This is a genomic window from Corynebacterium halotolerans (assembly GCF_050107895.1).
GTDB lineage: Bacteria > Actinomycetota > Actinomycetes > Mycobacteriales > Mycobacteriaceae > Corynebacterium > Corynebacterium halotolerans_B.
On record NZ_JBNILW010000015.1, the window covers coordinates 1 to 57109 of the forward strand.

Sequence of the window (57109 nt, forward strand, 5' to 3'; positions counted from 1 at the left end):
ATCAGTCGGATTGTGCGGCGGTTGTTGGCGTTGACCGCGGTGATCTGGCATAACCACGCCACCGGCCAGCCGGTGCTGCGGTCACTGATCGCGTACGACCACTAAACCCCCGGAATCAATCATCTAGGGGAATGGTGGCTCGGGTCCTTCGACGATCAGGTCACCATCTCCGGCTGCTTACCACGGTAACTGCCAGAATGGGCGGCATGAACACCATGAGAGCAGCAGTACTGACCTGCCACGGCGGACCGGAAGCCCTGGAGTTCAAGGTCATTGAGCTCCCCGAGCCCGGCGCGGGAGAAGTGCTGGTGAAGGTCAACGCAGCCGCCCTGAACAACACGGACATCTGGACCCGGGAAGGAGCTTACGGTCTCCCCGGGGATCCGGACGCCAAGGCAGGCTGGCGCGGGCCGTTGTCCTTCCCGCTGATTCAGGACGGGGACATCGCCGGTGAGATCGTCTCGGTGGGAACAGACGTCAGCACAGATCGCGTGGGGCAGCGGGTTCTGGCCGATCCGGGCATCTACCAGGATGGACGCCCACCGCTCCCCCGGTCGGGTTACTCGGCAGCGAGGCTAACGGCGGCTTCGCGGAATTTGTGATCAGCCGTGCTGACCAGGCCCATGACTCACACCTCCGCCGGCGCCAACACGATGTCGAAGCGGGTTTTCGCCCAGATCTTCCCATCCAAGTCTCGGCCGTCCGGGGTCGGGGTGCCGGCCGGCTGTTCCTCGAAGGTCTTGATCAGCGAGTCCTTTACCCCGAAGACCGAATCGCCGATCTCCAGCTGCGGGTCACCGTCAACAAAGATGTGGGTGACCAGAGTGCGCTTCTCCGGGGCCGTGACCATGAAGTGCAGGTGCGCGGCACGCACCGGGGAGCGGCCGACGGATTGCAGCATCTGGCCCACCGGGCCGTCGTGCGGAATCGGGTACGGCACCGGGGTCAGCCCCCAGAACTTGTAGTTCCCCTGCTCATCGGTGAACAGGTGAGCGCGACCGGCCATGCGGCCGTCGGTGTACTGGACGTCGTACAGCCCGTCCTCATCGCACTCCCAGACCTCGATCCGGGCGTTCGGGACCGGATTGCCCTCGGTGTCGGTGACCGTGCCCTCCACCCAGGCGGGCTGCCCCTCCGCACCGAAGGAGATGTCGCCGCCGTGCTCGATCTCGGGGGCGTCGTCGACGAAGAAGGGGCCGAACACGGTGGCCTCGGTGGCGTTTTCGTAGGCCTCGTTGTTCACGGCGATGGTCTGCATGGAGGCACCCAGCGTGTCCGAGAGCAGGACGAACTCCTGGCGCTTGTCATCGGTGATGTGGCCGACCCGGGTGAGGAAGTCGATGGCGTAGTTCCACTCATCCTCGGTCAGGCGGACGTCGCGGATGAAGCTGTGCAGATGCGTGGTCAGGGACTGCATGACCTGCTTCAGCCGCGGGTCCGGGGTGTTCTCGAAGGAGGCGAGCACGCGCTGGACGAGGTCTTCCTCGACCTGCTGCTGTTGTGCACTGACCTGGGTATCGGTGGACTGAGTCATGGCTCTTCTCTTTCCTTAGTTCAGGGTCGCGGGATCGTCGCCGTTCAGGGCGGCGGTGAGCAGCTGGGTGAGGTTGTCTTCGGTGACCTCACGGGGGTTATTGGCCGGGATCTTCTCCAGCACGATCTCCACCGCCTGCGGGATGTTCTCGGCGGTGAAGCCGTAATCTGAGAGTCGTTGCGGGGCGTCGACCTGCGCGCGGAGCTGCTGCAGTCCCTCCAGGGCGGTGTCGGTGCCAAACGCGGTGGCGGCGCGCTGTTCCGCTTCCGGGGCGTGCGGGGCATTGAAGGCCAACACGTAGGGCAGGACCGTGGCGTGGGTCTGGGCGTGCGGCAGGTTGAAAGTACCGCCGAGCACGTGGCAGATCTTGTGGTGCAGGCCCGAGCCCGCGGACGCGAAGGCCACCGCCGAGAGATACGCGCCGTAGAGGGCCTCGTCTCGGCCGTCGATACTCTGTGAGTCCGCCACGATCTTGGGCAGGCCCTGACTCAATGCCCGGATGCCTTCGCCGGCCAGGGCCGCGTTGATCGGGTCGGCCTTCGGAGCCCAGAGTGAATCAATGCAGTGAGCCATGCCGTTCAGCCCGGAGGCCACGGACATCTCCACCGGCAGGGAGAGGGTGAGCTCGGAATCGTAGATAACCGTGGTGGGCAGAACCTTGGCGTCCACCCCGGTGGTCTTGCGCTTGGCTTCAGTGAGACCCCAGACATCGGTGGCCTCGGATCCGGCGTAGGTGGTGGGCACCGCGACGATCGGAATGCCCGTGGTCAGCGCGATCGCCTTGGCCAGCCCGGTGGTGGAGCCACCGCCGACGCTGACCAGCAGGTCCACGTCATTTTCGAGGGCCACCTGGCGGGCGTTCTCGGCGGTCTCGATCGGCACGTGCATGACCACGTCCGAATGCCAGACCGCGACCTCAACGCTGGCAGCCACCTGCTCAGCGATGAACATCTCCCGCTCGCCGGCGATGACCATGACGTTGTGCGCGTTCAACCGCTCGGCCTCGGCGGACAGATGGCCGGCCGCTTGCCCGGAGCCGAAGCGGACCCGCTGGCCCAGGGTGACGTGCTCGAAACTCAATGACATGTGTTCTTGCCCTTTCAGTTGCTCAAGACCGGCTGCTGGTTCAGGTGCAGGTCAGCGGCGAGTTCCGCGATGCGCTCCTGCAGTTGGGTGCCGTCCACCGCGGTGGCGTAGACGTAGAAGTCAGGTCGGGTAATCAGATAGAGCACGCCTGCCTCCTTCAGCCAGCGGGTATAGGTTCCTTCAGTATCTACGATCTGACCGGGCGCCGTGCCGGAACCGACGCTCACGATGGTGGCCTCGAGCAGTTCCAGAGTGGCCAGCTGGGCGTCGTCAAGCGCCGTGCAGGGATCCGCGTTGAGCCCGATAACGATCCAACCGCGGGCGACGACATCGTCGAAGCGGCCGGTGGCTCCCTGACATTCCACGATGCCCTGCTTGGCCAGCTCCCCGCCATGGGGGCTTCCCTTAGCCCAGACACCGGAACCGAGGTGGGCGACATCCGTATTGACCGGGGTGCCGTCCCAATCGGCCATCTCGGCGATCATGCGCTCATCCCGTTTGGCGGCCTCCGTCTCATCAGCGATGCAGATGACGCTGCCCAGCTCCATGGAGAAGTCGATGTAGTGGCGGACGTGTTCGCGGCGCTCCTCACCGTAGGAGTCCAGCAGCTGATCGTCAGCCCTACCACTGAGGATGAGATCCAGTCGCCAGGCTAAAGCCACAGAATCCCGGAGTCCGGCACACATCCCCTCACCGGCGAACGGCGGCATGAGGTGTGCTGCGTCGCCGGCGATCAGTGCCCGCCGGTCGCGCCACTGCTGTGCCCAACGGGCCTGGAAGCGGTAGATCGCGGAGCGTTCCAGAATCGCCTTGTCCGGGGTAACACCCCAGGGATCGAGCAGCTGCCACGCGCTCTCCTCGGAAGCCAGCTCCTTGAGGTCCTCGCCGGGCAGGGCCATGAACTCCCAGCGACGCCGCCCCGGTCCACCCGGCACAATGGTGGTCGGCCGTTTCGGGTCGCAGAGCTGCCAGTGGTCTGGGCCGTACTCGATCTCCTGAGTGGGTTTGAGATCCAGGATCAGCCAGTCGAAGAAGTAGCCGAGGTCATTCATCTCCAGGCCGAGCGTCTCGCGGATGAAGCTGTTTGCGCCGTCGGCACCGATCACGTAGCGGGCGCGGATCTCCTGCACCTCGGCGTCCGGGTTCAAGACTTCGGGATTCTCGGTGAGGACGCCGCGCAGAGTGACCGAGTCCTCGTCCTGTTCCAGGGCTGTGACATGCCAGCCGCAGCGCAGTTCCACAGTGTCTAGTGCCGTGGCGGTATCACGGAGTCGCTTCTCCAGTTCCGGCTGGTAGAACCAATAGCGCGTGCGCCAGCCAGATTCGGTCATGGAATTCCAGTCGACTTCCATGAGGGTTTCACCCTTAGCGTTGCGCCAGGAGTAAAGGTCCTCATGGTGTTCAATGGCGCTGTCGTTCTCGGCATCGATGCCGATGTAGCCGAGGATCCGGGCGATTTCATGATCGAAGGTGACGGCACGAGGCCGCTCGTAGAAGGATGGCCACTTCTCGACGACGGTGACACGGTGCCCCTTCTTGCCGAGAAGAACGGCGAGCAATGTGCCGACTGGGCCGGCACCGACGATGGCGACGTCAGTGTCGTACTGCTGGAAGTTTTGGGAGTCCTGGAAGGGTGACATAGATACTGACCTCTTTCAATTGTGTCGTACTGCATGTTGTGTGAAACACATTGTGAACTATGATTCACATTTGAACAATGATTCATTTATATCCCTACCCTTCTACCCCCGCCTGATTTCGTGAGCTGGACGAACGTTTACGGTGAGAACATGACGAGGACCGACGATCGGCGGAGTAGGCGACGCGAACAGACTCGGAAGCGATTGATCAATGCCGCGCGAGAGCTGATGGCTGAGCGCGGGTTCACTGAGGTGGGCATCGCAGAGATCACGGCAGCCGCAGACCTGGGCACCGGCACGTTCTATAACTACTTCCCCTCCCGCGAGCAGCTGTTGGCTGCCGTGGCGGAAGACTCGATGGAAAAAGTCGGTGCTGCCCTGGACCGGAACGTGTCAGGACTCGATGACCCGGCTGAAGCTTTCGCCAGCTCTTTGCGCCACCTGGTCCGCCATGCCCTCACCGATCGAGTGTGGGGGGGTTTCCTGGTACAGATGGGTGCCGCTCACCCCGTTCTGCTGCGAATCCTGGGACCGCGCGCCCGGCGCGACCTACTGCGCGGCGTGGAGACCGGGAGATTCTCCATCGAGGATCTGGATCTGGCGACAACCTGCACCTTCGGTTCCCTGGTCGCCGCCATTCAATTGGCCATGGAATCCGAGCCCCGAGAAGAACGAGATCAGATCTTCGCCCGCGCGATGCTGCGGATGGTTGGCGTACCGGCCGATGAGGCCCCCGAGGTGGCTGCCCGAAAACTGCCGGAGATCGAGGTTTGAGGGGGTGAGCTGGCCGGAGTGCCATACCCCACCTCCAGGCCGTTCACTCCCCACGCACAGGGCCAGGAATCCACGGGGCTGATCCCATCCATTGCCCCACCCTCACCCCACCGCCATACTGGCCGCATGGGACTGGCATTCGCGCTTCTGGCCTGGTTGGCGGGCACAGCACTGTTCACCTTCAGCATCCTGAAGTTGAACAGGCTGAATCCGGAGGATGAGGTCCCCTCGTGGTTCGGCCGGCCGAACAACTACTCCGGCGGGGTGTACCTCCTCCGCGCGGCTGGCGCCGGGCTACTGTTTCTCGCGGCCTTCGCCTGGTCCAGTGCGATCGGATACCTCTCGATTGCCCTGGTCTTCCTCGGCTGCGCCCCCGCACTCCTCCTCCATGTCCGGCACAACCGGCGCGTGAGAACCGGATCTACCGGCCATTAGAAAGCAAGGCGGCTGGTCAAACCGGTCGCCCGCCCGGTCACCGCCCCTCAAGTCCTGACCAGCGCAAATAGGTGACACCTACATCACTGTTCCTATGGCCAGCGTCACAAAAGGGGGCTAAACTACAGTGCAGAGCAAGGATTGCTCCGATGGAAGTCGTACTAATCCAGGGTCGACCACGCCCGTGAACGGCCCGCAACCAGGACGCCGCCCAGCCAGGAGGCTGACATGACCGCAGTAGCACCAAGAGTTGATGACTATCAGGCACCCGTCCGGCCCGCCCCGACCGGGCACGCCCGCAAAGGCTCCGCCCTCTGGTCCTCTCTGACCACCACCGACCACAAACAGCTGGGCATCCTCTACATCATCATGTCCTTCATGTTCTTCGCCGCCGCGGGACTGATGGCGCTCCTCTTCCGGGCCGAGCTGTTCACACCCGGCCTGCAATTTCTGTCGAATGAGCAGTACAACCAGCTGTTCACCATCCACGGCACCCTGATGATGCTGGCGTTCGCCACACCACTCGTGTGGGGCTTCGGCAACTTCGTCCTCCCACTCCAGCTCGGGGCACCGGACGTGGCCTTCCCCCGGCTGAACGCCTTCGGACTCTGGATCACCGGCGCGGGCGGTCTGGTCATCATGGCCGGCTTCCTCACCCCGGGCGGCGCCGCCGACTTCGGCTGGACCATGTACTCCCCGCTGTCCAGTGACATCCACACCCCGGGAGTGGGAGCCGACTTCTGGATCCTCGGCGTCGGCATGCTGGGCATCGGCACCATCGCTTCCGCGATCAACATGCTGACCACCATCATGTGCCTGCGAGCCCCCGGCATGACGATGTTCCGGATGCCGATCTTCGCCTGGAACATCTTCGTGACCGCCGTGGTCGCCCTCCTGGTGTTCCCGCTGCTGACCGCCGCCGCCCTGGGTGTGCTCTATGACCGCAAACTCGGCGGCCACATCTACGATCCGGGCAATGGTGGCGCGATCCTGTGGCAGCACCTGTTCTGGTTCTTCGGACACCCCGAGGTCTACGTCATCGCACTGCCGTTCTTCGGCATCATCTCTGAAGTCATTCCGGTGTTCTCCCGGAAGCCGATGTTCGGCTACATCGGGCTGGTCTTCGCCACCCTGGCCATCGCCGCTCTGTCCATGGCGGTGTGGGCGCACCACATGTTCGTCACGGGTGCTGTCCTGCTTCCCTTCTTCTCCTTCATGAGCTTCATGATCGCGGTGCCCACCGGCGTGAAGTTCTTCAACTGGACGGGCACGATGTGGAAGGGGCACATCACGTGGGAGACCCCGATGATCTTCGCGGTCGGCTTCCTGGCCACCTTCCTCTTCGGCGGCCTGACCGGCATCCTCCTGGCCGCCCCGCCGCTGGACTTCCAGCTGTCTGACTCCTACTTCCTGATCGCGCACTTCCACTACACCGTCTTCGGCACCGTGGTGTTCGCGACGTTCTCCGGCATCTACTTCTGGTTCCCGAAGATGACCGGCCGGATGATGGACGAACGGTTGGGCAAGATCCACTTCTGGATGACCTTCTTCGGCTTCCACGGCACATTCCTCGTCCAGCACTGGCTGGGCAACATGGGCATGCCGCGCCGCTACGCCGACTACCTGGATTCTGACGGCTTCACGCTGCTCAACCAGATCTCCACGATCTCCGCATTCGTTCTGGGGACCTCTGTCCTGGTCTTCACCTGGAATGTGTTCAAGTCCTGGCGCTACGGCGAGATCGTCACCGTGGATGATCCGTGGGGCTACGGCAACTCCCTGGAGTGGGCCACCACCTGTCCCCCGCCGCGCCACAACTTCATCTCCCTGCCGCGCATCCGCTCCGAGCGCCCCGCGTTCGAGCTGCACTACCCGCACATGGTGGAGCGCATGCGGGCTGAGGCGCACGTGACCAAGCACGACGAACGCGCCGAGAAGCAGAAGTCCCCGACCCCGGATGAGGTCAGGGAGGAAGAGAAGCAGGCGCAGAGCTAGAGAGGAACCGGCAGTCAGAGCAGCGGGCGGAGGGGAACCAGGGCAGTTTCCACCACCCGCGCCATGACGTGCCGGTCCCGCCACTCCGGGGAGCTCAGTTCCTCGCAGTGCTCGGCGTCGGCGGCGTAAACCTTCTCCATTTCCGCGGCGAAGCGGGGATCGGTGACTTCCACGTTGGTCTCGTAGTTGTAGGACAGCGAGAGCCGGTCGATGTTGGCGGTGCCCACGGTGGACCACTCGCCGTCGATGGTGGCAACCTTCGCGTGGATCATGGAGGCGGAGTAGAGCAGGATGGTGATCCCCGCGTCCAGCAACTGCCCGTAGAATCCGCGTGAGACCCAGTCGGCCACGACGTGGTTCGAGGTCTTCGGCACCATGACCCGCACGTCCACGCCCCGTTCGGCCGCCGCGACCAGGGCCTGCAGGATCTGCTGGTCCGGAATGAAGTACGGGGTGGTGATCCAGATGCGGTGCTCGGCCCGGGCGATCGCCTTCAGGTACGTGTTCCGGATGGGATAGACCAGCTGCACCGGAAGGTTGGCCTGGACGATCACCTCCGGATTCCAGGCGCGCGGGGCGACCCACTCGATCTGATCCTCCGGATCATGGGCGGCATTCCACAATTGCGCAATGGCATGCTGCAGCCCCCACACGCCGGCGCCAATCTCCCGCACGTGGGTGTCCCGCCATTCATTCGCGTAGAGCGAACCGATGTTGTAGCCGCCAGCGAAGCCGATGCTGTCATCCACCACCAGGATTTTCGAGTGGTTGAATCCGCTGTGGCGCAGCGGCCCCACCCAGAAACGTTTCCCCACCACGGGCAACCGGTAGACCCGGACCTGTTCGGAGAACTGCCGGTAGAAGGAACGCGGCACCACCAGATTCGCCATACCGTCGTAGAGCACGAAGACCTTGACTCCCCGCTCGGCGGCCTGGTTGAGGGCGTCCATGAACCGCTGCCCCACCTCATCCGCCTTCCAGATGTAGGTCTCCAGGTAAACGGACTTCTCCGCCGATTCAATCGCCTGGATCATGTCGTCATAGAGCTCGCCGCCGGAGGTGTAGATGCTCAGGTTCGAATCCTCGAGCTGGGCATGGAAGGTGCCCGGGTTCGGGGCGCGCCGCTTCCTCCGGTTGTGGTTCAGGACCGCATCGACGCCCATCACAGCCCCCGCGGTGAGGACCGGCACGGCAGCTGCTGCTCCGGTGAGGAGACCAGCGGCCTTCAGGACGTCACGGCCCTTCACCTGGCGGGCATGGCGGAGTAAGCGCATCATGCTGCCACAATACGTGCCCGCCCCGGCAACCGCCGCGACTTCGCGCGCCAGTCCGCTCCCGGCTACTCCGCGATCCGCTCCAGCAGCTGTGTGAACCGCTGGCCCGTCTCCTCCCAGGAGTAACCGGCCGCCAGGTCACGGGCGGCGGCGCCGAGGTCGCGGCGTCGGGAAGCACTTTCAAGGAGCTGTTCCGTGGCGGTGGTGAGGTCCGCCGGGCCGTCGACCAGCAGGCCGGTGAGGCTGTGCGTGATGGAATCGCGCAGGCCACCGGCGCTGCGGTAGCCGATGGTGGGCACGCTGTGCTGCGCGGCCTCGATCACGGCCAGGCCCCACCCCTCCTTGCGCGAGGGCATGAGGTGCAGTTCGGCGCGCGCGAGCAGGGCGTGCTTGTAGTCCTCGGTGACCTGGCCATGGAAGCGGATGCGCTCGGCGACGCCGCTGTCTGCCGCATAGGCACGCAACTGCTCCTCCCACCAGCCGGAACCGATGACGTCCAGGACCAGGTTGTGCTCCTCCCCGAGAGCGGCGATGACATCCATGGCGTGCTCGATCTGCTTGTGCGGCACGAGCCGGGAGAGGGTGACCAGGTGGAGGGCGCCATCATTGTCCAGGGTGGGCAGGTGCTGCGGGATGGGGTCGATGCCGTTGCGGATGATGTGGATGTCCTGCTGCCGCACGCCCAGGTCCACCAGTTCCTGCGCGCTGGGGCCGGAGACCGTGACATAGGGCGCGCCGCGGTAGATGGCGGGGGCCACGTGCTTTTCCAGGAACCAGCCGAAGCGCCCGATGGCCGGCCCCGCCACGGGCCACTGCTCGCGGTGGCAGTGGTGGGTGAGCAGGACCGTGGGCTTGGGAGTGAAGACCCGCGCGAAGAAGGGGATGCCGTTCTGCGTGTCCACCACGGCGTCGATCTTGCCCAGCGTGCCCACACCCAGGCGGCCCAGCAGGATCCCCAGCCAGGCCTTCGGGTAGACGGTGAACTTCCCGCCGCTGCGCGAATAGCGCACACCCTCCCGCATGCTGCGGCGCGGGGCGTCGGTGTGGCCGGCCGTGCGGTAGACCACCTCATGGCCCTGCCTGGCCAGATACTCCCCGACCCGCTCCAGGTAGCGCTCGCTGCCACCGCCCTGGGGGTGGGTGGAATCGCGCCAGCACAACAGAAGGATTTTCATCAGGGGTCTAGTTTAGTTCGTACTTTACATTCACTTGACATCGACGCGGGGCGCTGAACTGGCAAAATCGATTTCCGCTAGATTATTTTGTGTAGTTTCTACCCAATAGTGAACGTTTTCTATCCATCTGATTGTTGGGAGCTCCGTTGCCACCCCTCCCCCATTCCCGCCGTCGTGCCACCCTGCGGCGTTCCTTCGGCCTGCTCGCCTCCTTCCGGCATGAGCAGCCGCGTCCGGACCTGTTCTATGGCGGACTGGCGGTGGACACGGCGTCGATGATCGAGGCGTTGTGGGCGGATGTGCACGGTGGCGGGCTGCAGGGCCGTTCGGGGCTGGATGTCGGCGGCGGGCCGGGGTACTTCGCGCAGGAGTTTGAGAACCGCGGCGTGGAGTACTTCTCCGTGGAGCCGGATGTGGGTGAGATGTCGGCCGCCGGGATCGACGTCGCGGCGTCGGTACGCGGCTCCGGCCTGGACCTGCCGTTCCTGTCCGATTCCTTCGACGTGGTGTACTCCTCCAACGTCGCCGAGCACGTGGCCGAGCCCTGGCGCATGGGCGAGGAGATGCTGCGGGTGACGCGTCCCAGCGGCCTGGTGATCCTGAGTTACACCATCTGGCTGGGCCCCTTCGGCGGGCACGAGACCGGGCTGTGGCCGCACTATGTGGGGGGCGGCTTTGCCCGGGACCGCTACAGGAGAAAACACGGGCACCCGCCGAAGAACGTGTTCGGGGAGTCCCTGTTCGACGTCTCGTGTGCGGAAGGGCTCCGCTGGGGGCGCTCGGTTCCCGGCGCGGAGCTGGTGGCCGCCTTCCCGCGCTACCACCCGGGCTGGGCCTGGTGGATGGTCCGCGTTCCGGCGCTGCGGGAATTCGCGGTGAGCAACCTGGTGCTGGTGCTGCGGAAGTTGTGATTCTGGCCGGGGGGCCGGCGCGCAACTGAAAGATAGGTGTGCGGCGTTACCTTGACGCCCCGATCGTGCCGGCACGGCAGCCTCCCGGCATCGAGCCCGCGATAATCCCCGCTCTCCCGAGACGGGACCGGATCCGGCGCTAGAGTGGGGCGGCAAACGCCCAGCGAAGGAGTGTGCACCATGCCCGAGTACGAGCAACCACAGATCCCCGCCCAACAACAGGACGTCCCCGGCGTGCAGTCCGAGATGACGCCGGTCCCCGACTGCGGGGAAACCACCTACCGCGGCTCCGGAAAGATGACGGGCAAAGCCGCGCTGATCACCGGCGGGGACAGCGGCATCGGCCGGGCGGTGGCCATCGCCTACGCCCGCGAAGGTGCGGACGTGCTGATCTCCTACCTCAATGAACATGACGACGCCCGCGACACCGCCCGCTATGTGGAGGAGGCCGGGCGCCGCGCCGTGCTGGTGCCCGGCGACCTCACCGACCACGCGCACTGCCGTGAGGTGGTGCAGCGGGCGGTGGACGAGTTCGGCCGGTTGGACGTGCTGGTTCCCAATGCGGCCTACCAGTCGCTGCACGACAACCTCGAGGACTTCACGGACGAGGAGTTCGACCTCGTCTTCCAGCTGAACATCGGCCACTACTTCCGGATCGTCAAGGCGGCGCTGCCGCACCTGCAGGCCGGAGCGTCAATCATCGCCACGACCTCGGTCAACGCCGACACCCCCGGGCCGCCGCTGGCCCCGTATTCCGCCAGCAAGGCGGCGATCGCCAACTTCTCCGCCTCCCTGGCCCAGATGCTGGGCCCGCGGGGCATCCGGGTCAACTCGGTCGCCCCCGGCGCGATCTGGACCCCGCTGATCCCCGCCACCATGCCCCCGGAGCAGGTGGAGGACTACGGCAGCCAGGCTCCGCTGGGGCGGACCGGGCAGCCGGCGGAACTGGCCGCGCTCTACGTCCTGCTGGCCAGTGATGGCGGCAGCTACATCTCCGGCTCGATGATCCCCGTGACCGGTGGAAATCCGGTGCTGTGATGGAGGTGCGGAGAGCCCCGGGAGTCAATGAACTACCGCCCCGGGACGAGGGCTACGTGGACCTGCGCTCCTACGCCGCGATCAGGGACAGCCGCACCATGGCGCTGATCGCCCACGACGGTTCAGTGGACTGGCTGCCCCTCCAGGACATCGACTCCCTGCCGGTCTTCGGCCGCCTGCTCCACGCCGAGCGCGGCGGCTGCTTCCAGCTGGCCCCGGATCCCGACGCCGCCGGTGAGATCCGCGTCCACCGCGAGTACCTGCACGGGACCAACGTGCTGCAGACGACGTACACCACGGACGTCGGCACCGTGCGGGTGACGGATTCGCTGAATCTGGGCTCCACCGGCGCCCTGCCGTGGACCGAACTGGCCCGGTGCGTCGCCGGCGTCGAGGGGCAGGTGCCGATGGCCTGGCAGGTGGTGCCGGGGACCATGCTCGACACGGCCTCGCCGTGGATCCGGGAGACCCTGCAGTGCGCGGTGCTGCAGGTCGGGGACGTCAGCCTCGCCGTGCGCTCCGAGGGGGCGGGCGAGCACGACGTCGTCAAGCACACGGTCACCGGCCGCTTCACCACCGCGCCGGGCAGTGAACACCTGCTGGCCGTGGTGGGCACCAAGGGCGAGCCGCTGCGCTTGCCCGAGCCGAGGGCCATCCGGCGCAATGTGGAGTTGAGCGTGGATCTGTGGCGCCGCTGGATGGGGCTGCTGCACTATGAGGGGAAGTACGACGGCCCCGTGCGCCGCAGCGCCCTGGTGCTGAAGCTGCTCAGCCACGACCCGTCCGGGGGCGTGGTCGCCGCGGCCACCACCTCCCTGCCGGAGAACCGGGAGGGCACCAAGAACTATGACTACCGCTTCGCCTGGATCCGGGACGCCACCTACACCCTGCACGCCCTGCTGCGGCTGCAGGAACAGGAGGACGTGCACGCCGCGGTGTCCTGGCTGCTGCGCCTGGCCCGCCGGCAGGCTCCCAGGCTGCACGTCCTGAACCAGCTCGACGGCACGGTCCCCGACCCGGAGATGACGGAGTACGACGTCCCCGGATGGCGCGGGATCGGCCCCGTGGTCACCGGCAATGGCGCGGCCGATCAACTGCAGTTGGGAGTCTACGGGGACCTCTTCGACATGGCGCTTCTCTACGTGGGCGGCGGCAATGTCCTGGATGTGGCCACCGCCCGCATGCTCGCCGACCTGGCCGACGCCGTGTGCGATCTGTGGCGCACCCCGGACGCCGGGATGTGGGAGCTGCCCACCCACCGGCACTACACCAGCTCGAAGATGGGGTGCTGGGTGGCACTGGACCGGGCGGTGACCCTGTCCGAGCAGGGCCAGCTGCCCGGACCGGCGGACCGCTGGCGGGCGGAGCGCGAATGCATCCGCGAGTGGATCGAGGAATACTGCTGGTCGGAGGAACGCGGCAGCTATGTCTGGTACCCGGGGGCCGACAAGCTGGATGTCTCCGTGCTGTTGCACACCATCAGCGGTTTCGACACCGGGGAACGGATGTCGCGGACCATCGACGCCCTGCGCGAGGAGCTGAGCCACGGCCCGATGCTCTACCGCTACAGCGGCGTGTCCGAGGAGGAGGGCACCTTCACCGCCTGCGGCTTCTGGTGCGTGGCGGCCCTGGCCCTGGTGGGGCGGCGCGAGGAGGGCGAGCAGCTCATGGATGAGCTGCTGGCGCTGGGCAACGATGTGGGCCTGTACACGGAGATGATCGACCCGGCGGACCTGTCCTTCCTGGGCAACTTCCCCCAGGCACTGAGCCACCTGGCGCTGCTGGAGGCGGCGCTGACGCTGGAGGACACCTGATCCCGGCGTGCGGGGTCCCCCCGCCCCGGCACGGCTTCGTCCCGCCCGGATCGGGTCCGGGCGGGACGAGGTAATTGCGGGTTCTTATGCGGTGATCTGACTAAGCGGCGAGAAGCTGCTCTGCGGCGTCCTGGGTATGCGCCAACTGCACCACTGATTCATAGGACAGCCAGGTGGTGGCTGTCTCCCTGATCCCGCCCGTGGCGGCGTCAACCTGGTTCAACTGGAATCCCTCGGGCAGCTCAGCTATCCCCGCTGCAGCCACCGCCAGGAGTGGAAGATCCGCGGCCTCGGCCCACACATGGATCTCCGGCAGATCAAGCAGGTTGACGGTGGCAATCACACCCTCGATCAGGTCCCGTGCAGCAGCGTCGTCGAGCGCGCTGGGCACTCGCACCGCCACCTCCGATGCTCCGAAGAGTTCTTCTATCGGGCCTGTTTCTTCATCAATCAGCATGGCACCGAGCCTATAGATCACACCTTTGAGGAAGCTGGGGAGCCACGGGAAATTTCCGGTGAGTGGGCCCGGTTCCTGGCCGCGAGCTGCTGGATGCACCGCACCATGAGGCTCTCCGCCATCGCTGTCCTGAAAGGACAAACGGTGTTTCCCAGCCCTCTGTTTCTAAGTTCCGCTGCACCGTGCCGGCCCCTCCCATGGGTGCCGCTCACCGGACTGCGCAAGCGATTCACCTGCGGTTTCTTCTCACCAATTGGTTCGGCCTGCCACTGCGTGGAGCCCACCTTCGATCGATCACGTCGGCTGTGGTTCAGCCCTTCCGGACGCGGAAGAAACGCCCTATGGAAGCCGCTCCAGGAAGCTGTTTCACATCGGGAACGTTCTATAATAAAACTCTTATGCGTGAAGTGCTGCGGCGTCGGGAGAAAGCAGGAACGTGCGATGTGGAAGTTGGAACGGCTGGAGGAACTGGAAGCATTGGCCACGTTCGAAGCGCCGCTGTACGTCCGCTACTCCCGAGGCCCCGAGGAAGATGCCACCAGCGGCAGCATCGACACTGAAAGCGGCCTGGAGCTCCCTGGTCTATCAGTCAACCCGCTCTCCCCGGAAGCATGGTGGACCCGACCAGTGGGAGACTGGATCGCTCGCCAGCTGTGCCAGTACAAGCACCTCCAGGAGAAGAACCCGGACCGGTTCGCTTGGGTACTCCGGCGAGTTCAGGTGGGGCGGGGGCCCGACTGTGAGCCGTTGCTGGCCGCGGTCAAACCCGTCGCACAGCTGTCGCCGCGACTACTCGAGGAAGCAGAACTCCGCTACGCCAGAAGTTTCGATGCCGGCAGAGGGCCGGAAGACGGCCCAGAGATGTAGCTGCGCATCGGGCGGGGCCGCCTCCGACGAAAAATGGCCAGAAACTCAAAGACGCAGGAGATCTGGGCACATCTTGAGAAGAAGAGGGTGCCGTGGCCGGGCTCCTCACCGACATCCACGAGCGTTTCCTACCGAGTGCCAAGCGCGACGACTTCGCCCGGGTGAGCAAGGAGAGATTCAGGAAGGGTAGCGAGCCCCTGAGGTGATTGTGAATCCCTGCCCCGCTTCGCGAGGGAACACCCACCCCGTGCACGAGGGGCCAGGTGCCGACCAAAAGACTCGAGCTTAGACCAAGGTTCCGCCTTGAGGAAGCCGTGTCGATTTCGATGGAACCATGATCAGCAAACCACTACGGTTATGAGTTAACTCACACGTAGAGAGGAACTGCAATGAGCTTCACATTGAATGTCGGAGGCCGCGCCGGCGAGGAAGAATCCGGGCGAAGACCTCGGCAGTCGATCTCCCGACCGTCAGTCCCACTCGCCCTTGCTGTCATTGCCCTGGTCGCAGCAATTCTCATGCTCGGCACCGTCGTCCTCGACGCCCCGATCGAACTCTCCATGTTTGTCGCCATGATCGCACTGATGGTGGTGCTCGCCGTGCGCGGGTTCAGTTTCAACACCATCCAGTCCGCCGCCTACGATGCCATGCGCACCGTCCTGGAACTGATCATCATCCTGATCACCGTAGGCATGCTGATCAGCGCCTGGGCACAATCCGGAACGATCCCACTGATCATCAGCCTCGGCCTACAGACCATCCACCCGAGCCTGTTCTACGTCACCGCCATCATTCTCTGCTCCATCACTTCTCTGATCACCGGAACCTCCTGGGGAACCATGGGCTCAGTCGGCGTCGCACTCATGGCTGTCAGCAGTGGCCTGGGCATGCCAGCCGCGTTGACCGCCGGTGCCATCGTCTGCGGCTCCTACTTCGGTGACAAGCTGTCCATGCTCTCTGATTCGACCAACCTGGCCGCAGCAATCACGGGCACGCCGCTGCTGACCCACATCAAGTACATGCTGATCACCACTGTGCCGGCTTACACCGGAACGCTACTCATCTACGGTGTCATCGGTTTTGTGCTTCCACACCAGGCCGGCAACACCGAGACAATCCAGCAGATCATCGATGGCCTGAACGCCAACTTCAACATGGGCTGGTACTCGTTGATCCCGGCAGTTGTCACCGTGGGAATGCTGTTCTTCCGGCTGCCGCCCTACGTCGCCATTTTCGGAGGCGTGGTCGCCGCAGCCTTCGTATCAATGGTCACCCAGGGCGCCAACACCAGCCAGGTGATCGAGACGATCCACTCGGGCTTCGTCCTGGACACCGGTCTCACCAACCTGGATGACCTGGTATCGGGCGGCGGTGCCCTCTCCATGGCCGGGCTGGTGATGCTCTTCCTCTTCGCGGTCGGCTGCTCCGGGCTCCTGAACAAGGGAGGCTTTGTCACCGTACTCATTGAGCAATTCCTCGCCTTCGCCAACAGTCGCCGCAAGCTGATGTCTCTGACGTCACCGATCATGATCGTCTCCGTCGGCCTGGGCGCCTCCCTCTCCTTCGCCGCCGTGATGATCGGCACCCTGCTGCGGCCGGCCTATAAGGAGATGGGCCTCAAGAGTGAGAATCTGGCTCGCACCATCGAGGACTCCGGCACCACCTACGACGCCTTCTACCCCTGGTCCGGTGGCGGCATCTTCGCCGCCGGTGTGCTGGGCGTGGCCACGGTGGAGTACATGCCCTTCATGTTCTTCGCCTTCCTGTCCACGTTCTTCGGCATTGTCGTCTCACTGACCCAGTTCAAGGTCCGCACCATCCCTCCGAAGGACACCGATCAGGACACCACCGAGGATGATCCTGCGGATCCCCTGCAGCCTGACGGGGTCGCCCCGACCGGGCAGTCCGCCGAGGAGTCGGAGCTGGACCACCGCGAAGCGGATGAGAAGAGCGGAGATGAGACACCGGGACATCGGCAAGCAGCAACCGATTCCACCGCCGGCGCAGTGCAACGGCTGCCCGCGATCGCCGGGACACCGCGGGCGAACACCCGCTGGATCACTCACAACTAGCAACCTGCACGATTCAAGGAGCCAACCAGTGTCAGAATCGCTCTCCACCACGACCGATGAGAACCTTCCACATACTGCCGTGATCACCGGCGCGGCAAGCGGCATGGGGAAGGCCACCACAGAGCTCTTTCTCTCCCGTGGCTGGACCGTCATCGCGCTGGATCTCAGCGAGGTATCCGCCGCCGCAACAGCTGGGACGTTGCTTCCGGCCCAGGTGGATATCACCGACCGCACGGCAGTGAACGCCGTGCTTCGGGAAGCCGTGGGCACCGGCGGTCGGATCGACGCGGTAGCCAATATCGCCGGAGTCTTCCCGCCGAGCACGCTCGAGACATTCAATGAGGATCTCTACCGCACCACGTTCGACGTGAATGTGCTCGGCACCCTGAACATAATTGCGGAATCCCGTCCGTATCTGACCGACGGTTCCTCGGTGGTCAACTTCGCTTCGGTGGATGCGTTCACCGTCTCCCCGGGACAGTTACTCTACGGGGCTTCGAAGGCCGCCATCGTGATGCTGACAAAGGAGCTTGCCCTGGAGCTCGCTCCCGCCGGCATCCGGGTCAACGCCATAGCGCCCGGCTGGGTGGACACCCCCGGAAACGCCGCCACCGGGCGAATGGCCGCAGCCGCGGCGTCGGTCCCCTTGGGCCGCGTTGCCACACCCGATGAAATTGCCCGCTGGGTGGAGCTCATCTCCGGCGTGGATTCCGGTTTTCTTTCCGGCGAGACGATTGTGCTGTCAGGCGCTGCAGTGATGCGGTAACCGGACTGTCCGGTGGCGGACGGGGCAGAGTCAGCCTTCCGCATCCACCGGGATGCTGTCCACCAATTTCTCGATGATGCTCCGGACCGCCCGGGCTCCGGGGCTCAAGGTGGCGTTGCGACGCTTAATGAAGGCGAAGTTCTCCCGCATCGGCGGATCCAGCGGCGCCCAGTGGAGCCGGTTGAGAAACCCCGTGGCCTGCGCCAGTGAGTAGGGGGCGATCGTATCCGCCAATCCCTCCGCGGCCAGCTCCAGAGCCGTATAGGGCGATACTTCAATGGAGGACACCACCCGCAGCCCCGCACGTTGCGCCGCCTCCATGAGACGTCGTCGAGTGGGGTCACTATCTCCCCACTCGACCTCCGGCATCACCAGTTCCGCCTCCGCGATGTCCTGGATCGACACCGGGGAACTGGTCACCTCCGGATCTCTGGACAGATAACAGATCTGCGGCGACCAGGCCAATGGCTCAGTATCCAACCCACGGTCATCCACGGGTAAAGCCACGACCGCAGCCTCAATACGTCCCTCCCGAACCTCATCGGCGATCTTCACTGAATTGTCGCCGATGAGTCGGATACCCACGCCCGGAAAGGACGCCCGGAACCGGATGATCAGGTCTGTGTGAAACAGGTGGCGGGCGGTGCTGAACGTCCCGAAGGTAACGCTACCGCCGGTCAGTTCGCGGATGGGGGTCATGGCGTCTATCGCACTGTAGGCAGCGGCCAACGCCTTTTCAGCATGCGGTACCAGCGTCCGCGCGGCATCAGTGAGAATCAGTGCACGGTTAGTCCGGACAAACAGGGTGACTCCCAGGGTCCGCTCCATGCGGCGGATCTGTTCCGAGAGACTGGGCTGGGCCATGAAGTTGGCTTCAGCGGCCGCTGACAGTGAGCCGTGCTCCACCGCGGAGAGAAAATACGCGAATTGCTGCAGGGTGACTCCGAGGTTTCCGGGGTTTGTGGGGATCTGCATCGGGCAACACCTGTTTCTGCAATCTTTTAAAGGGAAAACCTAGGCCTGCTGAAGTAACAAAGGTCTTCCCTCTTTATGTGTTCTACCCCACTATATATCTAAGGGTGCGATGCACCTGCAATCCAGAGGAGTCCTGTCGGGTCAGCCCCGACACACGGTGCAGGAGGAAAAACATGGGACGTTATTGCGTGATCGGCGCCGGAGCCGCCGGGCTCTCGGCCATCAAACAGCTACTCGATGCCGGCCATGAGGTGGAATGCTTCGAACGCGCTGACCGCGCCGGAGGCCACTGGAACACCGACTATGATGCCCTCCACCTGATTACCTCACGGGATCAAACCCACTTCCCGGATTTCCCGATGCCGGCCGACTACCCCCATTTCCCCAGCCGTGACCAGGTCACCGCGTATATCCACTCCTACGCCGACACTTTCGATCTACACCGGGTGATCCACTACGACACCACCGTGATCTCCGTGTCGCCGGTCAACGTGGCAGAAGGCGACCCGACAGGAAGCTCCGGTTGGGAAGTGGTGACCTCCCGCGGACATGAAGGCACCTTTGACGGCATCCTGGTGGCCAACGGACACCTGTGGGATGCGAAGGTTCCGGAGATTTCCCGTAGCTACACCGGCAGGCAGGTCCACACCAGCGAGTACAGCAACGTCACTGACCTGGTGGGCAACCGGGTGCTGGTGGTCGGCGCCGGCAACTCCGGTTGCGACATGGCCGTGGATGTCGCCCAATCCCGCCGTGAGGTGGACATTGTCATCCGCAAGGGGATCCACTTCCAGCCGAAGATGTACTTCGGCATTCCCCGCTCCGAGCTTCCCCTCCTCCAGGAATTCACCGGTGAGGAACAGGACCTGATCTCCCGGCTACTGGCCAAGGTCTCCATCGGCGAGAACAGCTCCTACCCCGGCCTGCCCGCACCGGAATCTCACGACCTAGCGGGTGGCGCCACCACCGTCAATGACCTGCTGCTCTACTGGATCCAACACGGCAGGATCACCGTGCGCCCGGCGATCGAACGCATCGAGGATAAAACCGTCCACTTCACTGACGGCAGCCGCAAGGAATACGACTCGATCATCTGGGCCACCGGGTTCAATGTCGCGCTTCCCTTCCTGGACCGGGACCTGCTGCGATGGGAGTCCGGCGCTCCCGTGCGCTACGCCGGCGGGATCCTTCCCGAGGGGGTGGAAAAGCTCTACTTCGTCGGCCTGATCGCCCCCCGCGGTCCACAGATCCCCGTCTACGGAGAACAGACCACCCGAATTCTGCGGATGTTGGCCTTGCACAAAGCCAGCGCCCCCAATCCGCTGCCGCTGACCTCCTACTTCCAGCGCGTGCAAACTCCGGAAACCAAGGTCGACGTGGTCCGCCATCTATGGAACGACAACATGGCCGACACTGACGCCCACCTGCGCTCCCTGGAAAACATGGATGCTCTGCAGTCTTTCGGGGAGCGGGTATGAGTGCCGTGGAGGGACAGGGCCACCGTTTCGTGGATAGAGTCGCCCTCATCACCGGTGGCGCTCGAGGTCAGGGCCTGGCCCACGCCCACAGGTTGGCAGATGAAGGGGCATCCGTCTACATCTCCGATGTCTTGCAGGACGAAGGAGAGCTGGCTGCAGAGTCCTTAAGAGGGAAAGGGTTGGACGTACACTTCCACTTCCTGGACGTGAGTGACCCGGGGTCTTGGGACGACATGTTCTCCGTGATCAAAACCGGCCATGGAAAACTGGACGTTCTGGTCAACAATGCCGGCATCATCAATGTCGCCCCCATCGAGAAAGAATCCCTGGAGGCCTGGACCAGGATCCTGAACGTGAATCTCACCGGCGCGTTCCTGGGGATTCAGACCATGCTGCCACTGCTACGTGAGGCTGACGCTGCGGCGGTCGTGAACACCTCCTCGATCTTCGGCCCTTCTGGAGCCGCGGGTTATGCGGCCTACGCCTCTTCGAAGGCCGGGTTGCTGGGGCTGACCAAAGTGGCCGCCCTGGAGCTTGCCTCCGAGGGAATCCGAGTCAACGCCCTGGTTCCGGGTGGGGTGTCCACCGAGCTCAATGCCCTCGAACCGGATGGCGGCGTGGTACCCGAAACCCCGATGGGCCGGCGTGCTGATGTCTCCGAGCTGGCTGCCGCTGTGGCCTATCTGGCCAGCTCTGACGCCAGCTTCGTCACCGGCACCGAGCTGGTGGTCGATGGTGGTTTCATGACCAGATGACGGCCTCACGCCAACCGCCCCGGCACCGTTTCCGGTTCCGGGGCAGTTTCAGGGTGCACGCCATGACAGGTCAGGAATCCTGGGCGGTGTCCCTGACGTTCTTCGCTGCGTCCTGGGCGTCATTCTTGATGTCGGCGACGTGGTGCTGGCCTTCACTCTTGACGTGCTCCACACCGCTGCGGGCGGAATCTGTGACGGATTCCGCGGCCTCCTTGGCCTGGGGCTGGAGGTGGTCCCCCATGTCCTGGGCCACGGACTTGGCTTCTTCGATGGCCGGTTCGGCCTTCTCCTTCGCGGTGGTGGCCAGATCCTGCTCGGGCTTGCTCGCCGGCAGCAGGGAACCGATCAGCCAGCCGGCGCCGAGGGCGATCATGCCCGCCGCCAACGGGTTGCCCCGCGTGCGCTGCTTGATCTCCTGCGGCGCCTGCTTGGCACGCTGACCTGCCTCGTCCGCCAGCTCCCCCGCCCGCTCCCGGGCGTCCTGCATGGTGCTGTCACTGCCGTAGTCGTGGTCATCGGCGCTGCCCATCACGGACTCACGCAGCTGGGTCCACTTACCGCGGATCTTGTCGGTCTGGCGGTCCATCACCTTGGAGGGGTCAGTCTTCTCCGCCAGGGCGTCCACGTCACGCCCGAGGGCGGCGCGGGTGCGGTCGATATCGGCACGGATGTCATCAGGGTTGTTGCTCATGGTGTCTCCTTGCTGGGATTCAGTGTCGCGGGAACTTCCTGAACGGTTTCCTGGGTGCGGGGCAGGCCCTTGATCTTCTCCAGCCGCTGCTTGCCCACCAGGGCCAGCACGGCGGTGATCACGGCCCAGATGGCGGCGACGATCAACGCAGCCCAGCCCATATCCATCACGTTGCCCAGTGCCCAGGCCAGAGCCAGGGAGAGGAACATCAGGACGAAGAAGCCGCCTACCGCGGCACCGGCGAGCATGCCGGCACCGGCTCCCGCCTTCTTGGCCGAGTCGGTGGCCTCCGCCTTGGCGAGGGTGAGCTCCTGGCGGAACAGGGTGGAGATGTGGTCGGCGAAGCTGGAGAACATCTCCCCCAGGGATTCATTGCGGGCCCGGTACTCCGCCTCCGGCATGGGCGCGGGGCTGGATCCGGACGTCTCTGCGGGGGTGGGCGGTGCCATCCCCGGGTCGACCCGGTGCCGGGGAGTCGGGCCGTCGTTCGGGGTGGAAGTCATCGACGCTCCTCCGGATCAGTGAAGTCACGGAGGTGACGGCCACCGGACTCATCCGCCGGGAGGCCACCGGTGGTGGGATCCGCATAACCGCGAGCCGTCGGGTCCGGGTAGCCGCGGGTGACACCGCCGGGGTATTCGCCGGTGGTGGGATCCGGGTAACCGCTGGCCGGAGGGGCCGGGTAGGCACCGGTGCCGGGATTCGGGGAGATACCGGGATCGGAGGTCTCGGGCGACGGGACGGAGGGCAGTTCCGAACCCAACACAGTGGAGGGGTTGCCGGTCAGTCGGCTGGTGGTCTGGGAAGGCTGGGACTGCGTCACTCGGGCACTGTCATCATCGCTGTCGGTCAGCCCGCGGGTCAGGCGTCCGGCCGCCACACCGATGCCGGCGGCAATGGCCAGGAACGCGACGGGACGACGGGCGGCGAAGCGGCGGACGTCCTTGAGCAGATCGGCCGGTTCCTTGTTCTCCAGTTGGGAGGTGAACTGCTCTGCCCGTTCGGCGAGCATGGAAACCGTCTGGCTGACCAGGCCAGCCTCGGGCTTTTCGCCCCGGGCCAGGCGCTGCAGGTCATTGGTGACGGTGCGGGACTGCTCGGCCAGGCGCTGCTGCTGCGTGCCGGCCTGCGAGAAGGCCTCGTCCTGCAGAGAGGAAGCCAGGGACTTGACCTGGTCGGTCGCCTCACCGGCCACCTGCCGGGCCTCCTGCATAGCGGTGTCCGCCGTCTGTTGCGCCGCGTCCTGGGTCTTGCCGGCGACGTGCTCGGCTTCCTCCTGGGCGGCGTTTTGGGCGTTCTGCGTACGATCCGGGTTTGTTGCCATCGAAATGTCCTTCCGGTTCAGAGCCTGGGAATAGCAAGTCCAGTGCTCGGTAGATTCCTTACACGTGAATTGTTGCCCGATTTCGAGTGTGCCACAACACATTAGGAGCCGCTTATCGGACAGCGTCACCAGCACTTTCAGTGAATTCCCCGCCGATTGCGGCGGTCGCCCCGGTTGCCTCCGCCGGGCGGTACCGGCAGTGCAGGCCGAGGAGGTTCATCCCCTGCACCATGAGCCCGCCGGGGATCGCTGCCCGCGGGCGCCGAACCGCACCTCCCCGCGCCCCGCGTGCCGACGCCGCGCCCACCCGGCCGGACGCGGCGTCGTCACGCGGGATGAGAGTCTGGGCCCGCACGGCTCTCCGGGGACCGTGGCAGAATGTATTAGAACCCGACCATATGAGGCAACGGTCCCGGCCCCACCGCCTGGCGCGCAATCAGCGGCGCCGGAACAACGCGGCAGGGCTCCCGACCGGCGGGAAAGGAAGGTGGTTGTCCGGCGATCCCCCTGCGGCAGCAGCGGATCTGAACGTGGCGAAAGACCCCGGAGCGCTTCAGAAAGCGCCCGGCGGACAAGCTCACATCCCGAACCCGAGAGGACCATGCCATGCCATCCGATGACTACATCGAAGACACCCTGGACGCCGCGGACGCGCCGGCGCCGGACAATGAGAAGAAGCCGGAGCACCCGCCGAAACTGACGGGGAGCAGCTGGAAATACGCCCTGAAGCGGGCGGTCCGCGAATTCATGTCGGACGGCGGCACCGACCTGGCCGCCATGCTGACCTACTACACGGTGCTGTCCCTGGCCCCGTCCCTGCTGGCGGTGTTCTCCATCGCCTCCCTGTTCCTGGCCAGCAACGCCGACGCCGTGACCACCATGGTGGACAATTTCGTCCGCGAGTACGTGCCCGCCGATTACCAGGCACCGGTGGTCGACATGGTCGAGACGGTGACGGGTTCGGCCACCGGCGGCGTGATCGCGCTGATCATCGGTATCGCCACCGCCCTGTGGTCGGCCTCCGCCTATGTCAAGGCCTTCTCCCGCTGTTCCAATATCATCTACGGCCGTGAAGAGGGCCGGGGGCTGATCCGGCAGACGGGCACGATGCTGCTGACCACGCTGGGGCTCCTGCTCGGCGTCGTGCTGATCCTGGTCTCCTTCGCCCTGAATGAGACGCTGGTTTCCGGCCTTCTCGGCCCCATCGCCGAGCCGCTCGGCCTGGGCGGCACCCTGGACTTCCTGATGGGCACCTTCCTGCCGATCTGGGCCTGGGTGAAATGGCCGGTCATCGTGATCCTGGTCGTCGTGCTCATCGCCATGCTCTACTACTTCACGCCCAACGTGGAGCAGCCGAAGTTCCGCTGGTTGAGCCTGGGCTCGGGGGTGGCGATCATCGGCATCGCCATCGCCGCCGTGGTGCTCTACATCTACCTCTCCTACTTCGCCGGCTACAGCTCCTACGGCGCGATCGGCGCTGTCATGGCGCTGCTGTTCGCGCTGTGGGTCTTCAACATGATGCTGCTGGTGGGCCTGGAGGTGGACGCCGAGGTGGAGCGCGCCCGCGAACTCCAGGGCGGATTCGAGGCCGAGGACAACATCCAGCTCCCGCCGCGCGACACCAAGAAGGTGGAGAAGCAGAAGGACACCCAGGACCAGTTGGAGGAGGAGGGCCGCGAGATCCGTGAGAACGCCGATGACTCCGACGACACTGACGCCGACTCGGCTGACTCCGCCGACTCCAGCGATAAAGAGCGGGGCAGCACGCGGTACTCCGACCCCGACTGACCTCACGGTCTCGTCGGCTACCGCTAGAAAATGGCTGGGTCCGGGGCGGAAACCGCCCGCACAAGCGGCGGTGCCCCGGGTCCAGCTTTTCCGTTGGCCTGATGCGCGCCACCTCAACGGTGGCGCCAGCATTTGCCGTTGCTTCGGGCCCGCCGCACGCTCTATTCCATGAAATCATGGAATAGCGGGGAGCCGGAAGGGTTCCGGCCGTTTCACCGGCACGGCGGCCGGGGATGGGGAAAGGCCCCTACTCTGGAGATCCCGCTCCGTCACCTGCCCTCGCGGTTCCTGCCGCCCCGCAGCGGCACGGCTGCCACCCCCGCATAATTCACCCACCGATCCCGAGGTCTTCTTCTTGAACACAACTGAACTGTAGACGCGCTACCGGCGCGCCAAGATCGCCATCGTCGCCCTGGTCGCGGCGGTCATCTTCCTGATCCTGGTGCTGGTCGCACAGATGATGGGCGGCACGGGCAACTCCGGGGCCACGCAGGCCGCCGCGCCCAACGCCGCCAGCTCCACTGCGGCCGCAGCGAACGGCACCCCGGAGCAGCCCCGGGTGGAGCGCCGTGATCCGGAGGATCCGCGGGCGATCGGGGACGTCGACGCCCCGGTGGTGCTCTCCGAGTGGACCGACCTGCGCTGCCCCTTCTGCGCCGTGTACCACCGCGACACCCTGCCGGCACTGATCGAGGAATACGTGGACACCGGCCAGGTCCGGATCGAGTTCCGCGATGTCGCCTACTTCGGGGAGGGATCCGTCGACGCCGCCGTGGCCGCCCGCGCCGCCGCCCGCCAGGGGCACTACCCCGAGTACCTGGCGACGGTCTTCGCCGCCGCCCCGGAGTCCGGCCACCCGGACATGGCGCGGGAGAAGCTGATCGGCTTCGCCGAGGACGCCGGCGTGCCGGACATCGCACAGTTCACCGCGGATCTCGACGACCCGACGCTGGCCACCGAGGTACAGCAGGAGACCGCCGAGGCCCAGGGGCTGGGCGTGACGGGCGTGCCCTTCTTCCTGGCCGGGGATTACGTCTTCTCCGGCGCCCAACCCGCGGACGTCTTCCGGGAGTATCTGGACCGCGCGGTCGAGGAAGCCGGGGACAACTGATGGAACTCGGACTCGTCGCAGCTTTCCTGGGCGGACTGCTGACCCTGCTCAGCCCCTGTTCCGCCATGCTCCTGCCGGCCTTCTTCTCCTACGCCTTCGCCAGTCCCGCGGAGCTGCTCTCCCGCACCGGCCTGTTCTACCTGGGGCTCATCACCACCCTGGTCCCGCTCGGCGTGCTCGCGGGGACGTTGGGGGCCTTCGTCAATGAGCACCGTTTCACCCTGATCAACATCTCCGCGGTGGTGCTCATCATTCTCGGCCTGATCATGCTGGCCAGCATCCCGCTCCCGGGCCTTTCCCTCGGGCGGCAGGCCGGGGGAGGCTCCATCGCCGCGGTCTACGCCCTGGGTACCGTCTACGGATTGACCGGGGTGTGCACGGGGACGCTGCTCGGCGCCGTGTTGACCATGGCCGCCGTCTCCGGCAATGCGCTGCTGGGCGGGGTCACCCTGCTGGCCTTCGCCGCCGGGATGGCCGCCCCACTGCTGGTGCTCAGCCTGGTGTGGTCGCGCCTCTCCTTCGTCCGATCGCTGATCAAGCCGCGGGAGGTCCGTATCGGCCGCTGGCCCAACACGTGGACCGGCATCGTCGGCGGCGCCGCGACGGTGACGATCGGTATCCTGTTGCTGGCCACCAACGGCACCACCGACCTGGCGGGACTGCTGGGAGCCACTGACCAGGCCCGGCTGGAGGGCTGGGTGCTCACTTCCGCCAGTGAGATCCCGGACCTGCTGGTCCTCGGGGTCGTCGCGCTGCTGGCGCTCGGCGGTTGGCTGCTGGCCCGCCGGAGCCGCAGGAAGCCCGTCCCCTCCCCCACTGCGCACCCGCCGGTGGAGGGCCTGGTGAAGCTGAACTGACGACGCCGCGCCCACGCACGGTGGGTGCGGGGCGCGGCGTCGGGAAGCGTGGTTTTAAGCCTTGACCGGCTCCCGGTCCGCGGGGAACGGCATGTGGTCGGTGACGAGGTAGGGGTCCTCGTCCTGGGTCTCCACGATCTCGTGGGCCTCCTCGGGGGACTCCACCGTGGGGAAGGACCCCAGCAACGGCTTCCGCGAGGACTCCGGCATGAAGAACAGCGCGATGCCGGCGAGGGCGGAAAACGCCATGATGTAGAGCGCCGGAACGATGTCCAGCCCGGTCCGCTGCAGCAGGAACTGCGTGACCAACGGAGTGGTCCCGCCGAAGAGGGACACCGCCAGGTTGTAGGAGATCCCCATCCCGGAGAAGCGGGAGGCGGTGGGAAACAGCGCCGGGATCGCGGAGGCGGACAGCGCCACGTAGACGCCGGTGGACACCGCCACCAGGCACAGGGCGATGACCACGCCCGTGACCGAACCGGTGTTCATGATCATGAACGCCGGAACCATGGCCACCAGGGTGAACACCACGGCGAAGGCGTAGACGGGCTTGCGGCCGATGCGGTCCGAGAGCTTGCCCACCAGCGGCAGGCACAACGCCATGACCACCAACACCGGGACGCTGACCATCGCGGCGGAGATCGAGTGCATCCCGATCTGCTCCTCCAGGTAGACCGGCATATAACTGGTCAGGGCGTAGCCAGCGGTGTTGGCGGCGGCGACGATCGCGATGGCGATCAGCAGTGGACGCCAGTGGTGGCGGACGACACCGAGCAGGCCCAGGCGGGCGTAGGGATCATCCGGGTCCTTGGCGATCTCGGCGGTGCCCGCGGACTCGTTGTCCTCGAAGGCCGGGGTCTCCGGGATGCGGGTGCGCAGCCACACGGCGATGATGCCCAGCGGGATGGCCGTGAGGAACGGGATGCGCCAGCCGAAGTCCACCATGGCGGAAGGCCCCCAGAAGTGCGTGGTGATCCAGGTGGTCAGCGCCACGGTGGTCGCGCCGCCGGCGAAGCCCAGGTAGGAACCCATGTCCAGGAAGGAACCGTAGTAGCCGCGCTTTCGGTCCGGGGCGAACTCGGAGACGTAGGTGGTCGCACCGGCGTACTCGCCGCCGGTGGAAAAGCCCTGCACGAGCTTCAGCGCATAGAGCAGGAGCAGCGCCCAGCCGCCGATCGACGCCGCGGTGGGCAGGACGCCGATCAGCGCGGTGGCCACAGCCATCATCGCCATGGTGAAGTAGAGGACCTTTTGCCGCCCGATCTTGTCTCCCAACGGGCCGAGGACCATGCCGCCCAGCGGTCGGACCAGATAACTGACGGCAAAACCGAACATCACGGCGAGCAGCTGCCACTGCTCCGGCAGGCCCTGGGTGAACACCGCAGTCATCGTGACGGTCAGGTAGCCGTAGATGCCGAAGTCGTACCACTCCATGAAGTTGCCCACCGCGCTGCCGTTGATGGCGGGGCGGAGCTTCTCCGGGGGAACGACCGTGACATCTTCGACGGTGAGCCGGTTCTTCTGTCTGATTTTTATCGGATTATGGATAGGACTCACGAGTACATACCTCTCGTGTCGATTGGATAGACGTGCCAGGTATTCGGACGGCTCGAGCTCGTGCGTGGCTGTGCCTTACGTGACTGCGTCTCTTCTTCTCACTTAGTTATGGTTCGTGCTTGCCTTTCTCAGGTGGTGCTCCAGTGACCGCAGCCGGGGACTCTCCCCAGCGGCAACTCCAGTCACAGCATGGTGGTAGACCATACGCGGGCGCCACCCTGGTTCTCCAACTGCGCCTAAGCGCCATGCCAGCGGAAATGGGTGAAATTGGGGTGACTTACTGGGAATCTGGGAATTACGTTACGTTTTGATAAAGCTGCTCATCCGGACAGTTTCGGGCAGGTTTTCCCCGTTGTTTTCCGTAGGAAAAGACTAGGGAGCGGTGCTGGGCCCCGGCTAATGGCGAGCTGTCCGTGTCCGGCAGAAGCCCCGGTTCTCTGCTTAGCTGAGGTCATGAATCACCATCGAGGGATGCTGATTGTCGCGGGGGCGCATAATCAGCGGGAGCAGCGCGGGCTGCAACGTAAATGTCGGCATGGCAGGCTCATCCGGCTACGCAAGGGAATTTATGCGCCGAGGGAGGAATTCCAGGCGTTACCCCTCTGGGAGCGTTTCGACCTGCACTGCATCGCCACCGCTGTGAGCCGGCCGGCCAACTTCCTCATGGGCAAAGCCGCGGCCGCCGCGTGGGAGATCCCGTTCGGTTCCGTGCCGATGTGGATCGAGATGGGAAGCCGGACCCGCAACTCAGGGGAGCGGGACACGGTGCTCAAGATCAGGGAGTCCACTCTGCTCCCGGGGCAGCCTCTGCATCGCCTCCCCACGCCCTTCACCACTGGGTCAGTCACCTCCCTGCAGCAGTCGCTTCTCGATCTCGCGAGATGGCATCCGCTGTCAGATGCGGTGGAGGCGATCGACCACTGTCTCCACCACGGGCTCACCACCAAGGATGAACTGCAGGGGCTCCTCCCCCTGCTTTCCGGAAAGCATGGAGCAAACGCTGCCGCCCGGGCGATTCAGTTGTCCCACCACGCATCCGAGAGCCCGCGGGAGTCATTGATTCGGCTGGCGATGTGGGAGGCGGGGTTTCCGGCGCCCTACCTGCAGGCCAACATCAGAGACCGGTACGGCCAATTCATCGGCCGCCTCGACTACTTCTATCCGTGTTGCTGCCTCGGGATCGAGTATGACGGCGACGGGAAGTACCAGGGACAGTTCGGCTTCAGCCCGCAACAGGTGGCGGAGGCAGAAATGCACCGGACAAAGAAGATGGGCAACGCCGGCATCAAACTGATCCGAATCACCCGGGCGACATACAACGACGGCTCCTGGGAAGACGACGTCCGCGAAGCCCTGGAGTGGGGAAAGCTCCAGGGCACCCCGTTTCCGGAGGCACAGTGGGATTCCGCCGGTCTCGCCTGGACCCGCGCTAAGTATCGGACGAGACGCTGAAAGGGGCGGGGCATTCTCCCAGGCAGGCTTTGTCGGGGTCGTGCCCTGTCAGGGTCGTGATTTGTCGGGTAGGTAGCGGAAAACGAGGAATTGCCGGTTGCAGGGAGCCCCAAACCCGCAGTAGCCGCTACCTACCCGACAACCACCAGCTCAAGCCACCCCAAGCCCAAGCCCAAGCCCCAAACCGCCAACAGCAAACCCCTGCTCCCCGGACGAAAGTCCCGGAAGCAGGGGTCAAGCTCACCCAGAAACTAGTGCTGTGCGTCGTGGATGCGCTTCTTCAGTGCCTCGAACTGGCTGCGGACCTCAGCCGGAACCTTGGGGCCCAGGAAGGTGAGGTACTCGTCGTTGTCGTCGAGGTCGCGGGCCCACTGCTCAGCCGGAGCGGACAGGGACTCCTTGATGTCCTCCATCGGGGTGTCCAGGCCGGACAGGTCCAGGTCCTCGGCGCGGGCGGTGTGGCCGACCACGGTCTCGTCGGCGCCGACATTGCCCTCGATGCGGTCGATGACCCACTTGAGCACGCGGGAGTTCTCGCCGAAGCCCGGCCACAGGAAGCGGCCGTCCTCGCCGCGGCGGAACCAGTTGACCAGGAAGATCGACGGCATCTTGTCGCCGCCCTTCTTGCCCATGTCGATCCAGTTCTGCAGGTACTCGCCGGCGTTGTAGCCCATGAAGGGCAGCATGGCCATCGGGTCGTGGCGCAGGGAACCGACCTTGGCCTCGGCGGAGGCGGCGGTCTGACCGGAGGCCAGCAGGGAGCCGACCATGGTGCCGTGTTCCCAGTCGTAGGTCTCGGTCACCAGCGGGACGGTGTCGGGACGGCGACCACCGAAGAGGATGGCGTCGATCTTGACGCCCTTCCAGTCGTTGAACTCCGGTGCGGCGGTCGGGCACTGCTCGATCGGCACGCAGTAGCGGGAGTTCGGGTGGGCGGCCTTCTCATCGGAGTCGGGGGTCCAGTCATTGCCCTTCCAGTCGATGAGGTGGGCTGGCGTCTCGCCGTCCATGCCCTCCCACCAGATGTCACCGTCATCGGTGAGGGCGACGTTGGTGAACAGGGTGTTGCCCGGCTCCATGGTCTGCATGGCGATCGGGTTGGAGGCGTAGTTGGTGCCGGGGGCCACACCGAAGAAGCCGTTCTCCGGGTTGACGGCGTAGAGGTGGCCGTCCTCACCGAACTTCAGCCAGGCGATGTCATCGCCGACGACCTCGGCCTTCCAGCCGGGCAGGGTCGGGGTGATCATGGCCAGGTTGGTCTTGCCGCAGGCCGACGGGAAGGCACCGGTGATGTGGTAGGTCTTGCCCTCCGGGCTGGTCAGCTTCAGGATGAGCATGTGCTCGGCCATCCAGCCCTCCTCGCGGGCCATGACGGAGGCGATGCGCAGGGCGTAGCACTTCTTGGCCAGGATGGCGTTGCCACCGTAACCGGAACCGTAGGACCAGATCTCCTTGGTTTCCGGGAAGTGGGTGATGTACTTGGTGTCGTTGCACGGCCACGCCACGTCCTCCTCGCCCGGCTCGAGCGGGGCGCCCACGGAGTGCAGGGCGCGGACGAAGGAACCGGTCTTGCCGATCTTGTCCAGGGCGTCCTGGCCCATGCGGGTCATCACGCGCATGGACATCACGACGTACTCGGAATCGGTGAGCTGCACGCCCAGCTTCGGGTCCGGATCGTCGATCGGGCCCATGCAGAACGGCACCACATACATGGTGCGGCCGCGCATGCTGCCGCTGAAGTGCTCCTTCATCTCCTCCTTCATCGCTGCCGGGGGAGCCCAGTTATTGGTCGGGCCGGCGCCCTCCTCGGTCTCCGAGCAGATGAAGGTCCGCGACTCGACGCGAGCGACGTCGGCGGGGTTCGAACGGGCGAGGAAGCTGTTCGGACGCTTTTCCTCGTTCAGCTTGATCAGGGTCCCCGCGTCGACGAGGTCCGCAGCCATGCGATCCCACTCCTCCTGGGAGCCATCGACAAAGACCACAGATTCCGGCTCGAACAATTCGACTGCTTCAGCAATCCACTTCAGCAGTTCTTCGTTCTCGGTCGGCGCAGGGGACTGCAGTCCCTTGATCGCAGTGGTCATCACATCTCCTGATTGGGGTCCTCGGCTGAGTTCACCCCCTAGACTATCCACTGACACAACGATTAGGGAACGATTGGTTTCCGGAAGGGGGTGGGAATTGTCATACCCGGCTGGTTTACCCCCGGTACACACAATGCCATTCCCCCTGCGCGTGGCCTATCCCACCTTTCACCCCACCCATTTCGGGGGTGGAAACCTCCGGTAGCCCCCAGCCTCCAGCGTCCGAGGAGCTGGCTTCCGGCGCCGTTTCCACCGTTTCGCCAAGGCCGGGCAGCCCCCACTCGGCCACGTGCGCATCCGCGCTCCAGACCTCGAAGCCCCCGGCCGCATGCACGGTGGAGATGTAGTCGACGCGGCCGTCACCGTCCAGATCAGCATAAATGCTCATCCCCTCGGCCCCGACGAGGGTGACGGGATCCCCCTCCGCCGAGTCCAGCTCCCACTCGTGTCCCGCGATGACCAGCCGGAGCAGCCCCTCGCCGGGCACACCTGTACCACTTTCCGCCAATTCTTCCGGCAGTCCGTACAGTCCGAGCCACCACGCACTCATGAATCCTCCCCTGGGTGCAAAAGATGCGAAGTCATTCCTCCACCACCAGTTCACGGCGGAGCCACCCGACCGGACCCATTGAACCGACACTGGTTATATCCGGTTGCATCCAGCGCCGACGAAGGACGTCCGCCGCCTCCCGGAGCCAGTGGCGCTGGGCCTGCCGCCACCGCAGCAACCCCACCAGTCCGCCGAGCACCACCGCCCCCACCACAGCCAACCCCGGATGCAGGGGCCAGCTCACCCGACCAACCCCGATCCCCACCACGAGAGCCACCAGAAACGGAGTGAGCAGCTGCCAGCGCCCCCGAGCAGGCAGTTCGCCGAGGCCGTGGCGCTCGGCCACGGCAGCCAATTGCGAAGTTTGCGTGCACTCATTAACTTCCCGTTCCAACCGCCGCAACCCCTGTCGCCGCAGGTGCGTCAGGGCACGGCGCCAATTACCCGGTTCCGGAGCAGGTGCGGCGCCCGCCCGCGGCCGGGTCAGCAGCTGCTCCAGCAGGTCCGGAACCTCACTGTCCCGCCGGGCCACGGCCACGCCGGGCCCAGCCACCCCGTCCGGCAGCGGCGCCGTGCTGACGAGCCGGCCGATGCGGTTCCGGGCGTCGATAAGCGTGGCGGCGTCCGTGGCCGCCCACCCCTCCGGCGCGGCGACGGCCACTACCGCATCCACATCCCCAGACTCCAGGATCCGGAAGTCCGCCAGCCGGGCCGACAGCTCCCGGCGGCGCTCCGGCGCGGGACCGATGACGGCGAGGGTGGGCGGCTCCGGCGTTGGGGCCTCCGCCGGCGCGAGGGCGGCCAGCCCATTCAGCTCCCCGGCGAATTCGGGGTGGCGCAGCGCCAGCGCCCGCAGTTCCCCGCGCAGGAGCCGGGCGCGCACCGGAAGCAGTGCGGCCTCATCGGTGAGGGTGATTTCGGCGGTGGTGCGCACGTGCACAAAGAGCGCGGGCCCCTGCGCCAGCCGCGAGCGGACCCGGGGCGGGAGTGGAGCGGGATGGATGAGGAAGCAGAGATCGACGCCCGGTTGGGTGACCGGCCAGGCGGCGGTGACCGGGATGGTCCCCGGCAGGTCCAGGGGCACGGGCGCGCTGAGGGTGCAGGCGGCCACGCGCGGTGGGCCGGTCAGGGTCAGCAGGATGTCGCGCAACGCGGTGCCGGCGGGGCAGCCGAAGGGACGGGCCTGCACCCAGGCGGCGGTGGCCGTGAAAATCGGTGGCGTCTGCGCCATGGAAGTCTCCCCCTCTCCCCTGCGGTCATCGTCGCCCACGGTGACCGGTCCCGCAACCGCTGCCACGGAACGGACCTCAACACTCCCTTGCGTTGACATCCACCACAGGAAGAATTGAAGTCTGCCCACCTGACGGGAAGAATGAGTCTGATGAATAGCGCTGATATTTCCGATAACTCCGGTGCGGGCCAGCGGGGCCGCCCCCTGCAGTCCTCCTTCGACGACGACCGCGACTACCCGCGCCTGGGTTCCGTCGGTTTCCGCCGCGGCACCCTGACCGAGAACCAGGAGGCCACCTGGGCGGAGAACTGGCCGAAGTTCGGCCGGGAACTGTCCGATGAACTCATCGACGTCCCCGCCTGGTTCGGCCGCGAGGGCGCGCGCACGATCCTGGAGATCGGCTCCGGCACGGGCACCTCCACCGCCGCGATGGCGCCGAAGGAGACGGACACCAACATCATCGCCGTGGAGATCTACCGGCCCGGCCTGGCGAAGCTGCTGGGCGCCGTGGTGCGCGGCGGCATCGAGAATGTCCGCATGGTCCGGGGCGACGGCGTCGAGGTGCTCAACCGCATGTTCCCGGAAGGCTCGCTGGACGGCGTGCGCATCTTCTTCCCGGACCCGTGGCCGAAGGCCCGGCACCACAAGCGCCGCATCATCCAGACGGGCACACTGCATCTCATCGCCACCCGCCTGAAGCCGGGCGGGGTGCTGCACGTGGCCACCGACCACGCGGACTACGCCGAGTGGATCAGGGAACTGGTCAACGTGGAGCCGAAGCTGGAGTACATGGGCTGGCCGTGGCCGGAGGCGCCGCAGCTGACGGACCGGCAGGTGATCACCAAGTTCGAGGGGCGTGGCCTGAACCTGGACCACACCATCACCGAGTTCCTGTGGCGCCGCACCGACGCGCCCGCTGACAGCTAGGCACGGAAAGCTCCGGACCAGCCGCAGGTTTCCACCCGTGGGCGGGTCCAGCCTGCCACACTGGTGGCAGCTCTGCACCAGAGCCACTATTCCCTAAATAAGAGAGCCGATCGCAATGAGCGACATCCACGCCGCCACCCACCACTACTCCCAACACGCTGGCCCCGGTCCGCAGAACCTGCTGCTGGTCTGGGACGCCCCCAACCTGGACATGGGACTGGGTGCCATCCTCGGGGGCCGGCCCACCGCCGCCTACCGGCCGCGCTTCGACGCGATCGGCCGCTGGCTGCTCGCCGAGGCGGACATGCTCTCCCAGCAGACGGGCACCCACATCGAGCCGGAGGCCACGGTGTTCACCAACGTCGCCCCCGGCGGCGCCGACGTGATCCGCCCCTGGGTCGAGGCTCTGCGCAACGTCGGTTTCGCGGTGTTCGCCAAGCCCAAGCTGGAGGACGACACCGACGTCGACCCGGACATGCTGGCCCACATCCACCGCCGCCACGAGGAGGGCGTGCTCCACGGCATCGTCGTGGCCAGCGCGGACGGCCAGAACTTCCGGGAACCGCTGGAGGAGCTCGCCGACGAGGGCCTGCCCATCACCGTCATCGGCTTCCACGAGCACGCCGCCTGGGCGGTGGCCTCCGAGGCGATCGAGTTCCTCGACCTGGAGGACATCCCCGGGGTGTTCCGCGAGCCGCTGCCGCGCATCAGCCTGGACGCGCTGCCGGATGAGGGCGCCTGGCTGCAGCCCTTCCGTCCCCTGTCCGCCCTGCTGCACAACCGTCACCACTAGGAGGAACGTCCACCGTGTTCGAGAAGTGGGGAGCATTCGCCTACCGGCACCGCAAGGTGGTGCCGTGGTTCGTCATCGCCGCCATCCTCGTGGTCTACCTCGCCTTCGGCATGCGCCTGGGCGAGAAGATGAGCCAGGAGGGCTGGGAGGACCCCGGCGCGGACTCCACCATCGCCGCCGTCCTCGAGGAGGAGACCTTCGGCCGCGACGACAGCGGGGACGTGATCCTGGAGTTCCACGCGCCGGAGGGCACCACGCTCAATGACCCGACGATCTTCAGCGCCCTCGCCGATCACCTGACCACCCTGCAGGCGGAGAACCCGGACCAGATCGCGCACGTCACCAGCTACTTCGACACCCGCAACCAGCAGCTGGTCAGTGAGGACGGGACCACCGCCTTCGCCGCGATCGGTCTGGCCGGTGACGGCGAGCAGACCCTGAAGGACTTCCGTGCGATCGAGGACCAGCTGGTCGGGGATCCACCGGCGGGGGTCGACGTCCAGGTCGCCGGGGCCACCGCCGTCGCCGACGCCCTGGATGACGGCATGTCCGCCGACATCCTGCGCGCCGAGGTCATCGCCCTGCCCGTGGTGGGCATCCTGCTGCTGGTGGTGTTCGGCTCGGTGGTCGCGGCCGCGATGCCGCTGATCGTGGGCATCCTGTCCATCCTGGGTTCCCTGGGCATCCTCTCCCTGATCGCCGGGTTCGCCCAGATCAACGTGTTCTCCCAGTCCGTGGTCACGCTGCTGGGCCTGGGCCTGGCGATCGACTACGGGTTGTTCATGGTCTCCCGCTTCCGCGAGGAACTGGACAAGGGCCGGGACGTGCGCTCGGCGGTGGTGGTCACCACGGCCACGGCCGGCAGCACCGTGGTGTTCTCCGCGGCGATGGTGGCGGTGGCCCTGTCCAGCCTGCTGATCTTCCCGCAGGCCTTCCTGAAGTCCGTGGCCTACGGCGCGATCTCCGCGGTGGCGCTGGCCGCCCTGCTCTCCCTGACGGTGCTGCCGGCGATCTTCGGCATGCTGGGCCACAACATCGACAAGTGGTCGGTGCGGAAGACCTCCCGCACGGGCCGCCGCCTGGAGGACACCTTCTGGTGGAAGATCCCGTCCTGGGCGATGAAGCACGGCAGGGCCGTCACCCTGATCATCGCGGGGGTGCTGCTGGCGCTGACGATCCCGGTCACCGGCATCAAGCTCGGCGGCATCAACGAGACCTACCTGCCGCCGGACAACGAGACCCGCGTGGCGCAGGAGCAGTTCAACGAGGACTTCCCGCAGTTCCGCACCGAGCCCATCAAGCTGGTGGTCACCGGCGCCTCCAACGAGCAACTGGTACAGGTGTACCAGCAGGCCAACCAGGTGGAGGGTCTGACCGGCCGCTTCTCCCCGTCGACGGCCACCGAGGACGGCACCACGGTGCTCTCCGCCGGCATCGTGGACCGCGAGGACAACGCCGACGTCGTCGAGCAGCTCCGCCAGATCGAGACCCCCGACGGCGTGGACATCTACATCGGCGGCACCCCGGCCATGGAGGTCGAGTCCATCGAGGCGCTGTTCCAGAAGCTGCCCTGGATGGCGCTGTACATGGTGGTGGCCACCTTCATCCTCATGGCACTGGTCTTCGGTTCGGTGGTCCTGCCCGCCAAGGCCGTCATCATGTCCGTCCTTGGACTGGGCGCCACCCTGGGCATCCTGACGCTGATGTTCGTCGACGGCGTGGGCTCCTCCCTGTTCAACTTCTCCCCCGGCCCGCTGATGAGTCCGGTGCTGGTGCTGATCATCGCCATCGTCTACGGCCTGTCCACGGACTACGAGGTGTTCCTGGTATCCCGGATGGTCGAGGCCCGCGACAGGGGCGCCAGCACCGACGACGCCATCCGCGACGGCACCGCCCACACCGGCTCCATCATCACCGCCGCGGCCCTGATCATGATCGTGGTGGCCGGGGCCTTCGGGTTCTCCGAGATCGTGATGATGAAGTACATCGCCTTCGGGATGATCGCCGCGCTCTTCCTGGACGCCACCGTCATCCGCATGCTGCTCGTGCCGGCCGTGATGCACCTGTTGCGCGACGACAACTGGTGGGCCCCCGGCTGGGTCAAGAAGGCCTACGCCAAGCTCGGCCACGGCGCGGAACCGGCCCTTGCTACCCCGACCGCCCCGCGTGCCGACGCCCCGGTTCCCGCCGGGGTCGGTGCTGGTGCCGGTGCCGCAGCGCCAGCCGCAGAACCGGAGCCCACGCCCGCCGCCTCCCCGCTGCCCGAACCGGAGATCCGGACGGACGCGGCGTCGGAAAGCGAGGACGAGACGACGATCTACGAGGCCGTGATCGTCGAGGAGGACGAGGCAGCCCGGGGTGGGCGCACCACCGGGCAGGATGATGAGCTGGTGCCGTTCGCGGAGCTGATGAAGCGGCTGGAGCTGGAGCGGCAGAAGCGGAAGGAACTCGAGAAGTAGATGCAGCGGATGCGGCAGTTTCTGACCAACCCCTGGGTCAAGTGGCTCGCGCCACTGGTGATCCTGGGGCTGGTGCTGCTGCTGTTCCGCGACCAACTGCACTTCATCGGCGAGGGGTGGGCGGCGCTCGAGGACGCCAATCCGCTGGGCGTCGTGATCGCCATCGTGGTCATCGTGATCTCCTTCTTCGCCATGGCCGAGGTCATGCACCTGCTGATGCGGGCCGGCGACACCTACATCTCCCGGGTGGACACCACCGCCCTGACCTTCGCCTCCAACGCGTGGTCCGCCACCTTCCCCGGCGGCCCGGCGTTCTCCGCGGTGCTGACCTTCCAGGTCCAGCGCAAGTGGGGGGCCAGCGTGATCCTGTGCTCCTGGTTCTTCGTGCTCTCCTCGGCCCTGTCCACGATGTGGCTGGTGGTCCTCGGCATCGCCGGGGTGTTCTTCCTGGGCGCCAACATCAGCCTCTGGTCGCTCGGGATCACGCTGCTCTGCATGACCGGGCTGAGCTGGCTGGTCTACTGGGCGGCCCAGAACCCGCGCCGCCTACGCCGTTGGGCCGAGTCGCTGATTCCGCGGCTCAACCGGGCCCTGCGCCGGGACCCGCAGGCCGGGATCGAGGCCGTGGTACGCCACATCAACCAGATGGACAACGTCTCTCTGACGTTGGGGCAGTTCGGCGCGATCTCCCTGTGGTCACTGCTGAACCGGCTCTTTGACATCGCCACCCTGTGGGCCTGCGTGTGGGCGGTGACCGGCAGTGTCCCGATACTGACCCCGGAAGCCGACAACACCACCGTGGTGGGTGTTCTGCTCGCCTATGTCACCGCCAAGATCGCCGGTTCCGTGCAGGCCACCCCGGGCGGGCTCGGCCCGGTGGAAGCCGCGCTGACCACCACGCTGGTGGCCACGGGCATGACCGTGGTGGACGCCACCGGGACCGTGATCATCTACCGGCTGATCTCCCTGGCGCTGATGACCCTGATCGGCTGGCTGGTGTACTTCCTGTACTTCGTCCGCCGCGGCTTCTCGGCGCGGGCTGAGGATGGTTCCCCGGGGGATTCTGAAATGGTTTCTGAGGGGAAGCCGGCGGCGATAGACTCACAGCACCATCGTTCTAAGGAGCAGTCTTGAAAGTTCAGTACCCCGCCCTGGCCCTCGACGTGGTGGCGATCGCCGTCTTCGCGCTGCTCGCCCGCCTGGCCCACCAGAGCGAGGACATGCCCTTCACCTTCGTCGGGTGGCTGTCCACCCTCTGGCCCTTCCTGGTCGGGGTGGCCGTCAGCTGGATCGTGATTCTGCTGGCCCGCTGGAACGCCCTGCGTGTCTGGCCGGTGGGAGTGGCCACCTGGATCATCACCGCGGTCGTCGGACTGGTGATCTGGGGAATCCGCAACAACGATGTCCCGCACTGGTCCTTCATCATCGTGGCCGTGGTGATGTCGGGAATCCTCCTGCTGGGCTGGCGCGGCCTGGCCAAGCTGAAGAAGTAGTTTTCGGCTGCTTGAACAGCCCCCGAGGCGTGAAAAAGGCGCCGGGATCCGCAACGGAGGATCCCGGCGCCTTGCGCTGCTCCGGCTATTACCAGAGCACGGCGATGGCGGTGTTGATCAGAGCCAGACCGCCCACGGAATGGGCAATGCCGGTGGGCACCGGCTGATCCTTGGCGACCTTACGGCGGCCGATGATCGCGGTGACCAGGATGGCGATGAGGATGACCAGCTTGATACCGATCTTCATGTGGTTGACCGTGCCGTCACCCATCTCCGCGATGCCGACCAGCAGCAGGCCGGAGACCAGCTGGACCCAGGCGCCGATGTGCTGCCACTGCAGCACCGTCGGCTTCCGGAACGTGGCGAGCCAGCCGCCCACGATGGCGGCCGTGCCCAGAATGTGAATCAAGAGGATGAGGGATTGCAGGAAGTCCATGAATCCCAGACTAACCCACCCCGTCCAGGGCAAGAAATGGACGATTCCCCTGGCAGAGGGCTGGAAATCCCCGGTTCGGGCCGGTGGGGTGGTTTCTACTGCACTCTTGTCGGGTAGGTAGCGGAAAACAAGGAATTGTGGACCCCAGAAGGCCACAAACCGCCAGTAGCCGCTACCTAAACGACACCCCACCAATCCCCAGGCCCCAGCCGTCACCCCTCCCCACTCTTGTCGGGCAGGTAGCGGAAAACAAGGAATTGTGGACCCCAGAAGGCCACAAACCGCCAGTAGCCGCTACCTAAACGACACCCCACCAATCCCCAGGACCCCAGCAGCAGGAAAACAGAACCAGCCGCCTCCCCTCCCCGGAACCGGGGAGGAAAAGCGGCTGGTTTCTCAGCCCGGCCCGGCAAGCGCCGATGCCACCACCGGCAGCAAGCCAGCCACCGGCACCTGCTTTAAGCGTTGGTCATCATGTAGGCGATCTGGTTTCCGATCATGACGATCCAGTTGATGATCTCGGTGGACAGATCCAGCGCGATGCTCAGCATGCTAACTCCTTGTTATTCAGGTGGTCTCCAGCGATCCTCGAGCAAACCTCAAGCGATCCTCGGGTGATCGTACTTCTGCCGGGTATATCGTCACCCGTCACCCGTTTTATTACACGGCGGCCAGGAAAATCCCTCAACGTCGGACGTAGATCTCCAGCGGACCTGCGGTACGGTGCTCAAATACCTCCGGATCGGCGAAGGCGGCCTCGTTGAAGTGGACGGGTTCCCGGCTGTCCGCAGACAGGAGGGGCAGCTGGTTGACAAACAGCGGGTAATGCAGGCCGTGCTCATCGCGGTTGAGGATGAACACGTCCGGCGCCTCGAACTCAGAGGAGTCCAGGGCAGCGATCAATTCCTGCGGGGAACCCGCCTCGGCGAAGCGGTGGATCTCCTCGTTGCGTTCGGGGTAGCGGGCGAAGGGGGTGGCGTAGGCCTCGCCGGGAGCCTGGAAGGAGAAGACGTCGCGGTAGGCGAACAGCTTCGGTTCAGAACTGAGCACCACCGTGTCCGCGCGTGCTTCCGCCGGCACCAGTTCATCGAAGGTGCGCAGCAGTTCGGCCTGCTGCTCCGGGTGGCTGCCGTGGGCGATCTGGGAGTATTCCCGGTTCTCGGCGGACACGGACTGGGCCATGCCCATCACCAGCAGCACCACCAGAACGGCGGCGGTGGGTTTCAGGGGTGCGGTCCAGCCACCGAGCCGTTCTCCCACGGACCGGTAGTGGAACAGTTCCTGACACAGCCAGTACACTCCACCGATGACCAGGGACAGCGTGATGAGCGGGACCATGCGGAAGGCCAGCAGGGTGGAGTCGGTGAAGGCCCGCGCCAGGGAGGCCAGGGACCACAGGTAACCGGTTCCGGTGGCCACCAGCAGCCCCGTGGAGATCAGCAGCGGAGTGTCGGCCGGCCCCTCGCTCAGCCACCGGCGCCAGCACGCCCCGGCCGCGACCGTCAGCACCACCAGGCCCAGCAGCGCGGCCAGGCCGAAGGCGGTCGGGTCGGTGAAGGGCAGGCTCAGGGTGCTGGCGTTCTCCGGCAGGAAGTCCGTGGCCACCGACGGCGCGTGCGGCGTGCCGGTGAGCAGGGCCCACACGTAGCGGCCCCAGTAGAACAGGGCCACCACCAGGGCGACGAGGCCGGTGAGCACCAACCAGGCCAGGACCAGCAGGCCGGCACCCCAGTTGCGCACCTTCGCCAGCGCCACGGTCCCCACGGCCAGCGCCACGGACAGGCAGGCGACGGCCGCCACCAGGGTGTAGGTCATCGCCGCCAGCCCCAGGACCGCGCCGATGATCAGTGCCGGGAACACCGCCGGCCGCAGGGCCTGCCGCAACGCGGTGCCGGGGGCGGCGTCGATAAGCGCGGCGGTGGTGCGCACGGTCCAGACGCACAGCAGCGGTACCACGGCGATCACGGCCCAGGAGTAGGGTTCGTAGGCGTTGAAGTGGGCGCCGACGGCCGCGGTAGCCGCCGCGATCAGTCCGGCGGTGGGTACTCCCACCAGCCAGCGCCAGCCCACGAAGGCGATGGCCGCCACGGCGGACATGCTGGCCAGGGCGAAGGGTTTGTAGGCTTCCCAGCCGTCCAGCCCCGCGAGGTTGGCGTAGCGCCCGCCCAGCCAGAACCACAGCGGCGGGTAATAGGGGATGGCGTCGGGGTAGAAGACGTCGCGCAGCAGGGGTGACTCGGCGAGCCGGGCGAGGTAGGGCACGCGGAAGCTCTGGTCACCGGACAGGCCGAAGAGGTAGTGCGGGGTACCGCGCAACAGGACCGCAAGTTGGGCGCAGCCGATCACCGCGACGGAGATCGTGGGCACCACCCACGCGATGATGCCCGACGCCCCGGAGCGCGAGCGGTGGTGCAGCCACGCCACCACCGCGACCGCGAGCACGCAGGCGCAGGTGATGAAGGACAGCCGGGCATTGTCCATGTGGGAGGGCTCGGGCACCGACAGCCGCTCGACCACCTGCAGCACCAGCGTCGACACCGCCATGGCCAGCACCACCGCGGCCGCGAGCTCCGCCACGCGCCATCCGAGGGCGGCGGGTCTGGGGCGGGTGGAACGGGGCATGACGGTGCTGGTCGACATGCGGGCCAGCTTAATTGGGCCGGGGTGCCGCGCAACGCAGGCGGTCCGGCACACCGCTGCGGCGTGAGGCAGACAACAGCGCCGCTAGTCGACGCCGCGCCCGGCGCACTCCGCGGCGGTGGCCCTCAGGTCGTGGTAGGCCAGCTTCGGGCGACCGGGCCCGTAGAGCAGGCCGAAGTGGGACTCGTGGTCCTCCTCCCCGAGGTCCAGGTCGTACAGCGTGTACATGAAGATCGGGCCGAGGGCCGGGTCATCGGCCACCAGCTGCAGCGCCTCGGTGACGATGGCGGACTGCTCCTCCTCCCCCACGCCCTCCGTCCCCTGGGTGGGCGCACCGAACTCGGTCAGCCAGATCCGCTTGCCACCGTCCCCGTTGTCGCGCATCAGTTCCTTGACGGCCGTCAACTGCCGGAAGGTGTTCCACCGGGAGGTGCCCGACGGCCGCTCCGGATAGGAGTAGGGGTGCATGGCGATCGCGGTGGTGTCCCCCAGGGCGTCCAGCTCATAGAGCCGCTCCAGGAAGGTGTACCCGGAGACCGAGTAGTCCGGGATGTTCGCGGCCGGAGCCAGTCCCCCGGCGATGATCTCCGCGTCCGGGTCCGCCGCCGCGATGCGCGGAGCGGTGGCGGTGAGCAGCTCCGCGTAGGACTCCGCCGAGGGGTCCGGCCAGAAGCGGGCCAGGTTCGGTTCGTTCCAGATCTCATAGGCCGCGACCTCACTGCGGTAGCGTTCGGCCACTGCGGCCGAGAAGTCCGCGTACTCCGCTGCGGCTCCACTCCCGATCACCCCGAAACCGGCCACCCAGTCCGGGGTGGTGTGGATCAGCAGGATCGGCTGCAGGCCGGCGTCCAGCGCGATGTTCAGACGCTGGTCCAGGCCGGACCAGTCGTAGTGGCCGCGCTCGGGTTCGATCTCCTGCCAGGTGGCGGACAGCCGGATCCAGGTCGCCCCCAGCAGGGACATCTCGTGGGCCATCGTCCGGAACTCCGTCTCGGTGGCGAACTCCCAGTCGTAGGGGCCGGCCATTCCGAGCTCTGTGCAGCCGGTGGTCCCGTCCTCCGGCATGGCCACCGGGGTGCGCTCGAAGCGCTGACCCAGAGGACCGGTGATCGCCAGCACCGCCACCGCGGAGAGCAGGACCGCCAGGAGGGTGATGGGCCAGGCCGGGTCCCGGGGACGGGCGGGACGGCGGTGCTTAACCATCACACAACGCCGCCAGCATCCGCGGGACGGTGTCCGTCCGGTCATGGTCTGTGCTGGCCCGCTGCCGCGCCCGCTCCCGCAGGCGGGCGGACAGATCCGGGTCCGCCAGCAGTCGGCGGAGGGCGGCCGCCAGCGCCGGGGCGTCTCCGGGTGGCACCAGCAGGCCTGCGCCGTCGCTGAGGTATTCAGCCGAGCCGCCGTGATCCGTGGCAATCAGCGGGACGCCGTGGGCCATGCCCTCCAGCACCCCGAGGGGGCCGGCCTCCGGGGAGGTCGACGCCGAGATCAGGGCGTGCCAGCGCGGGAAGACGTCGCGCTTGTCCACCTGCCCGAGGAACCGCACGCGTCCCGCCAGGTCCGGCCGGGAGGCCCGTTCCCGCAGCCGGGCGGCGAACTCCTCCGAGCCGGGGAAGGGCGCGCCCGCGATCTCCAGCCGCACCTCCGGAAGCCCCGCGATCGACTCCAGCAGGATCTCGTGCCCCTTCCACTCGGTGAGCACCGCCAGGATCCCGACGGTCGGCTGCCCGGCAACCGCCGCCGTGCCCCCGCTCATCCGCTCCGGCACCTCGACCCCGTTGGGCCGGACCTCCACCCGGGGCACCAGGGCTGACACCGACGCCGCCGTCACCGCCGAGACCGCCACCGCCTTCGTCAGCGCATGGGCACCCAGCCGGAGGACACTGCGCTGCTTCGTGGTGGTCACTGTGTCGTGGACCAGCCAGGTGATGGTGCCCGGCACGTTCCGGCCCCGGCGGCGGCAGCGGCGGGCCAGCGGATAGGCCAGGCCCACCGCCGGAAGGGCGAAGGTGGAGTTGCTGACCAGGGCATCCGCCCCCGCGGCCGCCCGGCGCAGGGTCCGCGCCGAACGGAACCAGGACAACGGCAGTCCGGCGATCTCCCGGACGCGGCGCAACCCCCGCGCCCCGCCCAACCGGGCCAGCGGCACGGTGACGTGTTCCACCCGGTCCCCCAGCAGCTCGGGCAGGGGCCCGTCGGGACAGACCAGGGTGACGCGGGCCCCGTCGGCGTGGGCCCGGCGCAGCAGGTCGACCAGCACGCGCTCCGCGCCGGAGACATCGGCGCCGGCGTTGACGGCCACAAGGTGCATGGTGGGTTACCTCCGTGGAAAGCGGCGCACGAGAACCGGGCCGGGGATGGGTGCCGGAAAGGAAGAAACAACTTTCCCGACCCAATTTAATCATATTTGTGGCCGCGCGGGACGAGAATACCCTCATTGAATGATTCAAAAGGACTACCTTTTACCATCTACTTGCGGGAAATTTTAATGAACATATCAAAACAACATTAAGTAGCCAATTAGGTGCCATCTTTCGGCCATTTATCCCGCCACGAAAAGGTCACACAATTAATCTTCCACCGCCTGCATATCCGGGGCCGCGGAAACGGAACAATTCCACCTCCGGAAACCCCTCCCCGCTTCACAGCCGACACAGGGAGACCCAAGCGGAAACCCGACAAGACCGGCGCATACCTGCAATAACCTGCCACCCATTATCCTGCCCCCGAACTTTGGGGCGATCATTTCCCCACCCGCCGCACGGCACGGACATGGAAGGAGATCTCTCAATTATTCGACGGAATAAAGATAATCCCTAATTCTCAAACCACCTGCCCCTCCGCCATTTAAAGGTATTCCTTTAAATAGAATACTTTAATTTGCTTCATTTCTTCTCATCTGGTGACTATGGTGAAAAACCAGACAGAAAAGGAGCGGAATTCCGCTAATGAATATGCTTCTTTTCTCGATAATTATTTTGACGGACTTCCGGAGTGAATTTCTTTCCGGTTGTTCCCCTCCCCGCCAACCCTTCGCTGCTAGGAGCTCTCAATGTTGCCGGCTCTCTCGATGTTGATGGCTGTACCGTTCCTCCCGCACCCGCCCGCGCGCCACCCGGGCGGAGGTGCGTGATGGTCTCCCACATCCCGGAGACCACCCGGCGCCGCGGCATCGCGCCGGCGACGGACTCCCCCGGAATTTCCCTGCCGGACCCGGTGGCGGCAGCGGCCGCCGTGGCACCGGAGACCGCCCGAGCTCTGACTTCCCCTCCGGAGCAGCCGGAACAGCCGGCACCCCGGGAGAACATCCGGCCCCGCTCCCGATTCAGCAGGCGGGTGCCCCGGCTGTCCCAGCGGTGCGGGGACGGTCTGGTGGTCCTGACGGTGTGCCTGCTCGCCGGGCTGTCCCGCCCCTGGCTCACGGCCCTGGGCGTCGTGCTGGTGCTGCAGCTGGTGCCCGGGTTCTACCGGTTCCGGCTGCGGCTCTCGCTGCTCGATGAGCTGCCGCGGCTGCTGCCGGTGGCGGCTCTGAGCACCTTCCTGGTCACCGACATCGTCAACCCGATCAGCACGGCCGATGCCACGGTAGTCACTGCGCTGGTCACCGGCGGGCTGGTGGGATCCTGGGGTGTGCTGGCCGCCGCCGCCCGTTTCCGGCGGACCCAGCATCCGGCGACGCTGGAACGCACGCTGCTGCTGGGCTCCGCGGAAACCACCCGGGAGCTGGCCGGTTACCTGCGGGAGCACCCCGGCTACGGGCTCCTGCCGGTGGTCCTGGCCGACCGGGAGATCGAACCCGGCGCGGAGGGCGACGACCTGGGCGTGGACCGGTTGGACGACAACCTGGGCGAGCTGATCCGACGCCACCGGGTCTCCGTGGTGATCGTCGCCTTCAGCCGCTACTCCGATGAACACCTGCTGCGGGTACTGCGCTCGTGTGTGCGGGAGGACGCGGAGTTCTACATCGTGCCCCGGCTGGCGGACCAGCGGGGCGACCACACCACCGAGCTGCTCGGCGCCCTGGCGCTGCGGCACATTCCACGGGCCGCGCACCGTTCCCTGGGCTGGCACTTCAAGCGGCCCTTCGACATCCTGGTGAGCGGCGCCGCCCTGGTGCTGCTCTCCCCGCTGCTGCTGGCGCTGGCCCTGGCGGTCAAGTTGGACTGCCGCAGCGCCCCGGTCCTCTTCCGGCAGGAACGCATCGGGCTGGACGGCAGGCCCTTCGACGTACTGAAGTTCCGGAGTCTGCTGCCGGTGGACCGGGCTGAATCGGACAGTCACTGGAATATCGCCGGTGACAAGCGGCTGACCCGGTTGGGGGCGGTGATGCGCCGCTATTCCCTGGATGAGCTGCCCCAGGTCCACAACGTCTTCCGCGGGGACATGTCCCTGGTCGGGCCCCGGCCCGAGCGCCCCTTCTTCGTGGACAAGTTCGCGCAGCAGTACCCCGACTACGTGGACCGTCACCGGGTTCCGGTCGGGTTGACCGGTTGGGCGGCGATCAACGGCCTGCGCGGGGACACCAGCATCCGCGAGCGGGTGCTCTATGACAACTGGTACATCGAGAACTGGTCGCCCTGGCTGGACATCAAGGTGATGGTGCTGACGGTGCGGGCCGTGGTCGGAGGAAGTGGCGGATGAACACACTCGTACTAGGCGCCCTGGCGCTGCGGCCCCAGGGCAGCGGTGTGCAGACCTACCAGCGCGAACTGATCCGCGCGCTGTCCCGGATCGAGGGGCTGCCCGCCCGCCACGCGGTGGTCCAGCAGGATGCGGTCGGCGAACTACCGGAGACGGTCGGGGCGCTGCCACGTCCGGTCAGCTCCGGGGCCCGGCGCGCCTGGCTGGGACTCCAGCCGGTCCCGGCGGGCCTGTTCCACTCCCTGGACGTGGATCTGCCGGTGGGGCAGCGCAGCCCGACGGTGGCCACCGTGCACGACATGTCGGTGTTCGACACCCCCTGGGCGATGTCGCGGATGCGGGCCGCCGGGGAACGGCTGCTACTGCGCCGCTCGTTGCGGCGGGCGGACGCGATCATCGCGGTGTCCGCGTTCACGGCCGAGCGGGTCCAGGCGTTGACGGGCCGGGAGGCCACCGTCACGCCGCTGGCCCCGGCCGCCTGGGCGCGGGTGCCCGACCCGGCGGCGGTGGCGGGGGTCCGGGAGAAGTACCGGCTGCCGGAGCGCTTCGTCCTGCAACTGGGGACGCTGGAACCGCGCAAGCGCCCGGACGTGGTCAATGCGGCGCTGCGGGGCACGGGGGTGCCACTGGTACTGGCGGGGGGCGGCACCGACGGCCCCGGGCGACCGGAGGGCTCGATCGGGCTGGGTTATGTGGATCTGGCGGACATCCCGGCGCTCTACCGGGCGGCGGACGTGGTCGCCTACGCCTCCTCCTATGAGGGGTTCGGTCTGCCACCGGTGGAGGCGATGGCCTGCGGAGCGGTCGTCGTCGCCAGCGCGGTGGGCGGCATCCCGGAGGCCGTGGGGGAGGGCGCCGTGGTGGTTGAGGGGCTGGATCCGGAGCGCTGGCGTGCGGCCCTGCGTCCGGTGCTCGACGACGCCGCCCACCGGGCGCAGCTGCGCGCGGCGGCCGAGGCGCAGGCGGCGCGGTTGAGCTGGGCCGACACCGCCCAGCGGACCGCCGAGGTCTACGCCGGGCTGCTCTGACTACCCGGCGAGGACCCCGGCCACCACGTCGGCCATCTTCCGCCGGAAGTTCGCGGGGGAGAATTCCCCGGCCCAGGCCGTCAGCCGGGCGGTGGTGTAGCGGGTGTCGTCGAAGTCGCGCAGGGCCGCCGCCAGGTTGGCCACCACCTCCTCGTCGGTGTCCCCGGCCACCAGTTCCCCGGTCACGCCGGGGCGCACGGTGTCCAGCGCCCCGCCCCTGCCCAGCGCGATCACGGGGGTGCCGCAGGCCATGGCCTCCACCGGCACGATCCCGAAGTCCTCCTCGCCGGGCATGAGCAGCGCCCGCGCGCCGCGGATCAGCTCGCGCATCTCCTCCCCCGGCAGCCGCCCGCGGAACTCCACGCCCGGGCCGGCCAGGGACTGGGCGCGGGCGAGATCGCGGCCGTCACCGACGACGATCAGCCGCACCCCGGCGCGGACCGCGGCGGCCACGGCCAGGGGCACCTGCTTGTAGGGCACCAGCCGGCCCACGGAGATGAAGTAGTCGCCCCGGGCGGGGCCCGGTCCGGGTTGGAAGTAGGTGGTGTCCACCGGCGGGTGCACCACGGTGGCATCCCGGTCCCAGCGGTGCCGGATCCGCTCGCGGACCGCGGTGGAGTTGGCCACGATGCCGGTGACCTGCGGGGCCCACGCCAGTTCATTGGCCTTCGCCCGCGCGGCGAGCATCCTGAGCGCCGCCCCGGACAGCAGGCCGCTGGCCTCCCCGCGGCGCAGCTGCGCGTCCCAGGCCCAGCGGGCCGGGGAGTGGACGTAGGCCACCGAGGGCACGTCCAGGGCCCCCACCGCGGCGAGGGCGAAGGCGTGGTGGCTGACCACCACGGCGTCGGCACCCGTGTCCTGCGCCAGGCTGCCCCGGCGCAGCGCGGTGGGCACCAGGGGCAGCAGCGGGGCGTAGGTCTTTTCCCGCAGGGCCCGGTAGGCGCCCTGCAGCCGGCCGGTGCGGAAGCGGTCGGCCAGGTCGGCCGGGACCAGTTCCGGTTTGGCGAAGGGCACGTGGATGGCGGCTGTGGGCCAGGTCTGGGCCAGTTGCCGGACCACGTGTTCACTGCCGGCGATGTCGGTCCAGCGTTCGTGCACGATGGCGATGTTGTCCATGGTCCTACTCCTCGTTCCGCTTGCCGGAGCGGACGACCACGTAGGCCGGTATCCCGCTGTCCACCAGGCGCTGTACGGCGGTGGCCGCCTGATCCGCCCGGTTGTCCCGGTGGTCGATGACCACCACCCCCAGCCCGATCCGGGTGGGGTCCAGGTCCCGCCACCAGTGGTCCCGCCACCCGGCCTGGTGGATCCGCTCCGGGGCGTAGGCGGCGAAGGCCTCGCCCGGGTCCACCCGTCCGAGCAGCAGCACCTCGTCGCCGGCGGCCAGGACGGCCGCGGCCCGCGACTCCGCGAGCGGGGTCAAGCCCCGGTCGGCGGCACCGAACTCCCGTGGCACCCCGAAGCGGTGGGCGACGCCCCGGAGCCAGAACCGGTCCGCACGGTGGTGGCGGCGCATCCGCCACCAGGTCAGCGGGATGGCCGCCACCAGGAAGGCGATCAGTCCCACGACCACGCCCGTGGGCAGGGGGCGCGGCCACACCGGATCCTCGCCGCCCGAGCGCGACAGTTGCACCGGCAGCATGCTCTCCGGGAGCTGTTCGTTCAGGTCCTGGTTGATGAGCTCGATCTGCCATTCCAGGTCGGAGACGTCCGCGTCCCGGTCGGCGGCCCGGCGCTGCTCGATCTGTTCCCGCAGCGCCGTGGTCTGGTCCGCGGCCTGCTCCGTCAGGGTGCTGACGGAGTCGGCGTGCAGGCGGCCGCTGCGCTCCTGGAGGGCGGCCACCGCGGCGTCGGCCAGCTGCCGGGCCTGCTCGGTGCTCGAGCCGGTGGTGCTGACCTGGATGACCCCGGCCACCGAGGTGTCCGTGGCGCTGATCTCCGGGTCCCTCACCCCGGTGGCCTGCTCCACCGCCGCGGCGGTCTCGGTGTCCTCGGCGATGGACAGGTACAGCGGTACCAGCTGGGCCACCGACTCCGGGTTCAGGTCCGGGTTCGACACGGCCCCCAGGCCGACGTCGGTGGTGACCTCGTAGACGGGATCGAGCTGGGTCAGCACCCCGCCGGTGGCGCCGCCGGCGACCACCCCGACCGCCAGCGCGATCGTTACAGAACGGAGGAAGGCGGCGGCCACCAGCCCCAGGTCCAACGGTCCCGGGGTATGGGGCACCGGCGCGGCCGGTTGGTTAACGCTCATCGACTGTGTCCTTTTCGGTTGTGCCGGTCTGCGGCGGGGAAGAAACGGGGGCGGATGCGGGTACGGCACCCCGGTGCTGACTGCGTGACGACGCCGTGTCTCCCGTGTCCTCCGCGCCAGCCGCACCGCCCGGGGCGCCGCGGGCCCGCCGGGGAACGGGAGGCTGGGGCAGCCGCCAGCCGCCCAGACGGGCGGCCACCGGGGAGGGCACCGAGGCGCCGACCGCCAGCAGCAGCCAGAAGTAGAAGTCGAGCGGGAAGATCTCCAGGTAGGTGGCGAAGATCCCCGCCACGCAGGCGGCCAGGGTCACGGCCAGGGCCGCGGCGGTCACCGCCTGCTCGAAGCGGTCCGGCTGCAGACGGATCAGGCGGTACAGGACCACCACCGCGATGCCGACGACCACCACGTACAGCGCCAGTCCCACCCCGCCCAACTCCAGGCCGATCTTCAGGTACTGGTTGTCCGGCTGGTACAGCCGGCTCAGCGAGCTGCTCAGGGCGTCCACCCGTTGGGCCGCCGAGCCGGTGGTGCCCAACCCGTTGCCGAAGGGGTGGACCAGCAGCTGCGGCAGGGTCTGTGACCAGTGGCCGCCACGTTCCGCCAGACTGGTCGAGGACAGCATGGTGGCCAGTGCCCCGTTCCGGTCCAGGGCGAGCGCCACCGGGACCGCCAACACCCCCAGCCCGAGCAGGGCCGCCAGGTAGCCGAGGAGGCGGCGGTGGAACACCACCCCGAGGACGATCACCGCGGTCAGCAGGCCGACGATGCTGGCCCGGACCACCGAGGACGCCATGGCCACCAGCAGCACCGGCGCCAGCCACCAGAACAGCCGGGAACGGCGGCGGCCCGGTTCCGCCAGCGCGGCCGCCCCGCCGACCACCAGCACCAGCATCAGGAAGAAGCCGAAGGGGAAGGGCTGGTTGAAGGTGCCGAAGCTGCGCAGCAGCGGCCCCGCCGAGCGGATGTGCTCATTCCACTCGTAACCCAGATCGGCCAAGGCCCAGCCACCGGCCAGTTGCTGCCACAGCCCGTACCCGGCACTGACCACCCCGGTCGCCAGGAGCAGCGTGACCAGCCGGTCCTTGTCCGCCCGGGTGAACGGGAAGTAGTGGACCACCACCACCGGCAGCAGATAGAAGAAGGCGATCTTGACCGGGAAGCCCGCCGCCGGGCCGAGGACCAGCACCGCGGAGACCGTCCCGAAGATCACCAGCAGCACCGCGGGCGCCAACCAGGGCACCACGCCGGCCCGGCCCCGCGGCAGCGGCGCGAAGAAGCAGGCGGCCACGACGGTGCAGACCGCGGCCTCCTTCCAGAAGGTGGCCAGCACCGGCGCGATGAACAACACCCCGTGGAAGGGCACGAGGGCGGCGATCAGCAGCAGCCCCCACTGCGGGCGGCGCAGCGACAGGACAAACACCAGGACACAGAGCACCGCGGTGCTGAGCAGGGCGATCATGCCGGCCTCCCGGCCGGGCTGGCGGGGGTGTCGGTGACCGCCGGCCAGGTCCAGTGCGGCCGCAGCAGCGTCTTCCACCAGGTGGGCCCGCGCAGGCCGTCGTGCATGGCCATCCGGTGCAACCGGAACGGCTCATCCCCGGCGCGGCAGCGGCCGTTGGTGAAGGTCCAGCCGGTGCGGTAACCGGCCGCCGCGGTCAGGGCCCGGACGCGGGCGTCCTGGTGGCCGAAGGGATAGCACAGGTCGGTGACCTCCCGGTTCCCCCACTCGGAGAGCAGCTCCCGGGAGCGGGTCAGCTCCTCGCGCACCGCGGCGTCGGAAAGCTGTGGCAGGGAAGGGTGGGTGGCGGTGTGCCCGGCCAGCTGGGCGCCGGCGGCCACGGCCTCGGTGACCTCGGTGCGGGTCATCGTCCGGTCGGCCGGTGCCCACCAGGGCGGGGCCGTGCCGAGTCGGGCGGTCACCGGCAGCAGGGTCCAGGGGGTGTGCTGCTCCGTCAGCCAGGGCAGGGCGTGGCGGTACACGCCGACCAGGGCGTCGTCGAAGAGCACCGCCGCCAGCCCCGCCACCGGTTCGCCGCGGAGGAGTCCCGCGCTGAGCTCGGCGAAGGGGACGAACCGGTAGCCCAGGGACCGGACGGTGCGCAGCTGCTGCCGGAATACGCTCCGGCGTACGGCGTAGCGGTAGACGGGGGCGGAATCGGCGATGATGTCGTGGTAGCCGAGCACGATGCCCGAGCGCAGCAGGTGGCCGGCCACCGGTGCGGTGAACTGTTCAGGACGCATCAGGTTCCCCCTCCTGCGCTGCTGTGGGGCCCGGGCGGAGGCGCGCCCGCAGGTGCCGCCAGATCACCGTTGTGGCCCGGCGTTCCGTGGCCGCGACCAGCAGCAGGTAGACCAGTCCCGCCCCGACGGCGGCCGGTACCCCGGGCACCCGCAGTTCCCCGACCAGGAGGACCGCCGGCACGGCCACCGCGGCGGACAGCAGGCTCAGCCGCAGCAGCACGGACCAGGGGGTGATCCCCGGGATCCGCAGGCTGCCGCGCAACAGCAGCAGCATGGCGACGAGCACCACGACCTGGGTGATCACCGTGGCGATCGCCGCTCCCTCGATCGAGCGCAGCGGGATCAGCACCAGGTTCAGCGCCACGTTGAGCACCAGCCCGGCCGCCGCGAGCCACGGGAAGACCCGGAGTCTGGTCGCGGCGATCAGGGCGGTGACCACCACGTAGTTCAGCCCGGACAGCGCGGAGCCGGTCACCAGCAGGGCGGCGGCAGTGGCGCTGGCCAGGTAGTCCGAGCCGTAGAGCAGCGTGATCACGGCCGCCGCACTCGGCCAGAAGACGACGACCGCCCCGCCGCCCAGCACCGCGGCCACGCTGAGCGCCTGGTGGAACCGGGCGCGGAAGGTCTCCGGGTCATGCGGCCAGGCCCGGATCAGGACCGTGGTGAACGGGATGGCCAGCGCGCTGACCACCAGCCACAGCAGGTCGGAGAACTTGTACCCGATCGCGTACTGGCCAACGGCCCCGTAGGTGTCCAGCTGCTCGAGCATGAGGGTGTCGATGCGTTCCAGCATGGTCAGCAGCGCCAGCCCGATGGAGATCGGGACCGCCTCCCGCAGCATCTCCCCCCAGTAGGCGGTGAAGGAGCGGAAGGAGGGCCGGAAGCCCGGGGCGAAGAGCTTGGGGACGCCGATGCCCCGACCGATGATGATGACGATCTCCCGCACGATCGCGGGGAGGATGAACGCCAGGACGCCGGGGGCGGTGAGCGCGACCAGGACGATCAGGAGGAACTGGACGCATTGCCCGATGATGTCCCACACCGCCACGTAGGTCAGCCGCAGCCGGGACTGGTAGAGCACGAACAGGGCGTTGGCCGGGGTGGCCAGGAGCACGGTGGTCCCCGCCAGGACGGCGGCTGTCAGCACCAGGACCGACAGCCCCGCCAGGTACACATAGGCGACCGCGATCAGGTAGCCGAGGAAACCCAGCAGGATCCGCAGCATGATGAAGGAGCCGGCGATCCGGGAGACCTCCGCGGCCCGCCCGGACCCCAGCCGGGCCAGCACCACCCGGCCGACGCCGAGGTCGGTGACCACGTCCAGGATCCCGAGCAGGGCGAAGACGAAGGAGTACTGTCCCCATTCCTCCCCCGTCAGGGAGCGGGCCATGATGACGCTGCCCGCCCAGCCGAAGGTGGCGGTGGTCAGCCGGCCGAGGATCAGGGCGCTACCGCTGCTGAACAGCCGCCGCCCCTCACCCGGCGCCGCTCCCTGCCTCTCCTGCCCCTCCTGCTCCTCCCGCTCCGGGGCCGGCCGGGAGCCGCGGCGGGCGTCGTGGGCGGTCATGACGCCACCTGCTCCGGCGCGGTGGGTGCCGGCGTGGTGCGGGGCCCGCCGCTTGCAGGGCCGGCCGGGGCAACGGGGCCGGTACGCTGCCCCGTGCTGAGCCGCCGGAGGGACTCGGCGGCGCGGGACACCAGTTGTTCCACCGGCAGCAGCCAGGCCCGGGTGGCGGGTGTCGCCCGCACGGTCCCCACCTCGTATTCGCTGGTCTGCCAGTCGGCCTTGTAGGCGTTGCGGCCGATCATCAGGTCGATCTCGGCCAGGCCGAGCTCAGCGTGGTGGTTGACCGTGTACTCCCAGAGCTGATGGCCCGGGGCCAGCGGGCGGTGGGCCGGATCGAAGCGGGTGAACCAGAACTCGGCGCGGTCCCCGGTCCGCAGCAGCACGGTGAAGGCCACCCAGGCGGCGTCCACGGTCAGGGCGATGATCAGCAGGCGGCCGGACTCGGCCTCCGCCCGGAGAAACTCCCGGGTGAACTTGCGGTGCCCGGCGTCGAAGAAGTTCAGGCGCTCCGCGGTCTCCGCAGCATGGGCGGCCGCCGCCACCCGGGTCATCTCCGGCCAGCAGGCGGTCAGATCCGCCGGTTGCCGGTAGGTGTGGAACTCCACCGCGCCCAGTTCCCGCTCCGCCCGGTTCCGGGAGGTCCGGAGCCGGTTGAGGGACTTCCGGCTCCGGAGGTCCCGGGCGGTGGTGGCGTCCGGGAGGGCGATGACCGGGCAGTGGTCGTCGACGTCGTAGTTGACGGTCCAGGTCCCGCTGTCCAGCAGGGCGCGCAGCAGCGGTGAGTCCGCCGGCACATGGGTCAGCCGCAGCAGGGCCCGCGCCCGGCGCAGCCCCAGTACCAGGGCGTCCAGTGCCGCCCGGTCGGCCGCCAGGGCCTCCCCGATCGTTCCCAGCCCGTGGCCGAGCAGCCGGTAGGTGGTGATCCCCAGCCGACGCCGCGTGTGCAGCGGCAGCAGACCCACCAGCTGCCCGCCGTCGTGGACGGTGGCCACCGCGAGCCGGCCCTTGCCCAGGGTCCGGTACCAGTTCAGGGCGTAGGAGGGACGGGCCCCGAAGGTCCCGCCGTGCCGCTCCGCCAGATCCTCCCACTGGCGGTGCAGCTGTACGTCCACGTGGTGGTGCAGGCGGAAGGTGAGGTTTTCCGGGGACTGCTCCCCCATCACCCGGGCGGCCCGGCGCAGTTCCGTGATGATCTGTCCGGCGGAGCGGGACATGTCGTAGTGCTCCCGGGCATGCCGGTAGCCGGCCTGCCCCAGACGCTCCCGCAGCTCCGGATCCGCGATCAGTTTCTCCAGTGCCGCGGCAACGGGGCCGGGCTCGGTGGCGTCGACCAGGAAGCCCGTCTCGCCGTCGCGGACCATCTCCGGGATCGCACCGTTGGGGTGGGCGACCACCGGCAGGCCGGCTGCCATGGCCTCCAGGATGGCGTTGGGGGCCTGGTCAATCAGGGACGGCAGGCAGAAGATGTCGGCGTCCGCCAGGATCTCCCAGAGCCGGTCCTCGCCGGGCTGCAGATCATTGATCACCGTCAGCCCCTCCTCCGCGGGCGGGGTCTCCAGGGTGATCAGCGTCAGGTTCGCCCGCTGCCGGAACCGGGAGCGCCAGAGCTCCAGCAGCAGGGTGCCGCCCTTGCGCTCCAGGGAGGTCCCGACGAAGACGATGGTCGGGGTGCGGTACGGATCGCGCGGCGGCAACGGAGCCGCGAAATAGGGCGAATGCACGCCCATCTCCAGGCGGGCGACCTGTTGGGGCGGCAGTTCATAGTCCGCCGAGCGCAACGACTCCGCAACCTTGGCCGAGCAGGCGAAAACCGTGGCCGCGGCCTTGAGCACCGGGCGCTCGAAGATGAGGTTCACCCGGCTCAGTGGCACCGTGAAGCGGGTGGGGGTGCGGTAGGGGATGCTGAACACATTGAGTCGGCCGGTGCTGTCCGTGGTGATGACCGTCGGGGTCTCCCGCAGGAGTTTCGCCCCGCCGAGCAGCGTGTTCTGGGTGTAGACGTGCATCGCGTCGATGTCCCCGCGGGCCACCCGGGCGCGGACCTTCCGACGCATGCGCCAGGAGTGGACCAGTTGTCCCCGCAGGGGCTGCAGGTCCAGGTCCAGGCGGGCCAGACCCGGGATCGGGGCGCGTAGGATCTTGCCGAGGAGGCCGGGGTCCTCGCCGTCGAGGAATTCGACGGCGACATCGGTGTGGTCCGCGAAAATCTTCCGCAGGGAGCGGTGCACCGTGCGGTGCCCGCCGATGTTCTCGTTGACGAACAGAAAGCGGGGGATGCGGTCAGGGCGGCGTGTCACGGGTTGTCCTTCTATCGCAATGGAACACCTACCCGAGCGACGTCCGGTGCACCCGGCCCGCGAAGGCGGCTGCGCTCACTATGGCACACGGAAACCCTGGAAGAGAACCCTTTTGCACATTATTTGTTCAGATAATTTTAAGCCCCGGAAAAAGGGGTCACTATTCGGCTTAATGATGCTATTAAAAGGCACCTACCTGCTGGTTATGATCATATTTAAGGATTTCCCGTCTATTCTCACCCCGCGGAAATCCTCCTACCAGAGCCGCTCTGCTTGCGTTTCTGTCTCAGCTTGTCGGCGGCTTGCCGGTGAACCGGGAGGCTGATGTCGGGGGTAGTTCCCGTTCAGTGGGCACGGCCCCAGCGCGCCCAGGGTGCCGCCATCTCAGGCGGAGGCCCGGCCCCGCCGCCGGGCCAGCTCGGCGAGCTTTCCCCGGCCCCTGCCGACACCGGTGCGTGCGGCCGCGATACCGTTTTCCAGCCGCCGGGCCACCGGCAGCAGCCAGGCCCGGTCCGCCGGCACCGCCCGCGCCGTCCCCACCACGTACTCCGCGGTCTGCCAGTCCTGCTTGTAGGGATTGCGGCCGATCATCTGGTCGATCTCCGTGATCCCCAGCTCATCGTGGTGGTCGACGAGCCGCTC

At 67.1% G+C, this 57109-nt stretch carries 48 protein-coding genes and 1 pseudogene (1 of these 49 cut by a window edge); 24 read left to right on the plus strand and 25 right to left on the minus strand.

What is annotated here, in order from left to right:
• Together ACQCVD_RS13050 and ACQCVD_RS13055 are read left to right on the plus strand one after the other, a co-directional pair.
• Window positions 1-105 (plus strand): annotated as a pseudogene (locus tag ACQCVD_RS13050) (IS982 family transposase); the annotation flags it as partial.
• 101 nt (window positions 106-206) lie between these two features.
• A complete protein-coding gene (locus ACQCVD_RS13055) occupies window positions 207-602 on the plus strand; it encodes an alcohol dehydrogenase catalytic domain-containing protein (RefSeq protein ID WP_426824207.1) in 396 nt (131 codons plus the stop codon).
• 26 nt (window positions 603-628) lie between these two features.
• Here ACQCVD_RS13055 and ACQCVD_RS13060 read toward each other — a convergent pair whose 3' ends face one another.
• Genes ACQCVD_RS13060 through ACQCVD_RS13070 form a run of 3 tightly spaced genes read right to left on the minus strand, consistent with a single transcriptional unit; the run spans window position 629 to window position 4260 of the window.
• Window positions 629-1534 carry a dioxygenase gene (locus tag ACQCVD_RS13060; protein ID WP_426824208.1) on the minus strand — a complete coding sequence of 302 codons (906 nt, stop codon included), beginning with the start codon at window positions 1532-1534 and terminating at the stop codon, window positions 629-631.
• 15 nt (window positions 1535-1549) lie between these two features.
• Window positions 1550-2620: a maleylacetate reductase gene (locus ACQCVD_RS13065; protein ID WP_426824209.1), complete on the minus strand. Its 1071-nt coding sequence runs from the start codon at window positions 2618-2620 to the stop codon at window positions 1550-1552.
• Between the two features lie 14 nt (window positions 2621-2634).
• Window positions 2635-4260, minus strand: coding sequence for a bifunctional 3-(3-hydroxy-phenyl)propionate/3-hydroxycinnamic acid hydroxylase (locus ACQCVD_RS13070; protein WP_426824210.1), 1626 nt, complete (start codon window positions 4258-4260; stop codon window positions 2635-2637).
• Window positions 4261-4410: 150 nt separating this feature from the next.
• Between ACQCVD_RS13070 and ACQCVD_RS13075 the strand changes: the two genes are divergently transcribed.
• From ACQCVD_RS13075 to ctaD, 3 genes are all read left to right on the plus strand, one after another.
• On the plus strand, window positions 4411-5034 hold the full coding sequence (locus tag ACQCVD_RS13075) for a TetR/AcrR family transcriptional regulator (protein ID WP_426824211.1): 624 nt from the start codon (window positions 4411-4413) through the stop codon (window positions 5032-5034).
• 126 nt (window positions 5035-5160) lie between these two features.
• Entirely contained in the window at window positions 5161-5469 is a 309-nt protein-coding gene (locus ACQCVD_RS13080) for a hypothetical protein (protein ID WP_426824212.1), read from the plus strand.
• 228 nt (window positions 5470-5697) lie between these two features.
• Window positions 5698-7464 (plus strand): cytochrome c oxidase subunit I, encoded by a 1767-nt coding sequence (gene ctaD / locus ACQCVD_RS13085; protein ID WP_426824213.1) that lies wholly within the window; start codon window positions 5698-5700, stop codon window positions 7462-7464.
• 14 nt (window positions 7465-7478) lie between these two features.
• Here the strand turns inward: ctaD and ACQCVD_RS13090 are convergent, their stop codons facing one another.
• Both ACQCVD_RS13090 and ACQCVD_RS13095 read right to left on the minus strand, forming a co-directional pair.
• A complete protein-coding gene (locus ACQCVD_RS13090) occupies window positions 7479-8741 on the minus strand; it encodes a phospholipase D-like domain-containing protein (protein ID WP_426824214.1) in 1263 nt (420 codons plus the stop codon).
• 62 nt (window positions 8742-8803) lie between these two features.
• Window positions 8804-9913, minus strand: a complete 1110-nt coding sequence (locus tag ACQCVD_RS13095; protein WP_426824215.1) for a glycosyltransferase family 4 protein — start codon at window positions 9911-9913, stop codon at window positions 8804-8806.
• Between the two features lie 146 nt (window positions 9914-10059).
• Between ACQCVD_RS13095 and ACQCVD_RS13100 the strand changes: the two genes are divergently transcribed.
• The 3 genes from ACQCVD_RS13100 (at window position 10060) to ACQCVD_RS13110 (ending at window position 13676) form a co-directional block, all read left to right on the plus strand.
• A complete protein-coding gene (locus tag ACQCVD_RS13100) occupies window positions 10060-10824 on the plus strand; it encodes a class I SAM-dependent methyltransferase (protein ID WP_426824216.1) in 765 nt (254 codons plus the stop codon).
• 180 nt (window positions 10825-11004) lie between these two features.
• The gene (locus ACQCVD_RS13105) at window positions 11005-11862 is read left to right on the plus strand and encodes an SDR family oxidoreductase (protein WP_426824217.1); all 858 of its coding nucleotides are present in this window, start codon (window positions 11005-11007) and stop codon (window positions 11860-11862) included.
• A complete protein-coding gene (locus tag ACQCVD_RS13110) occupies window positions 11862-13676 on the plus strand; it encodes a glycoside hydrolase family 15 protein (RefSeq protein WP_426824218.1) in 1815 nt (604 codons plus the stop codon). Before ACQCVD_RS13105 ends, ACQCVD_RS13110 begins: the two co-directional genes overlap by 1 nt.
• A gap of 100 nt (window positions 13677-13776) precedes the next feature.
• Here ACQCVD_RS13110 and ACQCVD_RS13115 read toward each other — a convergent pair whose 3' ends face one another.
• Complete coding sequence (locus ACQCVD_RS13115; RefSeq protein ID WP_426824219.1) at window positions 13777-14133, minus strand: hypothetical protein; 357 nt, start codon at window positions 14131-14133, stop codon at window positions 13777-13779.
• A 441-nt stretch (window positions 14134-14574) separates the two neighbouring features.
• Here ACQCVD_RS13115 and ACQCVD_RS13120 point away from each other — a divergent pair, with 441 nt between their 5' ends.
• The 3 genes from ACQCVD_RS13120 to ACQCVD_RS13130 all read left to right on the plus strand — a co-directional run bounded on the left by ACQCVD_RS13120 (window position 14575) and on the right by ACQCVD_RS13130 (window position 17838).
• Window positions 14575-15000 (plus strand): DUF6098 family protein, encoded by a 426-nt coding sequence (locus ACQCVD_RS13120; protein WP_426824221.1) that lies wholly within the window; start codon window positions 14575-14577, stop codon window positions 14998-15000.
• A gap of 389 nt (window positions 15001-15389) precedes the next feature.
• Window positions 15390-17072: a Na+/H+ antiporter NhaC family protein gene (locus ACQCVD_RS13125; protein WP_426824222.1), complete on the plus strand. Its 1683-nt coding sequence runs from the start codon at window positions 15390-15392 to the stop codon at window positions 17070-17072.
• Window positions 17073-17100: 28 nt separating this feature from the next.
• Window positions 17101-17838 (plus strand): SDR family NAD(P)-dependent oxidoreductase, encoded by a 738-nt coding sequence (locus tag ACQCVD_RS13130; RefSeq protein ID WP_426824223.1) that lies wholly within the window; start codon window positions 17101-17103, stop codon window positions 17836-17838.
• A gap of 30 nt (window positions 17839-17868) precedes the next feature.
• Here the strand turns inward: ACQCVD_RS13130 and ACQCVD_RS13135 are convergent, their stop codons facing one another.
• On the minus strand, window positions 17869-18813 hold the full coding sequence (locus tag ACQCVD_RS13135) for a LysR family transcriptional regulator (protein WP_426824224.1): 945 nt from the start codon (window positions 18811-18813) through the stop codon (window positions 17869-17871).
• Window positions 18814-18986: 173 nt separating this feature from the next.
• Between ACQCVD_RS13135 and ACQCVD_RS13140 the strand changes: the two genes are divergently transcribed.
• Together ACQCVD_RS13140 and ACQCVD_RS13145 are read left to right on the plus strand one after the other, a co-directional pair.
• On the plus strand, window positions 18987-20291 hold the full coding sequence (locus ACQCVD_RS13140) for a flavin-containing monooxygenase (protein WP_426824225.1): 1305 nt from the start codon (window positions 18987-18989) through the stop codon (window positions 20289-20291).
• Window positions 20288-21046 carry an SDR family NAD(P)-dependent oxidoreductase gene (locus ACQCVD_RS13145; protein ID WP_426824226.1) on the plus strand — a complete coding sequence of 253 codons (759 nt, stop codon included), beginning with the start codon at window positions 20288-20290 and terminating at the stop codon, window positions 21044-21046. Before ACQCVD_RS13140 ends, ACQCVD_RS13145 begins: the two co-directional genes overlap by 4 nt.
• Before the next feature lie 70 nt (window positions 21047-21116).
• Here ACQCVD_RS13145 and ACQCVD_RS13150 read toward each other — a convergent pair whose 3' ends face one another.
• The 3 genes from ACQCVD_RS13150 to ACQCVD_RS13160 are packed head-to-tail and all read right to left on the minus strand — an operon-like array spanning window position 21117 to window position 23061.
• Window positions 21117-21737, minus strand: coding sequence for a DUF3618 domain-containing protein (locus tag ACQCVD_RS13150; protein ID WP_426824227.1), 621 nt, complete (start codon window positions 21735-21737; stop codon window positions 21117-21119).
• A complete protein-coding gene (locus ACQCVD_RS13155; RefSeq protein ID WP_426824228.1) occupies window positions 21734-22240 on the minus strand; it encodes a phage holin family protein in 507 nt (168 codons plus the stop codon). The genes ACQCVD_RS13150 and ACQCVD_RS13155 overlap by 4 nt, the downstream gene beginning before the upstream one ends.
• Window positions 22237-23061 carry a hypothetical protein gene (locus ACQCVD_RS13160; protein ID WP_426824229.1) on the minus strand — a complete coding sequence of 275 codons (825 nt, stop codon included), beginning with the start codon at window positions 23059-23061 and terminating at the stop codon, window positions 22237-22239. Before ACQCVD_RS13160 ends, ACQCVD_RS13155 begins: the two co-directional genes overlap by 4 nt.
• Window positions 23062-23667: 606 nt before the next feature.
• Between ACQCVD_RS13160 and ACQCVD_RS13165 the strand changes: the two genes are divergently transcribed.
• From ACQCVD_RS13165 to ACQCVD_RS13175, 3 genes are all read left to right on the plus strand, one after another.
• A complete protein-coding gene (locus ACQCVD_RS13165) occupies window positions 23668-24849 on the plus strand; it encodes a YihY/virulence factor BrkB family protein (RefSeq protein WP_426824230.1) in 1182 nt (393 codons plus the stop codon).
• Window positions 24850-25291: 442 nt separating this feature from the next.
• Window positions 25292-25960 carry a DsbA family protein gene (locus ACQCVD_RS13170; protein ID WP_426824231.1) on the plus strand — a complete coding sequence of 223 codons (669 nt, stop codon included), beginning with the start codon at window positions 25292-25294 and terminating at the stop codon, window positions 25958-25960.
• A complete protein-coding gene (locus ACQCVD_RS13175) occupies window positions 25960-26817 on the plus strand; it encodes a cytochrome c biogenesis CcdA family protein (RefSeq protein WP_426824232.1) in 858 nt (285 codons plus the stop codon). Before ACQCVD_RS13170 ends, ACQCVD_RS13175 begins: the two co-directional genes overlap by 1 nt.
• Before the next feature lie 54 nt (window positions 26818-26871).
• Here the strand turns inward: ACQCVD_RS13175 and ACQCVD_RS13180 are convergent, their stop codons facing one another.
• Window positions 26872-28374, minus strand: coding sequence for an MFS transporter (locus ACQCVD_RS13180; protein ID WP_426824233.1), 1503 nt, complete (start codon window positions 28372-28374; stop codon window positions 26872-26874).
• Window positions 28375-28845: 471 nt separating this feature from the next.
• On the opposite strand from ACQCVD_RS13180, the gene ACQCVD_RS13185 reads away from it, so the two are divergent.
• Window positions 28846-29826 (plus strand): hypothetical protein, encoded by a 981-nt coding sequence (locus ACQCVD_RS13185; protein WP_426824234.1) that lies wholly within the window; start codon window positions 28846-28848, stop codon window positions 29824-29826.
• 251 nt (window positions 29827-30077) lie between these two features.
• Here the strand turns inward: ACQCVD_RS13185 and ACQCVD_RS13190 are convergent, their stop codons facing one another.
• From ACQCVD_RS13190 to ACQCVD_RS13200, 3 genes are all read right to left on the minus strand, one after another.
• On the minus strand, window positions 30078-31913 hold the full coding sequence (locus ACQCVD_RS13190; RefSeq protein WP_426824235.1) for a phosphoenolpyruvate carboxykinase (GTP): 1836 nt from the start codon (window positions 31911-31913) through the stop codon (window positions 30078-30080).
• Between the two features lie 112 nt (window positions 31914-32025).
• On the minus strand, window positions 32026-32460 hold the full coding sequence (locus tag ACQCVD_RS13195; protein ID WP_426824237.1) for a hypothetical protein: 435 nt from the start codon (window positions 32458-32460) through the stop codon (window positions 32026-32028).
• Window positions 32461-32491: 31 nt separating this feature from the next.
• Complete coding sequence (locus ACQCVD_RS13200; protein ID WP_426824238.1) at window positions 32492-33757, minus strand: hypothetical protein; 1266 nt, start codon at window positions 33755-33757, stop codon at window positions 32492-32494.
• 84 nt (window positions 33758-33841) lie between these two features.
• Here ACQCVD_RS13200 and trmB point away from each other — a divergent pair, with 84 nt between their 5' ends.
• The 5 genes from trmB to ACQCVD_RS13225 all read left to right on the plus strand — a co-directional run bounded on the left by trmB (window position 33842) and on the right by ACQCVD_RS13225 (window position 39363).
• Entirely contained in the window at window positions 33842-34618 is a 777-nt protein-coding gene (gene trmB, locus ACQCVD_RS13205; RefSeq protein ID WP_426824239.1) for a tRNA (guanosine(46)-N7)-methyltransferase TrmB, read from the plus strand.
• Between the two features lie 115 nt (window positions 34619-34733).
• Window positions 34734-35411: an NYN domain-containing protein gene (locus ACQCVD_RS13210; RefSeq protein WP_426824240.1), complete on the plus strand. Its 678-nt coding sequence runs from the start codon at window positions 34734-34736 to the stop codon at window positions 35409-35411.
• 14 nt (window positions 35412-35425) lie between these two features.
• Window positions 35426-37870, plus strand: coding sequence for an MMPL family transporter (locus ACQCVD_RS13215; protein WP_426824241.1), 2445 nt, complete (start codon window positions 35426-35428; stop codon window positions 37868-37870).
• A gap of 9 nt (window positions 37871-37879) precedes the next feature.
• Window positions 37880-39004, plus strand: coding sequence for a lysylphosphatidylglycerol synthase transmembrane domain-containing protein (locus ACQCVD_RS13220; protein ID WP_426824270.1), 1125 nt, complete (start codon window positions 37880-37882; stop codon window positions 39002-39004).
• Window positions 39001-39363, plus strand: coding sequence for a DUF3054 domain-containing protein (locus ACQCVD_RS13225; protein ID WP_426824242.1), 363 nt, complete (start codon window positions 39001-39003; stop codon window positions 39361-39363). Before ACQCVD_RS13220 ends, ACQCVD_RS13225 begins: the two co-directional genes overlap by 4 nt.
• A gap of 88 nt (window positions 39364-39451) precedes the next feature.
• On the opposite strand, the gene ACQCVD_RS13230 is transcribed toward ACQCVD_RS13225, so the two are convergent.
• The 4 genes from ACQCVD_RS13230 to ACQCVD_RS13245 all read right to left on the minus strand — a co-directional run bounded on the left by ACQCVD_RS13230 (window position 39452) and on the right by ACQCVD_RS13245 (window position 44750).
• On the minus strand, window positions 39452-39799 hold the full coding sequence (locus tag ACQCVD_RS13230) for a hypothetical protein (protein ID WP_426824243.1): 348 nt from the start codon (window positions 39797-39799) through the stop codon (window positions 39452-39454).
• Between the two features lie 684 nt (window positions 39800-40483).
• The gene (locus tag ACQCVD_RS13235) at window positions 40484-42439 is read right to left on the minus strand and encodes an arabinofuranosyltransferase (protein WP_426824244.1); all 1956 of its coding nucleotides are present in this window, start codon (window positions 42437-42439) and stop codon (window positions 40484-40486) included.
• A gap of 84 nt (window positions 42440-42523) precedes the next feature.
• Complete coding sequence (locus tag ACQCVD_RS13240; protein ID WP_426824245.1) at window positions 42524-43642, minus strand: cellulase family glycosylhydrolase; 1119 nt, start codon at window positions 43640-43642, stop codon at window positions 42524-42526.
• Complete coding sequence (locus ACQCVD_RS13245) at window positions 43635-44750, minus strand: glycosyltransferase family 4 protein (RefSeq protein ID WP_426824246.1); 1116 nt, start codon at window positions 44748-44750, stop codon at window positions 43635-43637. Before ACQCVD_RS13245 ends, ACQCVD_RS13240 begins: the two co-directional genes overlap by 8 nt.
• A gap of 821 nt (window positions 44751-45571) precedes the next feature.
• Between ACQCVD_RS13245 and ACQCVD_RS13250 the strand changes: the two genes are divergently transcribed.
• Together ACQCVD_RS13250 and ACQCVD_RS13255 are read left to right on the plus strand one after the other, a co-directional pair.
• Entirely contained in the window at window positions 45572-47080 is a 1509-nt protein-coding gene (locus ACQCVD_RS13250; protein WP_426824247.1) for an exopolysaccharide biosynthesis polyprenyl glycosylphosphotransferase, read from the plus strand.
• Window positions 47077-48108, plus strand: coding sequence for a glycosyltransferase family 4 protein (locus tag ACQCVD_RS13255; protein ID WP_426824248.1), 1032 nt, complete (start codon window positions 47077-47079; stop codon window positions 48106-48108). The genes ACQCVD_RS13250 and ACQCVD_RS13255 overlap by 4 nt, the downstream gene beginning before the upstream one ends.
• On the opposite strand, the gene ACQCVD_RS13260 is transcribed toward ACQCVD_RS13255, so the two are convergent.
• The 7 genes from ACQCVD_RS13260 to ACQCVD_RS13290 all read right to left on the minus strand — a co-directional run.
• Window positions 48109-49224, minus strand: a complete 1116-nt coding sequence (locus ACQCVD_RS13260) for a glycosyltransferase (protein WP_426824249.1) — start codon at window positions 49222-49224, stop codon at window positions 48109-48111.
• A 4-nt stretch (window positions 49225-49228) separates the two neighbouring features.
• Window positions 49229-50362 carry a hypothetical protein gene (locus tag ACQCVD_RS13265; protein WP_426824250.1) on the minus strand — a complete coding sequence of 378 codons (1134 nt, stop codon included), beginning with the start codon at window positions 50360-50362 and terminating at the stop codon, window positions 49229-49231.
• Window positions 50352-51899: an O-antigen ligase family protein gene (locus ACQCVD_RS13270; protein WP_426824251.1), complete on the minus strand. Its 1548-nt coding sequence runs from the start codon at window positions 51897-51899 to the stop codon at window positions 50352-50354. The genes ACQCVD_RS13265 and ACQCVD_RS13270 overlap by 11 nt, the downstream gene beginning before the upstream one ends.
• Complete coding sequence (locus ACQCVD_RS13275) at window positions 51818-52603, minus strand: polysaccharide deacetylase family protein (RefSeq protein ID WP_426824252.1); 786 nt, start codon at window positions 52601-52603, stop codon at window positions 51818-51820. Before ACQCVD_RS13275 ends, ACQCVD_RS13270 begins: the two co-directional genes overlap by 82 nt.
• The gene (locus tag ACQCVD_RS13280; RefSeq protein WP_426824253.1) at window positions 52593-54170 is read right to left on the minus strand and encodes an oligosaccharide flippase family protein; all 1578 of its coding nucleotides are present in this window, start codon (window positions 54168-54170) and stop codon (window positions 52593-52595) included. Before ACQCVD_RS13280 ends, ACQCVD_RS13275 begins: the two co-directional genes overlap by 11 nt.
• Window positions 54167-56467, minus strand: a complete 2301-nt coding sequence (locus ACQCVD_RS13285; RefSeq protein ID WP_426824254.1) for a GNAT family N-acetyltransferase — start codon at window positions 56465-56467, stop codon at window positions 54167-54169. Before ACQCVD_RS13285 ends, ACQCVD_RS13280 begins: the two co-directional genes overlap by 4 nt.
• A 384-nt stretch (window positions 56468-56851) precedes the next feature.
• Window positions 56852-57109: the final stretch of a GNAT family N-acetyltransferase gene (locus tag ACQCVD_RS13290; protein ID WP_426824255.1), read on the minus strand. 942 nt of this gene lie beyond the right edge of the window; the window shows 258 of its 1200 coding nt (coding positions 943-1200); its start codon lies beyond the right edge, outside the window — the gene reads right to left on this strand; the stop codon is at window positions 56852-56854.

Excerpts from the sequence above, each read along its gene's own strand:
- ACQCVD_RS13055 (WP_426824207.1), top strand. The coding sequence starts at position 207 with ATGAACACCATGAGAGCAGCAGTACTGACCTGCCACGGCGGACCGGAA.
- ACQCVD_RS13060 (WP_426824208.1), bottom strand. The coding sequence starts at position 1,534 with ATGACTCAGTCCACCGATACCCAGGTCAGTGCACAACAGCAGCAGGTC.
- ACQCVD_RS13065 (WP_426824209.1), bottom strand. The coding sequence starts at position 2,620 with ATGTCATTGAGTTTCGAGCACGTCACCCTGGGCCAGCGGGTCCGCTTC.
- ACQCVD_RS13070 (WP_426824210.1), bottom strand. The coding sequence starts at position 4,260 with ATGTCACCCTTCCAGGACTCCCAAAACTTCCAGCAGTACGACACTGAC.
- ACQCVD_RS13075 (WP_426824211.1), top strand. The coding sequence starts at position 4,411 with ATGACGAGGACCGACGATCGGCGGAGTAGGCGACGCGAACAGACTCGG.
- ACQCVD_RS13080 (WP_426824212.1), top strand. The coding sequence starts at position 5,161 with ATGGGACTGGCATTCGCGCTTCTGGCCTGGTTGGCGGGCACAGCACTG.
- ctaD (WP_426824213.1), top strand. The coding sequence starts at position 5,698 with ATGACCGCAGTAGCACCAAGAGTTGATGACTATCAGGCACCCGTCCGG.
- ACQCVD_RS13090 (WP_426824214.1), bottom strand. The coding sequence starts at position 8,741 with ATGATGCGCTTACTCCGCCATGCCCGCCAGGTGAAGGGCCGTGACGTC.
- ACQCVD_RS13095 (WP_426824215.1), bottom strand. The coding sequence starts at position 9,913 with ATGAAAATCCTTCTGTTGTGCTGGCGCGATTCCACCCACCCCCAGGGC.
- ACQCVD_RS13105 (WP_426824217.1), top strand. The coding sequence starts at position 11,005 with ATGCCCGAGTACGAGCAACCACAGATCCCCGCCCAACAACAGGACGTC.
- ACQCVD_RS13110 (WP_426824218.1), top strand. The coding sequence starts at position 11,862 with ATGGAGGTGCGGAGAGCCCCGGGAGTCAATGAACTACCGCCCCGGGAC.
- ACQCVD_RS13115 (WP_426824219.1), bottom strand. The coding sequence starts at position 14,133 with ATGCTGATTGATGAAGAAACAGGCCCGATAGAAGAACTCTTCGGAGCA.
- ACQCVD_RS13120 (WP_426824221.1), top strand. The coding sequence starts at position 14,575 with ATGTGGAAGTTGGAACGGCTGGAGGAACTGGAAGCATTGGCCACGTTC.
- ACQCVD_RS13125 (WP_426824222.1), top strand. The coding sequence starts at position 15,390 with ATGAGCTTCACATTGAATGTCGGAGGCCGCGCCGGCGAGGAAGAATCC.
- ACQCVD_RS13135 (WP_426824224.1), bottom strand. The coding sequence starts at position 18,813 with ATGCAGATCCCCACAAACCCCGGAAACCTCGGAGTCACCCTGCAGCAA.
- ACQCVD_RS13140 (WP_426824225.1), top strand. The coding sequence starts at position 18,987 with ATGGGACGTTATTGCGTGATCGGCGCCGGAGCCGCCGGGCTCTCGGCC.
- ACQCVD_RS13145 (WP_426824226.1), top strand. The coding sequence starts at position 20,288 with ATGAGTGCCGTGGAGGGACAGGGCCACCGTTTCGTGGATAGAGTCGCC.
- ACQCVD_RS13150 (WP_426824227.1), bottom strand. The coding sequence starts at position 21,737 with ATGAGCAACAACCCTGATGACATCCGTGCCGATATCGACCGCACCCGC.
- ACQCVD_RS13155 (WP_426824228.1), bottom strand. The coding sequence starts at position 22,240 with ATGACTTCCACCCCGAACGACGGCCCGACTCCCCGGCACCGGGTCGAC.
- ACQCVD_RS13160 (WP_426824229.1), bottom strand. The coding sequence starts at position 23,061 with ATGGCAACAAACCCGGATCGTACGCAGAACGCCCAAAACGCCGCCCAG.
- ACQCVD_RS13165 (WP_426824230.1), top strand. The coding sequence starts at position 23,668 with ATGCCATCCGATGACTACATCGAAGACACCCTGGACGCCGCGGACGCG.
- ACQCVD_RS13175 (WP_426824232.1), top strand. The coding sequence starts at position 25,960 with ATGGAACTCGGACTCGTCGCAGCTTTCCTGGGCGGACTGCTGACCCTG.
- ACQCVD_RS13185 (WP_426824234.1), top strand. The coding sequence starts at position 28,846 with ATGCTGATTGTCGCGGGGGCGCATAATCAGCGGGAGCAGCGCGGGCTG.
- ACQCVD_RS13195 (WP_426824237.1), bottom strand. The coding sequence starts at position 32,460 with ATGAGTGCGTGGTGGCTCGGACTGTACGGACTGCCGGAAGAATTGGCG.
- trmB (WP_426824239.1), top strand. The coding sequence starts at position 33,842 with ATGAATAGCGCTGATATTTCCGATAACTCCGGTGCGGGCCAGCGGGGC.
- ACQCVD_RS13210 (WP_426824240.1), top strand. The coding sequence starts at position 34,734 with ATGAGCGACATCCACGCCGCCACCCACCACTACTCCCAACACGCTGGC.
- ACQCVD_RS13220 (WP_426824270.1), top strand. The coding sequence starts at position 37,880 with ATGCGGCAGTTTCTGACCAACCCCTGGGTCAAGTGGCTCGCGCCACTG.
- ACQCVD_RS13230 (WP_426824243.1), bottom strand. The coding sequence starts at position 39,799 with ATGGACTTCCTGCAATCCCTCATCCTCTTGATTCACATTCTGGGCACG.
- ACQCVD_RS13235 (WP_426824244.1), bottom strand. The coding sequence starts at position 42,439 with ATGTCGACCAGCACCGTCATGCCCCGTTCCACCCGCCCCAGACCCGCC.
- ACQCVD_RS13240 (WP_426824245.1), bottom strand. The coding sequence starts at position 43,642 with ATGGTTAAGCACCGCCGTCCCGCCCGTCCCCGGGACCCGGCCTGGCCC.
- ACQCVD_RS13245 (WP_426824246.1), bottom strand. The coding sequence starts at position 44,750 with ATGCACCTTGTGGCCGTCAACGCCGGCGCCGATGTCTCCGGCGCGGAG.
- ACQCVD_RS13250 (WP_426824247.1), top strand. The coding sequence starts at position 45,572 with ATGGTCTCCCACATCCCGGAGACCACCCGGCGCCGCGGCATCGCGCCG.
- ACQCVD_RS13255 (WP_426824248.1), top strand. The coding sequence starts at position 47,077 with ATGAACACACTCGTACTAGGCGCCCTGGCGCTGCGGCCCCAGGGCAGC.
- ACQCVD_RS13260 (WP_426824249.1), bottom strand. The coding sequence starts at position 49,224 with ATGGACAACATCGCCATCGTGCACGAACGCTGGACCGACATCGCCGGC.
- ACQCVD_RS13265 (WP_426824250.1), bottom strand. The coding sequence starts at position 50,362 with ATGAGCGTTAACCAACCGGCCGCGCCGGTGCCCCATACCCCGGGACCG.
- ACQCVD_RS13275 (WP_426824252.1), bottom strand. The coding sequence starts at position 52,603 with ATGCGTCCTGAACAGTTCACCGCACCGGTGGCCGGCCACCTGCTGCGC.
- ACQCVD_RS13280 (WP_426824253.1), bottom strand. The coding sequence starts at position 54,170 with ATGACCGCCCACGACGCCCGCCGCGGCTCCCGGCCGGCCCCGGAGCGG.